Annotated in this window: 50 protein-coding genes (2 of these 50 only partly in view); 18 read left to right on the top strand and 32 right to left on the bottom strand. The window is 61.7% G+C overall.

Going from position 1 to position 56061, the window contains the following annotated elements:
• Positions 1 to 2344: the 3' portion of a phosphoketolase gene (locus LHFGNBLO_RS32185; protein ID WP_258604083.1), read on the top strand. It extends 80 nt beyond the left edge of the window; 2344 of the gene's 2424 nt are visible here — the last part of the coding sequence; its start codon lies beyond the left edge, outside the window; it ends in the stop codon at positions 2342 to 2344.
• A gap of 41 nt (positions 2345 to 2385) precedes the next feature.
• On the top strand, positions 2386 to 3573 hold the full coding sequence (locus LHFGNBLO_RS32180; protein WP_258604081.1) for an acetate/propionate family kinase: 1188 nt from the start codon (positions 2386 to 2388) through the stop codon (positions 3571 to 3573).
• 47 nt (positions 3574 to 3620) lie between these two features.
• Here LHFGNBLO_RS32180 and LHFGNBLO_RS32175 read toward each other — a convergent pair whose 3' ends face one another.
• Positions 3621 to 4874 carry an MgtC/SapB family protein gene (locus LHFGNBLO_RS32175; RefSeq protein WP_258604080.1) on the bottom strand — a complete coding sequence of 418 codons (1254 nt, stop codon included), beginning with the start codon at positions 4872 to 4874 and terminating at the stop codon, positions 3621 to 3623.
• A 331-nt stretch (positions 4875 to 5205) separates the two neighbouring features.
• Between LHFGNBLO_RS32175 and LHFGNBLO_RS32170 the strand changes: the two genes are divergently transcribed.
• From LHFGNBLO_RS32170 to LHFGNBLO_RS32160, 3 genes are read left to right on the top strand one after another with little or no spacing between them, the layout of a single operon-like run.
• Positions 5206 to 6213 carry an Acg family FMN-binding oxidoreductase gene (locus LHFGNBLO_RS32170; RefSeq protein ID WP_319944194.1) on the top strand — a complete coding sequence of 336 codons (1008 nt, stop codon included), beginning with the start codon at positions 5206 to 5208 and terminating at the stop codon, positions 6211 to 6213.
• A 41-nt stretch (positions 6214 to 6254) separates the two neighbouring features.
• Positions 6255 to 6578 (top strand): hypothetical protein, encoded by a 324-nt coding sequence (locus LHFGNBLO_RS32165; RefSeq protein ID WP_258604076.1) that lies wholly within the window; start codon positions 6255 to 6257, stop codon positions 6576 to 6578.
• Between the two features lie 11 nt (positions 6579 to 6589).
• The gene (locus LHFGNBLO_RS32160; RefSeq protein ID WP_258604074.1) at positions 6590 to 7309 is read left to right on the top strand and encodes a DUF6544 family protein; all 720 of its coding nucleotides are present in this window, start codon (positions 6590 to 6592) and stop codon (positions 7307 to 7309) included.
• 36 nt (positions 7310 to 7345) lie between these two features.
• Here the strand turns inward: LHFGNBLO_RS32160 and LHFGNBLO_RS32155 are convergent, their stop codons facing one another.
• The 3 genes from LHFGNBLO_RS32155 to adhP all read right to left on the bottom strand — a co-directional run bounded on the left by LHFGNBLO_RS32155 (position 7346) and on the right by adhP (position 10067).
• Positions 7346 to 7792 (bottom strand): pyridoxamine 5'-phosphate oxidase family protein, encoded by a 447-nt coding sequence (locus tag LHFGNBLO_RS32155; RefSeq protein ID WP_258604073.1) that lies wholly within the window; start codon positions 7790 to 7792, stop codon positions 7346 to 7348.
• A gap of 519 nt (positions 7793 to 8311) precedes the next feature.
• A complete protein-coding gene (locus LHFGNBLO_RS32150) occupies positions 8312 to 8743 on the bottom strand; it encodes a potassium channel family protein (protein WP_258604071.1) in 432 nt (143 codons plus the stop codon).
• Positions 8744 to 8993: 250 nt separating this feature from the next.
• On the bottom strand, positions 8994 to 10067 hold the full coding sequence (gene adhP, locus LHFGNBLO_RS32145; RefSeq protein ID WP_258604070.1) for an alcohol dehydrogenase AdhP: 1074 nt from the start codon (positions 10065 to 10067) through the stop codon (positions 8994 to 8996).
• 147 nt (positions 10068 to 10214) lie between these two features.
• On the opposite strand from adhP, the gene LHFGNBLO_RS32140 reads away from it, so the two are divergent.
• A complete protein-coding gene (locus LHFGNBLO_RS32140; protein ID WP_258604069.1) occupies positions 10215 to 11735 on the top strand; it encodes an aldehyde dehydrogenase family protein in 1521 nt (506 codons plus the stop codon).
• A 201-nt stretch (positions 11736 to 11936) separates the two neighbouring features.
• Here LHFGNBLO_RS32140 and LHFGNBLO_RS32135 read toward each other — a convergent pair whose 3' ends face one another.
• From LHFGNBLO_RS32135 to LHFGNBLO_RS32120, 4 genes are all read right to left on the bottom strand, one after another.
• The gene (locus LHFGNBLO_RS32135) at positions 11937 to 12377 is read right to left on the bottom strand and encodes a TetR family transcriptional regulator C-terminal domain-containing protein (RefSeq protein ID WP_258604068.1); all 441 of its coding nucleotides are present in this window, start codon (positions 12375 to 12377) and stop codon (positions 11937 to 11939) included.
• A 161-nt stretch (positions 12378 to 12538) separates the two neighbouring features.
• Positions 12539 to 14017, bottom strand: a complete 1479-nt coding sequence (locus LHFGNBLO_RS32130) for a GNAT family N-acetyltransferase (RefSeq protein ID WP_258604066.1) — start codon at positions 14015 to 14017, stop codon at positions 12539 to 12541.
• Between the two features lie 209 nt (positions 14018 to 14226).
• Positions 14227 to 15567: an HlyD family type I secretion periplasmic adaptor subunit gene (locus LHFGNBLO_RS32125; RefSeq protein ID WP_258604062.1), complete on the bottom strand. Its 1341-nt coding sequence runs from the start codon at positions 15565 to 15567 to the stop codon at positions 14227 to 14229.
• 12 nt (positions 15568 to 15579) lie between these two features.
• Positions 15580 to 17466: a type I secretion system permease/ATPase gene (locus LHFGNBLO_RS32120; protein WP_258604059.1), complete on the bottom strand. Its 1887-nt coding sequence runs from the start codon at positions 17464 to 17466 to the stop codon at positions 15580 to 15582.
• 1197 nt (positions 17467 to 18663) lie between these two features.
• Here LHFGNBLO_RS32120 and LHFGNBLO_RS32115 point away from each other — a divergent pair.
• The gene (locus LHFGNBLO_RS32115) at positions 18664 to 18948 is read left to right on the top strand and encodes a hypothetical protein (protein ID WP_258604057.1); all 285 of its coding nucleotides are present in this window, start codon (positions 18664 to 18666) and stop codon (positions 18946 to 18948) included.
• Here LHFGNBLO_RS32115 and LHFGNBLO_RS32110 read toward each other — a convergent pair.
• The gene (locus tag LHFGNBLO_RS32110) at positions 18926 to 20980 is read right to left on the bottom strand and encodes a type I secretion protein (RefSeq protein ID WP_258604056.1); all 2055 of its coding nucleotides are present in this window, start codon (positions 20978 to 20980) and stop codon (positions 18926 to 18928) included. The genes LHFGNBLO_RS32115 and LHFGNBLO_RS32110 overlap by 23 nt on opposite strands.
• Before the next feature lie 130 nt (positions 20981 to 21110).
• Positions 21111 to 23021, bottom strand: a complete 1911-nt coding sequence (locus LHFGNBLO_RS32105) for a hypothetical protein (RefSeq protein ID WP_258604055.1) — start codon at positions 23019 to 23021, stop codon at positions 21111 to 21113.
• A 706-nt stretch (positions 23022 to 23727) separates the two neighbouring features.
• On the opposite strand from LHFGNBLO_RS32105, the gene LHFGNBLO_RS32100 reads away from it, so the two are divergent.
• The 3 genes from LHFGNBLO_RS32100 (at position 23728) to LHFGNBLO_RS32090 (ending at position 26475) form a co-directional block, all read left to right on the top strand.
• Positions 23728 to 24531 carry a helix-turn-helix transcriptional regulator gene (locus LHFGNBLO_RS32100; protein ID WP_258604053.1) on the top strand — a complete coding sequence of 268 codons (804 nt, stop codon included), beginning with the start codon at positions 23728 to 23730 and terminating at the stop codon, positions 24529 to 24531.
• A 3-nt stretch (positions 24532 to 24534) separates the two neighbouring features.
• Positions 24535 to 25017, top strand: coding sequence for a hypothetical protein (locus LHFGNBLO_RS32095; protein WP_258604051.1), 483 nt, complete (start codon positions 24535 to 24537; stop codon positions 25015 to 25017).
• Between the two features lie 81 nt (positions 25018 to 25098).
• Positions 25099 to 26475: a TolC family outer membrane protein gene (locus LHFGNBLO_RS32090; RefSeq protein WP_258610004.1), complete on the top strand. Its 1377-nt coding sequence runs from the start codon at positions 25099 to 25101 to the stop codon at positions 26473 to 26475.
• Between the two features lie 3 nt (positions 26476 to 26478).
• Here LHFGNBLO_RS32090 and LHFGNBLO_RS32085 read toward each other — a convergent pair whose 3' ends face one another.
• Both LHFGNBLO_RS32085 and LHFGNBLO_RS32080 read right to left on the bottom strand, forming a co-directional pair.
• On the bottom strand, positions 26479 to 28134 hold the full coding sequence (locus tag LHFGNBLO_RS32085; protein ID WP_258604049.1) for a GNAT family N-acetyltransferase: 1656 nt from the start codon (positions 28132 to 28134) through the stop codon (positions 26479 to 26481).
• Positions 28135 to 28396: 262 nt separating this feature from the next.
• A complete protein-coding gene (locus LHFGNBLO_RS32080; protein WP_258610002.1) occupies positions 28397 to 28930 on the bottom strand; it encodes a transglutaminase-like cysteine peptidase in 534 nt (177 codons plus the stop codon).
• Between the two features lie 497 nt (positions 28931 to 29427).
• On the opposite strand from LHFGNBLO_RS32080, the gene LHFGNBLO_RS32075 reads away from it, so the two are divergent.
• Together LHFGNBLO_RS32075 and LHFGNBLO_RS32070 are read left to right on the top strand one after the other, a co-directional pair.
• Positions 29428 to 29823 (top strand): hypothetical protein, encoded by a 396-nt coding sequence (locus LHFGNBLO_RS32075; protein WP_258604048.1) that lies wholly within the window; start codon positions 29428 to 29430, stop codon positions 29821 to 29823.
• Between the two features lie 241 nt (positions 29824 to 30064).
• Entirely contained in the window at positions 30065 to 30328 is a 264-nt protein-coding gene (locus LHFGNBLO_RS32070; RefSeq protein WP_258604046.1) for a hypothetical protein, read from the top strand.
• A 262-nt stretch (positions 30329 to 30590) separates the two neighbouring features.
• Here LHFGNBLO_RS32070 and LHFGNBLO_RS32065 read toward each other — a convergent pair whose 3' ends face one another.
• The 18 genes from LHFGNBLO_RS32065 to LHFGNBLO_RS31980 form a co-directional block, all read right to left on the bottom strand.
• On the bottom strand, positions 30591 to 30773 hold the full coding sequence (locus tag LHFGNBLO_RS32065) for a hypothetical protein (protein ID WP_258604044.1): 183 nt from the start codon (positions 30771 to 30773) through the stop codon (positions 30591 to 30593).
• Between the two features lie 188 nt (positions 30774 to 30961).
• Positions 30962 to 32083 (bottom strand): Gfo/Idh/MocA family protein, encoded by a 1122-nt coding sequence (locus LHFGNBLO_RS32060; RefSeq protein WP_258604043.1) that lies wholly within the window; start codon positions 32081 to 32083, stop codon positions 30962 to 30964.
• A gap of 69 nt (positions 32084 to 32152) precedes the next feature.
• A complete protein-coding gene (locus LHFGNBLO_RS32055; RefSeq protein WP_258604042.1) occupies positions 32153 to 32917 on the bottom strand; it encodes an ATP-binding cassette domain-containing protein in 765 nt (254 codons plus the stop codon).
• A complete protein-coding gene (locus tag LHFGNBLO_RS32050) occupies positions 32914 to 33915 on the bottom strand; it encodes an ABC transporter permease (protein ID WP_258604041.1) in 1002 nt (333 codons plus the stop codon). The genes LHFGNBLO_RS32055 and LHFGNBLO_RS32050 overlap by 4 nt, the downstream gene beginning before the upstream one ends.
• On the bottom strand, positions 33915 to 34904 hold the full coding sequence (locus LHFGNBLO_RS32045; protein WP_258604040.1) for a substrate-binding domain-containing protein: 990 nt from the start codon (positions 34902 to 34904) through the stop codon (positions 33915 to 33917). Before LHFGNBLO_RS32045 ends, LHFGNBLO_RS32050 begins: the two co-directional genes overlap by 1 nt.
• Before the next feature lie 367 nt (positions 34905 to 35271).
• Entirely contained in the window at positions 35272 to 35577 is a 306-nt protein-coding gene (locus LHFGNBLO_RS32040) for a TOBE domain-containing protein (protein ID WP_258604039.1), read from the bottom strand.
• On the bottom strand, positions 35570 to 36604 hold the full coding sequence (locus LHFGNBLO_RS32035) for an ROK family protein (protein ID WP_258604038.1): 1035 nt from the start codon (positions 36602 to 36604) through the stop codon (positions 35570 to 35572). The genes LHFGNBLO_RS32040 and LHFGNBLO_RS32035 overlap by 8 nt, the downstream gene beginning before the upstream one ends.
• Positions 36604 to 37326, bottom strand: coding sequence for a ribulose-phosphate 3-epimerase (locus tag LHFGNBLO_RS32030; RefSeq protein ID WP_258604037.1), 723 nt, complete (start codon positions 37324 to 37326; stop codon positions 36604 to 36606). Before LHFGNBLO_RS32030 ends, LHFGNBLO_RS32035 begins: the two co-directional genes overlap by 1 nt.
• Positions 37323 to 38153, bottom strand: coding sequence for an alpha/beta fold hydrolase (locus tag LHFGNBLO_RS32025; RefSeq protein WP_258604036.1), 831 nt, complete (start codon positions 38151 to 38153; stop codon positions 37323 to 37325). Before LHFGNBLO_RS32025 ends, LHFGNBLO_RS32030 begins: the two co-directional genes overlap by 4 nt.
• Positions 38153 to 38971, bottom strand: coding sequence for a sugar phosphate isomerase/epimerase family protein (locus LHFGNBLO_RS32020; protein ID WP_258604034.1), 819 nt, complete (start codon positions 38969 to 38971; stop codon positions 38153 to 38155). The genes LHFGNBLO_RS32025 and LHFGNBLO_RS32020 overlap by 1 nt, the downstream gene beginning before the upstream one ends.
• Positions 38971 to 40047: a Gfo/Idh/MocA family protein gene (locus LHFGNBLO_RS32015; protein ID WP_258604032.1), complete on the bottom strand. Its 1077-nt coding sequence runs from the start codon at positions 40045 to 40047 to the stop codon at positions 38971 to 38973. The genes LHFGNBLO_RS32020 and LHFGNBLO_RS32015 overlap by 1 nt, the downstream gene beginning before the upstream one ends.
• 10 nt (positions 40048 to 40057) lie before the next feature.
• Positions 40058 to 40879 carry a sugar phosphate isomerase/epimerase family protein gene (locus tag LHFGNBLO_RS32010; RefSeq protein ID WP_258604030.1) on the bottom strand — a complete coding sequence of 274 codons (822 nt, stop codon included), beginning with the start codon at positions 40877 to 40879 and terminating at the stop codon, positions 40058 to 40060.
• A gap of 189 nt (positions 40880 to 41068) precedes the next feature.
• Positions 41069 to 41911, bottom strand: a complete 843-nt coding sequence (locus LHFGNBLO_RS32005; RefSeq protein WP_258604028.1) for a carbohydrate ABC transporter permease — start codon at positions 41909 to 41911, stop codon at positions 41069 to 41071.
• Between the two features lie 5 nt (positions 41912 to 41916).
• The gene (locus tag LHFGNBLO_RS32000) at positions 41917 to 42813 is read right to left on the bottom strand and encodes a carbohydrate ABC transporter permease (protein ID WP_112566022.1); all 897 of its coding nucleotides are present in this window, start codon (positions 42811 to 42813) and stop codon (positions 41917 to 41919) included.
• A 140-nt stretch (positions 42814 to 42953) separates the two neighbouring features.
• On the bottom strand, positions 42954 to 44201 hold the full coding sequence (locus tag LHFGNBLO_RS31995; protein ID WP_258604027.1) for an ABC transporter substrate-binding protein: 1248 nt from the start codon (positions 44199 to 44201) through the stop codon (positions 42954 to 42956).
• A gap of 119 nt (positions 44202 to 44320) precedes the next feature.
• The gene (locus LHFGNBLO_RS31990) at positions 44321 to 45466 is read right to left on the bottom strand and encodes an ABC transporter ATP-binding protein (RefSeq protein WP_258604025.1); all 1146 of its coding nucleotides are present in this window, start codon (positions 45464 to 45466) and stop codon (positions 44321 to 44323) included.
• Between the two features lie 89 nt (positions 45467 to 45555).
• A complete protein-coding gene (locus LHFGNBLO_RS31985) occupies positions 45556 to 46506 on the bottom strand; it encodes a PfkB family carbohydrate kinase (RefSeq protein ID WP_258604020.1) in 951 nt (316 codons plus the stop codon).
• 3 nt (positions 46507 to 46509) lie between these two features.
• The gene (locus LHFGNBLO_RS31980) at positions 46510 to 47310 is read right to left on the bottom strand and encodes a class I fructose-bisphosphate aldolase (RefSeq protein ID WP_023797149.1); all 801 of its coding nucleotides are present in this window, start codon (positions 47308 to 47310) and stop codon (positions 46510 to 46512) included.
• Positions 47311 to 47472: 162 nt separating this feature from the next.
• On the opposite strand from LHFGNBLO_RS31980, the gene LHFGNBLO_RS31975 reads away from it, so the two are divergent.
• From LHFGNBLO_RS31975 to LHFGNBLO_RS31965, 3 genes are all read left to right on the top strand, one after another.
• The gene (locus tag LHFGNBLO_RS31975) at positions 47473 to 48234 is read left to right on the top strand and encodes a DeoR/GlpR family DNA-binding transcription regulator (RefSeq protein WP_258610000.1); all 762 of its coding nucleotides are present in this window, start codon (positions 47473 to 47475) and stop codon (positions 48232 to 48234) included.
• A gap of 268 nt (positions 48235 to 48502) precedes the next feature.
• A complete protein-coding gene (locus tag LHFGNBLO_RS31970) occupies positions 48503 to 49651 on the top strand; it encodes a Gfo/Idh/MocA family protein (RefSeq protein WP_258604013.1) in 1149 nt (382 codons plus the stop codon).
• 19 nt (positions 49652 to 49670) lie between these two features.
• Positions 49671 to 50639 carry an alpha/beta hydrolase gene (locus tag LHFGNBLO_RS31965; protein ID WP_258604011.1) on the top strand — a complete coding sequence of 323 codons (969 nt, stop codon included), beginning with the start codon at positions 49671 to 49673 and terminating at the stop codon, positions 50637 to 50639.
• On the opposite strand, the gene LHFGNBLO_RS31960 is transcribed toward LHFGNBLO_RS31965, so the two are convergent.
• Positions 50627 to 51649 carry a LacI family DNA-binding transcriptional regulator gene (locus LHFGNBLO_RS31960; protein WP_258604010.1) on the bottom strand — a complete coding sequence of 341 codons (1023 nt, stop codon included), beginning with the start codon at positions 51647 to 51649 and terminating at the stop codon, positions 50627 to 50629. The two genes, LHFGNBLO_RS31965 and LHFGNBLO_RS31960, sit on opposite strands and share 13 nt — an antisense overlap.
• A gap of 249 nt (positions 51650 to 51898) precedes the next feature.
• Complete coding sequence (locus LHFGNBLO_RS31955; RefSeq protein WP_258604009.1) at positions 51899 to 52699, bottom strand: IclR family transcriptional regulator; 801 nt, start codon at positions 52697 to 52699, stop codon at positions 51899 to 51901.
• Between the two features lie 241 nt (positions 52700 to 52940).
• Between LHFGNBLO_RS31955 and LHFGNBLO_RS31950 the strand changes: the two genes are divergently transcribed.
• The 3 genes in view from LHFGNBLO_RS31950 to LHFGNBLO_RS31940 are tightly spaced (at most 26 nt apart) and all read left to right on the top strand, a layout consistent with a single transcriptional unit that may run on beyond the window.
• The gene (locus LHFGNBLO_RS31950) at positions 52941 to 53993 is read left to right on the top strand and encodes a substrate-binding domain-containing protein (RefSeq protein WP_258604007.1); all 1053 of its coding nucleotides are present in this window, start codon (positions 52941 to 52943) and stop codon (positions 53991 to 53993) included.
• Between the two features lie 26 nt (positions 53994 to 54019).
• Positions 54020 to 55519 carry a sugar ABC transporter ATP-binding protein gene (locus LHFGNBLO_RS31945; protein WP_258604004.1) on the top strand — a complete coding sequence of 500 codons (1500 nt, stop codon included), beginning with the start codon at positions 54020 to 54022 and terminating at the stop codon, positions 55517 to 55519.
• Positions 55516 to 56061, top strand: partial view of an ABC transporter permease gene (locus LHFGNBLO_RS31940; protein ID WP_258603998.1) — the 5' portion only. Its footprint extends 420 nt past the window's final position; only the first 546 of its 966 coding nucleotides appear in the window; the start codon lies at positions 55516 to 55518; its stop codon lies off the right edge, out of view. The genes LHFGNBLO_RS31945 and LHFGNBLO_RS31940 overlap by 4 nt, the downstream gene beginning before the upstream one ends.

Below are 56061 nucleotides of genomic sequence, written 5' to 3'. Positions count from 1 at the left end.
CGCCGCCAATTATCTGACGATCGGCCAGATTTACCTGCTCGACAATCCGCTGCTTCGCGAGCCGCTGCGGCTTGAGCATGTCAAGCCGCGGCTGCTCGGCCACTGGGGAACATCGCCGGGTCTGAGCTTCATCTACGCGCACCTCAATCGCGCGATCCGGCTCAGGGACGCCGATATGATCTACGTTTGCGGCCCCGGCCATGGTGGCCCGGCAATGGTGGCGAACACCTATCTCGAAGGCACATACAGCGAGCTCAATCCGGACATATCGATGGATGAGCAGGGCATGCGCAAGCTGTTCCGGCAGTTCTCGTTTCCGGGCGGCATCCCAAGCCATGCCGCACCCGATGTGCCGGGCTCCATCCACGAGGGCGGAGAGCTTGGTTATTCGCTCTCCCATGCCTATGGTGCCGCCTTCGACAATCCCGACCTTGTCGTGGCCTGCGTCGTCGGTGACGGCGAGGCCGAAACCGGGCCACTGGCCGCGGCCTGGCATTCCAACAAATTCCTCAACCCGGCGCGCGACGGCGCTGTGCTGCCGATTCTGCATCTGAATGGCTACAAGATCGCCAATCCGACGATTCTGGCCCGCATTCCCGAAGACGAACTCCGCGCGCTTTTCGTTGGCTACGGTTATGAACCGTTTTTCGTCGAGGGCCACGAGCCGGCGCTGATGCATCAACGAATGGCCAATGTGCTCGACGATGCGCTCGATCGCATCCGCGCGATCCAGCATGCGGCGCGCGCTGATTCCACCGAGCCGATGGCGCGACCGAAATGGCCGATGATCGTGCTGCGCAGCCCGAAGGGCTGGACCGGACCGAAAGAGGTCGACGGGCTGAAGACCGAAGGCTTCTGGCGGTCTCATCAGGTCCCTTTGTCGGGACTCGCGGAAAACCCCGCGCATTTGCAGATGCTCGAGGAGTGGCTGAAAAGCTATCGGCCCGAGGAGCTGTTCGATGCTGCCGGCGCCCCTGTCGCAGCGATCCGCGCCACCGCCCCGCAAGCCGCGCGGCGCATGAGCGCCAATCCGCATGCCAATGGCGGCCTGCTGCGCAAATCCCTTGAGCTACCTGGCTTGCACGACCATGCCGTGGTCGTCGCCCGACCCGGCGCGGTGAAGGCCGAGGCGACGCGGGTAATGGGCAATTTCCTGCGCGACGTGATGGCGTTGAACGAGGCTGCGAAGAACTTCCGCATCGTCGGCCCCGACGAAACCGCCTCCAACCGGCTCCAGGACGTGTTCGAGGTCACCGAGCGCGCATGGATGGAAACGATCCTGCCCGAAGATGTTCACCTCGGCCAAGATGGCAGGGTTCTGGAAATTCTCTCCGAGCACACCTGCCAAGGCTGGCTCGAAGGCTATCTGCTGACGGGGCGCCATGGTCTGTTCTCTTGCTACGAAGCCTTCATTCACATTGTCGATTCCATGTTCAACCAGCATGCGAAATGGCTGGATGCCTGTAGCGACATTCCTTGGCGGCGCCCCATCGCATCGCTGAACTATCTATTGTCGAGCCATGTCTGGCATCAGGAACACAACGGCTTCAGCCATCAGGATCCCGGCTTCATCGACGTCGCCCTCAACAAGAAGGCCGACATCGTGCGGGTCTATCTGCCGCCGGATGCCAACACCTTGCTCTGCGTCACCGACCATGTGCTGCAGACCTGGAACCGCATCAATATCATCGTGGCCGGCAAGCCGCCGTCATGGCAATGGCTGCCGATGGACAAGGCTATTGTCCACTGCAGGACGGGCGTCGGCGTCTGGGACTGGGCGTCAACAGACGATGGCGCCGAGCCGGACGTCGTCATGGCTTGCGCCGGCGATGTTCCAACCCTCGAAACGCTGGCGGCCGTGCAGATCCTCAGGCTTCATGTTCCGGAGCTCAAGATCAGGGTGGTCAACATTGTCGATCTGATGACTTTGCAGCCAAAGGAATACCATCCGCACGGTCTGTCGAATCGCGATTTCGACACGCTGTTCACCGCTGACAAACCGGTCATCTTTGCCTATCACGGCTATCCCTGGACTATCCATCGCCTGACATATAGGCGCACCAACCACGACAATATTCACGTGCGCGGCTACAACGAGGAGGGCACGACGACGACGCCCTTCGATATGACGGTGCTCAACGGTCTCGACCGTTTCCATATCGTCCAAAGCGTCCTCGACTGGGTTCCGCAACTCAAGAACGTGCGCGTCGGGCTGGGTCAGAAGATGGACGCCAAGCTGCTTGAACACAGAGCCTACATTCGCGCCTATGGCCAGGATATGCCGGAGATACTCGACTGGAAGTGGGGCGGCGATGGCGATGCGACGACGCGTCTTTCCGGTTGAGCCATCTTCAGGAGGTGGCTCAGACACGATCGGACGGACCCATGACCGACTTGATCCTCATCCTGAACGGTGGCTCGTCCAGCCTGAAATTCGCTGTCTTCGACGGACGCGACGAGCTTCCGCTGCTGCTGCGCGGCAATGTCTCCTCGCTCGTGCAACAGCCACAGCTGCACGTCGAGGCAGCGGCCGGTAGGTCCAAGATCGACAGGAACCTGGGCGACGGACCGATCGGTATCGGCAAGGCATTCGCGGCGGTAGCCTCAGTGCTCGCCGATCGCGATCTCCTCGCTCGCATCGTCAGGGTCGGACACAGGATCGTTCATGGCGGCCGCGACTTCACCGAAGCGACGGTGCTCGACGGGCGTGCGCTCGAAGCACTGCGTCTGCTCGAGCCGCTGGCTCCGATTCATCAGCGGATCAACCTTGAGATTGTGGCACTGGCTGCTGGCCTCCTGCCGCAGGCCATGCAGATCGGATGCTTCGACACTGCGTTTCATACCGCTCGGCCAGGGATCGCCAAGGTCTATGGCCTTCCGCGTGCGATGACCGATGCCGGCATCGTTTCTTATGGCTTTCACGGCCTTTCCTACAGCCATATCGCTTCGCAGCTTCGGACCCGATACGGACCCGCGGCTGGCGGAAAAGTGATCGTCGCCCATCTCGGCAGCGGCGCCAGTCTGTGCGCTATGAATGCCGGAACTAGTGTTGCCACAACGATGGGATTTTCGACATTGGACGGCCTGGTCATGAGCACACGTTGCGGCGCGCTCGACCCGGGCGTCATCCTCCATCTGCTGCAGGACCGGAAGCTGCCGACGGACGAACTGATCAAGCTTCTCTACGAGCAATCCGGCCTGCTGGGAGTGTCGGGAATGTCAGGTGATATGCGGACACTAATCGAGTCCGATGATCCTCTTGCCGCCGAAGCGGTCGATCTCTTCGTCTATCGTATCGGTCGCGAGATCGGGTCGCTGGCCGCTGCGATGGGCGGACTGGACACGCTGGTGTTTACGGCAGGCATTGGCGAAAACGCGCCATCTATCCGCGAGAGGATCGGGGCTGTGGCCGGCTGGCTTGGGGTTGATATCGACCACGAGCTGAATCGAAGAGGCGAAGAGGTCATAAGCCTTGCTGGTTCCGGCGTCGACGTGCTTGTGATCCCGACAGATGAAGAAAGAGCCGTAGGGAGCCAGGTGCTGATCTGCCCACCCAGCTTCGTCGCTCTTTAACTGAGCGCCGAACCTGATGCCACTCGCGCACTGGTTGTCTCGGCGTGTCAGAAGTTCGGCGGCAGCACCATGGCGCCATAGCCGGCGATCAAGGCGATCACGGTTGTTGAAACCAGCGGCAACCAGAACTTGATCGGTCCGGCAAAGACTGCCAGCGATACGCGGCCGATGGCGTTTGCTGCCAGTGCAGCGAGCACCGCCTGGCCCACGGTTTCGACAGGGACTGCATGCTTGACCAGGCGCAACGCGCTGAGCACCGATACATCGACGTCGAACATACCGGCCAGCATTGAACTGGCCAGCAGGCCACGCCCGCCGAATTGAGCTGCCAGGCCCGCACTCGCGGTAGCGACGAACGCAAAGAGCAAGGCAAAAAGGAGTAACGGGCCTAGTTCGAATGGATTGCGTGCGATCGTGCCGCTTTCGCGATCCCCGCTGTTGCGAGCCAACAAGAATGCGCCGCCTGCCGCAAAGACAAGCGCTGCGGCGATAACGGGGATGCCGACCGAAGCGAACACGCCTGGCTCGATGATCAGCACCACGGCGCAAACGCGCAGCACCGAAACCATCGCCGCTAGCGAGGCCGCGCCGGCGAGCGGCAGTGGATTGCTTGCCGATGAGCCATTGCGGGCAAGCGCCAAGGTAACTGCGGTGGAAGAGACGAGTGAACCTGCGAGCGAACTGACGAGCAAACCACGCGTGTTCCCCAGGACACGGACTGCCACATAGCCGGCGAACGAAATCGATGCCATCAGCACCGTCAGGAACCAGACCTCCCACGGATTGAAACCGTCCCACGGGTCCATCGTTCGGTTGGGCAGCAAGGGTAAGATGATCGCGGTCATCACCGCCAGGATCAGCGCCGAACGAAGCTCAATCCAGGTCAGTCGCTTCAGGAGGCCATGCAGGATCTCGCGACTGGCAAGAACAGCCGCCAGTGCTGCCCCTCCGGCAGAAGCGGCCCGATAATCGCCAGCGACAGCCAGCGCGCCAAGCGCGAAAACGCCAAGGCCTGCGATCACGCTCGTGACGCTGAAATCCTCGTCATGCGCCGCCTCGCGCGCCTTGTACCACGCGAAGATTGCCGCAAATGCGATGAACCCTCCGACCAGGACGGATACCGCACCAAGCGCGTTGGCCAGTGCCGCGAAAATGCCGCCGAGCAGGCCGGATAACCCGAAGGTTCGAATTCCGGCGGTCCGGCTGCGATCCGGCGCGTCCCGCTCTCGCCAGCCACGCTCCAACCCGACAAGGAGACCTATTGCCAGGGCCAGTCCGAGCCGGGCGATGAGCGGATCCATGCTGTGGCGACTTTCTAAGCCTCAAACCTCGCGCAACAGCTAGTTGTATTATCGGAGTTGGCTTTGATCCAACGCAATGAACGGCAACTTCGCCTGGTGATAATCGCCACGAACCCGAGAGACAGCGAGGCGATGCATTCATTGGGATCCTCGTCGCATTTGAAGGTTACGTCATCAAAGACAACCGCACCGGTCACTTCTGGCCGCTTCGGACTTGTCGAGGACAGATCGGTTAGAAGCGATGAACAGACGGCAGTATTTGGTTGGCGGAGGCGCCCTGATAGCAGCCGGAGCCGCAGCAACTTGTTTTGGGCTCCGGAACATGGGTTCGATGGATGAATACAACGCCTCCGTGGCCGCGACCCGCTCAGCTTTGAAGCAAGCGCCTAGAACGAGCGACCTGATCCGCTACGCGACGCTTGCGGCGAACAGCCACAACACCCAGCCTTGGCAGTTCAAGATCAGTGACGTTGGGATAGAAATCCTGCCCGACATGGCGCGACAGATTGCGATCGTTGACCCGGACAATCATCATCTGTTCGCCAGTCTCGGTTGCGCGGCGGAAAACCTGGCCATCGCCGGCGGCGCGCGAGGAAAGCCGGGCGAACTCAGTTTCAGCCCGGCGAATGACGGCACCGTGATGTTTGCGTTCGGGAGCGGGTCGCCTGTCGAGCCGGCGATGTTCGATGCGATACCGAAGCGGCAATCAACGCGTGGCGACTATGACGGCAAAGCAGTAAGCAGCCGCGACTTGCAGACGCTTTCCGCGGCGGCGGCCGTGCCGGGTGTCGATCTCATTTTAATCACGGACCGGCCACAGATCGACCGCGTGCGCGACCTGGTCGTCGCGGGCAACAATGCGCAGATCGCCGACGCTGCGTTCGTGCAGGAACTGAAGACCTGGCTGCGCTTCAGCCCCCGGCAGGCGATCGTGACCGGCGACGGCCTCTTCAGCGCATCAGGCGGCAGTCCCGTCCTTCCGGCATGGCTTGGTCCGGCCATGTTCGATCTCGTTTTCAAAGCCAAAGCCGAGAACGAAAAATACGCACGGCAGCTCGCCTCTTCGGCCGGCGTCGCCGTGTTCGTCGCCCAAAAGGAAGACCCCGAACATTGGATCCTGGCAGGCCGCGCCTGCCAGCGTTTCGCTTTGCAGGCCACCGCGCTCGGCCTCAAGCACGCTTTCATCAATCAGCCCGTCGAAGTCGCTGGCCTGCGGCCGGAACTGGCGGCGCTTGTCGGCTTGCCTGAGCGACGTCCTGACATTGTCATGCGCTTCGGCTACGGAGCCGCGCTCCCCTTCTCGGCGCGCCGGCCAGCGGAAAGTGTAATCATATCTTGAACGCTCCCGTTCAGAACCCACCCTCATCGGCGGCACGGCTCGTGACAATCAAGGCCATTCACACAGTCGTCTGGGCTCTTTTCGTCGCGTGCATCCTCGCAATCTGGGTGTTCGCCTTGCGGGGGGACTATTTCTATGCGGCACTTTCGATCGGCGTCGTCATGGTGGAAGTGCTGGTGCTGGTCCTGAACGGATTGCAATGCCCCCTCACATCAGTTGCCGCAGACTACACCGACGATCGACGTGACAACTTCGACATCTATCTTCCGGAATGGCTTGCGCGTCACAACAAGCTGATCTTCGGGACCCTCTATGTGGCCGGGATAGCGGCCACGCTCGCGAAGTGGAGCAATGCATCAACATAGAGGAATGCCGCATGATGGCTGAGGATGATCTTCGGATCAGGAAGCGGTTGCCAGCCGCTGTCTACGACCTGGCACGCCGACTCGGCGCCAATCCCGAGATGCGCCGAACGACGGTCAAGCTCAAGCAAACTGGACGGATGAAACAGCGGCTTGGCGCCACGTCCTGGATGTCATATACCGCAACACAAACGATCTCCATGTGCGAATGTGCCTTCGATTGGCGGGCACGGGTTAGTCCCTTCGGTATGATCTCAGTGCGCGATGCGTTGAAGGACGGCCAGGGGCGGTTGGATGTCATGGCGCTCGGGGTCATCCCGGTCGCCCGCGCCGAGCGCTCGTCGGCGCTGATGCGTGGCGAGCTGATGCGATACCTTGCCGAACTTGCCTGGGCGCCCGACGCCATCCTGCTCAACACCTCGCTGCGCTGGCGTGAAGATGGTCCCGACAGGCTGGCCGTGAGCGCCGGCGTGGGAGAGACAGCAGCCGAAGTCACGCTCAGCCTCGACAGCGAGGAGGGGAGGATTGCGGGTGCGTTTGCACCCGACAGGCCGCGTTCGGCCACGGCACCAATCCTGCCAACTCCTTGGCGCGGCCGTTTCTCCGATTATCGTCATCACGGCAATATCTGGCTTCCGTTTGCGGGAGAGGTCGCCTGGGAAATCGACGGAAAGGAAACCATCTACGGGCAGGGCCGGGTCGAACGTTGGGAGGCGTCCAACGATGGTGCTTGATCTTGCGATTTCCGCACTTGCGGTACTGAAAACTGCCTACTCACTTGCTTCCCGGCCGGACACCTGCTCGACGAGGATCCGGAAGAATATGTGCGGCGTACTATCTGACACCGGAGGCGTAACCGGTTTGAGGGCGCCGGGCTCCCACCAGTCGGTGTGCTTGCTCAGCATCGTCCACGCATGGTCGCGCTCGAGCTTGTGGCCTATCCGGTCAGGCAGTTCCTCATAGCGGCCATCGACAACCACGCTTTTCCAGCCCCGCCCTTCGCCGCGTTCGTCGACCTGGACGGACACCAGCGGGTTGGCGCGCATCCAGTCGATCTTCTTGCCCGGCATGGAAAACGCGTAGAGATGATTGTCAGCGTACGCATAGTGCACCGGTACGATGTAAGGCTGCCCGTCCTCGGCGCAAGCCAGGCGGGCGACACGATTGGCCGCCAGCATCTTGGTGCATTCCAGGACAGAAAGTGTGCGGATCAGCATCGTGCGATCTCCTGTGTTCTGCGTCGATTCCTTGTCGTCTTAAGGCCGCATGGATTGCTTTTCAGGTAGGGGCACTATCCCGCCGCGAGGATTGAACGTCGTCAGCCAGGCTGCGGCGTGCGATCCAATGTTGCGAGCACCGAACCGGGTTCGATGACGGCGTTGGCTACCGCGACAATCGTCGCGCGCCCGCTTGCTGGCGCGACGATCTCATGTAGCGCGTCTTCAATTCGAACTTCGCTATCCGCTCGCCAACCTTGATCGTGGCACCGCTGGCGATGAACCATCGCTCTACAATGCCCTCAGGCAACATACTGGATGCCCATAGTGCTTCATCGACCCTTGATGTTCTGCATCGTGGTTCTCCTTTGAAGCGGGAATCATAGTCCGCTCGCCAAAGCAATCTTCGATCACGATCAAGGAGCCGGGTTGGCGTTCGCTGGCGGCTACGATCGGAAAACTGATCTTGCATCTCGCGGTCGGCGAGATCAGGCACTCGGTGGTGGTTTGAACCCTCAATCAGAAATGCTCCCCCGCCCTGAACGGGCCGATTCGGGTTCCCGCAGCGATCAGGTAGGCCGTCGACCAGCCAATGAGCAGAAATCCGTTCACGCCCTCCAGTGCCGCCAGCACGCGCCATGCGTGAGCGGGTACGACGTCGCCATAGCCGACCGTTGAAAAGGTAATCGTCGAAAAGTACAGGGCTGTCTCGAAGTCGGCGAAGATATCAAGCAGCCGGTACAGCCCGGCCCAGAGCCAGATCTCGGTTGTCATGACGGCGAAGAGCCCCATCACCACGCTGATCATTGCGACCGTGCGGCTGTGACGCCCGTGCATGCGAAACCGGGCGACGAGGTATCCCATCGCATGGGTAACGGCCATCAGGCCAAACGTATGGACCAGGACCGTCAGACTGATGACGATGGTGCCGATGAGCAGATTGAGGATCATGCGCGGAACCTAGCGACTCAGGGGGCCTAGTCCTTGTGCGAGATCAATCCTGGTGCCGGCGAACTGCCGTGGCGGACTTGAAGGAGGCTGCTCGATCGGCACCCGTCGGGGTTCCAAGACGAGATCGTCCGCGCCGGTGGTGTGGCGCGGACGCTCGGAAGAGATACGCGATTGATTCAGGAGTATCTATTCCACTCACGCAGGAGCTCGTCAGGCAAAGGTGGCCGAGAGGCGCGGCCACCTGACTGACCTAGGCATATGCGGCTTCGGTCTTCTTTGCACTCGTCTCTATCGGCAAGGTGAGATCCAGGACCACACGGCCGTCGATCTTACCCGCCTTGAGCCGCGCGAGGACCGCGTTGATATCGCTCAACGGTGCCTTGGTGATCTCGGCCCGCACCTTGCCCTCGGCCGCGAAGGCAATGGCCTCGTCGAGATCGCGCCGCGTGCCGACGATTGATCCGCGCAAGGTAATGCGCTTCAGCACGACGTCGAAGATCGGGGTCGGGAATTCTCCGGCCGGAAGACCGACGAGGACGACTGTACCCTTGCGGCGCACCATGTGTACCGCCTGGGAGAAGGCCGGTGGCGAGACGGCCGTCACCAGAATGCCGTGGGCGCCGCCGCCCGTGGCCTTGAGCACATCGGCCACGGCGTTCGGTGAGCGGGCATCTATAGCCACGTCCGCTCCGGTCGCACGCGCCAGAGCGAGCTTGTCCGGCGTGACGTCGAGCGCCACGACCTTGAAGCCCATCGCCTTGGCATACTGGACCGCCACATGGCCGAGGCCGCCGATGCCCGAGATCGCCACCCATTCGCCCGGACGTGCCTCGGTCTCCTTCAACCCCTTGTAGGTCGTGACGCCGGCGCACAGGATCGGGGCCATCTGGGCGAAATCGACACCGGCTGGGAGTCGCGCGGTGAAAGCCGCAGAAGCGATGACATATTCGGCGAAGCCGCCATCGCAGCTATAACCTGTATCGTGCTGATGCTCGCACAGCGTCTCCCACCCGGTCTCGCAATATTCGCAACTCTGGCAGGCGTCGTGCAGCCAGGCTACGCCGACCGGATCGCCTTCCTTGAAACCGGTTACACCTGGCCCGAGCGCGGCCACGACGCCGGCCACTTCATGGCCGGGGATGAAGGGCGGCACAGGCTTCACCGGCCAGTCGCCGGAGGCGGCATGCAGGTCCGTATGGCAAACACCGCAGGCGATAACCTTGACGAGCAGTTCACCTAGCCCCGGTACGGGCACCGGCACATCCTCGATCGTAAGCGGCTTGCCGAATGCCCGTACGACGGCGGCCTTCATCGTCTTGACCATGATCCAACTCCTTTGTCGATGAAGGCAGACTAGGCGTCGGGGCGGAAGCTGCTTTGACCGAAATCAATGTGCGGGGCAGGGCAGGGCGTAATGCTCAGGTTTCCGTGACCCTGGGATGTTCCCGGGCTTCAAGACAAGGAAGTTGCCATGTCCCAGCACGCCCTCGAACTCGTCCGCTCCAAGGGAAATATTCCACCCCGCTATGGCAACTTCATCGGTGGGAAATGGGTCGCGCCGTTGGACGGGGAATACTTCACCGACTACAGCCCAATCAACGGCCAACGCCTCGTCGAGGTGGCGAAGTCGACGCCTGCTGACGTGGAAGCGGCGCTCGACGCAGCCTACAAGGCCAAGGACGGCTGGGCGCGTCTGTCGCCTGCCGAGCGGTCGCGGCTGCTCAACAAGGTCGCCGATCGCATGGAGGAGAATCTCGAGCTCTTGGCGCTGGCCGAAACGCTGGACAACGGCAAGCCGATCCGCGAGACGCGGGGCGCCGACGTGCCGCTTGCCATCGACCATTTCCGGTACTTCGCTGGTTGTATCCGCGCCGACGAAGGCTCCATTTCCACAATTGATGACGACACCGTCGCCTATCACTTCAAGGAGCCGCTGGGCGTCGTCGGCCAGATCATTCCCTGGAACTTCCCGTTGCTGATGGCGGCCTGGAAAATTGCCCCGGCGCTTGCCGCCGGCAATTGCACGGTGATCAAGCCGGCCTCCAACACGCCACTGACGCTGTTGATCCTCGCCAATCTCACCGCAGACATCCTGCCGCCCGGCGTGCTCAACGTCATCACCGGTCCGGGCGGGTCGGTCGGTCGGGCGATCGCCGCCAATCCGCGCATTTCCAAGGTGTCGTTCACCGGCGAAACGACGACGGGCAAGCAGATCATGGGGTATGCTGCAGAGCACCTGATTCCGCAGACCATGGAATTGGGCGGCAAGTCGCCGAACATCTTCATGGCCGACGTGATGGATGCCGACGACGAATTCTTCGACAAGGTGCTTGAGGGCTTCGCGCTTTTTGCTTTCAACAAAGGCGAGGTCTGCACCTGCCCTTCACGGGCGCTTGTCCAGGAATCGATCTTCGACAAGTTCATGGAGCGCGCGGTGGCCCGCGTTGCAAAGATCAAGGTCGGTGATCCGCTCGATGCTTCGACGCAGATGGGTGCGCAGGCTTCCGAAGATCAGTTGACCAAGATCCTTGACTATATCGAGATCGGCAAGCAGGAGGGCGCCAAATGCCTGACTGGCGGCGAGCGCGCCCATCTCGGTGGCGACCTGGACAAGGGCTACTTCCTGAAGCCGACCGTGTTCAGCGGCGACAACAGCATGCGGATATTTCAGGAGGAGATTTTCGGCCCGGTGCTGTCGGTCACGACGTTCAAGACCGTCGAAGATGCGATCCGCATCGGCAATGATACCGTCTACGGTCTGGGCGCTGGCGTCTGGTCGCGCAACGGCAACGACGCCTATCGCGTAGGGCGCGGCATCCAAGCCGGACGGGTGTGGACCAACTGCTACCACGCCTATCCCGCCCACGCCGCCTTCGGCGGCTATAAAGCTTCCGGGTTCGGGCGGGAAAACCACAAGATGATGCTCGACCACTATCAACAGACAAAGAATCTACTGGTCAGCTACTCGACCAAAGCACTCGGGTTTTTCTGATCCCTGGCTTTTGGGGGATGGCGCTGGGATGCGCCATCTCCAAGGGAAATGACGGGGTATTTGACCTGCAGTGAAAACGGGTCTGTGCCCAGCCTGTGAAGAAAAAATCGGCTGGTCCTATCGACAGGCCGCGAAAGCGCAGAATTCGCTAACGATGAAAATTCAAGGGGTCTCGGGACCGCGCATCAGGCTCCTCCTGCCCTACTTGCGTTTGGAATGCCCCAACTTCGGCGGGCTGCTTGAACCCAACAAGCTGTCGACCAGGCTAGTCAACATGACCAGCGCTGTTTCTCGCGACGGTTCGGCCTTGGTCACCGCCATGCGAACCCAGATGCCATCCATCAACATGGCGATCATTTCTGCCGCGCGCTCGGCTTCCACCTTGGGCAGGAGCTGGCGCAATTCGTGCAGCAGATTGCTGCGCATCCGCGCGTTCTGGACATTGAGCAATCTTGCGAAGCGTGCGGAGAAGGTTGCTTGGGCGCAATAGGAAATCCAATATTGAGCCCGGCTGGCTATGTACATCCGCTCATCGAAATTGCCATTGCAGATCGTGGTTAGACGTTCCTGCGGGGTCTTGCAGCGGCGCAGGCTCGCCGGGCTCGGTCTCACGTCAGGCCTGGCGATCGCGCTGGTTGCCATGGTGGCCGATCGCATCATCCGCGGTTGGTATGACCGGCACCAGTCGGCCCGCGAAGGCCATCAACTGATCGAGTGCTAGATCGCCGTCGCAGCCAGCGATTGTGCATCGGTGATTACTGGCTCCGACTTCGTCGTGGATGGCGGCTGCATCGTCAGGTGATTCAAGGGTGAGCAAATCGGCGGGTTATCAAAGGTCGCGAAAGCTCGCCATAGTTGGCATCTGCAAAGGTCGGTGAAGTTTGGCTCGATGAATCCAGGCGAATGTAACAAGGGTTCACGTCTTGCTTCAGCTTGTTTAGTTGCATGCGTGCCTTGGCGCGAAGCACAGGATCCGTGGATGCGTCGGACCGGGCTTGCAACGCGCTCAGGATTTTCGCGGCTTCTTCCACCTCTCGCAGTTGCGCCAGGCTGCGGCCAAGACCGTATTGCGCTGAGGGAAGTTCCGGATTGAGCTCAAGCAGCTTGCGGAAGGCGTCCGCGGCCTCGGCGTGGCGATTCAGCGCCTGATGTTCGATGGCAAGCCGCGACCACGCCTTCACCGACTTGGGTGCGATGGCCACAAGCGAGGCGAAGGTGTCGGCGGCCGACCAGTGATCCCCTTTCGCGGCGAGCAACTGGCCCAATCCGTACAGGGTACGCGCGTGGCGAGGATCGACTTCGAGAATCTGGCGGTAGGCATTCTCGGCATTGGCCAGTTTGCCTGCCTCGTGAAAGGTGGTCGCCTGCTCCAGCACGCTTCCCAAGGATCTCGCGTCAAGCCGGTCACCGAGATTGCGGCCAGTCTTGGTTTTGACCAGAACACAATGGATCGTGGTTTCCTCGACACCGAACGAGTATTTGTAGGGCTCATTGCCGCGCAGGAAGTCGTAGCTGCGGAAGCCCTGCTCGATCGCACGACGGATGCAATAGGCATGCAGCACAAGTCCCGATGGGATGTCATTGGCGGTCTCGTCGCGTCCGGCTAGGTGGAAGAACATCGCCTTTTTGACCGAGTCGACCAGGAATGCCAGGCCGCCGAGCGGCTTGTCTCCTTGCCACAGAATCGGAAGGAACAGCGTCCCGCTCTCGAAGGCGTCCTTGAACAGTCTTCGGTTGGACCTGATCAGGCTGGGCAGAAGGTTGCCCTTTCGCGCCGCCCATTTGATGCGCCACATTTCCAGGATGATGCCGATGTCGCGGTCGATCGTCGATGCGTCGGCATGGGTTATGCGAAACTCGTTGGATCCGTCCAGCTTTCGAAGGAACCGCCTGATCTTCTGGCGCGTGTTTGAACTGGTTTTCTGCTCGAGATAGGTTTCCCAATCCCCCGGCAGGTCGAGGGATGGACAAATGCAATTGTCGATATTGTCGGCTTTGTTGACGCGTCGCATCTGTTGAGCTTCGAGCCGTTTGTCGTCGAGGTTCTTGAGCAGCAAGCGACGCCTTGGCTCGGACATGCGCAGATTTTCGAGATGCAGTTTGGCCCAGTTCATCCTGGTCAGGTGTTTTGCAAGCGCCGGGATCGCGCGGTCGGCAGAGCCCGGCGCACAAACGATGCCCGTGTAATCGGCCGCAAAACTTCCGGCCATGTTGATTTCGTTGTGGGAGTACCCGGTTTTCTTGTTCAGCCGGGTGCGCAGCCGCAACGGCAGCAGGGCCACATAGGGTGAGCCTGGCGGTCCGGGCCGCGCCGCCAGGACGGACCATGCGCCTTCATACCGGCGAACATAGGATGAGAGAAACGTCCATGACATGAAGAACTGGGCTTCGGGATCCTTTTCGTAAAGATCATCCCAGTTCTGCCTGAGCTCGTTCAAGGCGTCCCGTGTGGTGATGACGTCGATCTGCATAGTCCCCCCCGATTACTCACTCACTGTTCCATGAATGCCTTGGCCATGCTGTCGGCGATCGGCTTTGTCAGGTAGCTGAAGAACGTCCGTGACTGGGTCTGCACGAGTACTTCGGCAGGCATTCCAGGCGTCGGTGTAAAGCCGTGCACCTTCGCCAGTTCGCTCGCCGGCAAACGCACGCGCGCCATGTAGACTTCCCGCGGGACGGGGCCTTGCACATCAGGCAAGGCATCGGCCGAGACATAGTAGACCTCGCCTTCCAGAACCGGCGTGGTTCGCCGGTTGAGCGCGGTCAGCCTGATCGAGGCCCTCTGCCCGACCTTCACATTGTCGATATCTGTGCGAGGGACCTGAGCCTCGATGACCAAAGGCGCCTCTGAGGGCAAGATCTCGAGGATGGCCTTGCCGCTTTCAATGACACCACCGGCAGTGTGGTAATACATGCGTATGATGGTGCCGGGCACGGGAGCATTGATGATTACGCGGCGAAGTACATTCTCCGCCTCCCGCGACTGCTCACGCACCGTGTCCAGTTCGGCTTCCAGGCTCTGCAATTCCTGGAGCGCGGCCTGGCGATAGGCGTCTTTCGTCTGCGTGATCTGCTGTTCGAACCTGACGATCTGTTCGCGATTCTCGGAAACTTCCGCCAACATCTTCCCGATCTGGCCGTCTGCGTCGGCCATCGCCCGCTGGATCGCCTTCACCTCGGTCCCGCGGATCAAGCCCTGTTCGAGAAGCGTTTTCTTGCCCTGATACTCTTCCTTCAGGAACTGCAATTGCCGCCGAACCGACGAGATCTGCTCCTCGATGCCTTCATTGCGGAACTGCATGGCTTTTATGTTCTGATCGAACAGCCCTATTTCACTGCTGCGTTTGTTAATCGCGGCGGCGAAGTTGAGTTGCTGGCTTTCCATGATCGGCGCAATTTCCGGGTCGTACCGATTGTCGGTCACAATCTTGGGGAACTGGATCTTGGGGCTGTCTTGCACCTCGGCATTCAAGCGGGCCGCGATTGCCTCGAGCCTGGCCTTTCTCAGGAACAATTGCCGTTCGTTCGTCTGGGCGGCAGTTTCATCGAGCTTGATCAGCGGCTGATCCAGGCTGACATGGTCCCCTTCGCTGACCAGGAGTTCCTTGATGATACCGCCTTCGAGATGCTGGATGATCTTGTTTTGCCCGGTGGCGACGAAACTCCCTTGAGCGACGATGGCGGATGCGAGCGGCGCCGTGAAGGCCCAGGTGCCGAAGCCGCCGAAAGTCACCGTGATGAGCAGCAGGCCCACCATCGTCTGTTTCCAGATCGAACGTGGCACCTCGGAGTACCACTGCATATCCTGAACTTTTACGACGTCGGTTGTCATTTTTGTCGCCTGCTACTGGATCTGATGACCGAATGAACCGCCCTCGATGCCCAGCCCGCGGGAAGCCAGGGCCTGCAGGACTTCCTGGCGTACGCCGAAGAGAGCGACGGTGCCGTTGACGAGCAGGAGTATCTTGTCGACGCTCTTGAGCAGGGATGGTCTCTGGGTGATGGTGATGACCGTGATCTTATGTTCCTTGGCGTGCTGCAGCGCGCGCTCCAGCGCTGCGTCGCCTGCGGCGTCCAGGTTCGAATTCGGCTCGTCGAGCACGACCAATCGCGGATTGCCGAAAAAGGCGCGCGCAAGGGCGACACGCTGCTTCTGTCCGCCGGAAAGCGGTGCTCCATCGGCGGCCACGAATGTCTCGTAGCCGTGCGGCAGGGTGGAGATCATTTCATGGACGTCCGCCAGCATGGCGGCCTGATAGATTTCGGCATCGGTCGCGTCATCGCGCATCCGGCCGATGTTGGCCTTGATCGATGCGGGGAAGAGCTGAACATCCTGCGGCAGATAGCCGATGTTCTCGCCAAACTGGCGCGGATCCCAGTTGCGCAGATCCATCAAGTCCAGCCGGACGTTGCCTGATGTAGGCAGGATCGAGCCGACCAGCATCTTGCCCAAGGTCGTCTTGCCGGCGCCCGAGTTGCCGATGATCGCCAGGGAGTCGCCAGGTGAGAGTGCGAACGATATGCCGTTCAGCACGACGCGCTTGGTTCCCTGGGGCACGAAAAGCAACCGTTCGACATCAAGACGGCCCTCCGGCCGAGGCAGGTTCAAGCGTTCGAAATTGAGCGGCGAGGATTGCAGAAGGGCTGCTATCCGGCCATAGGCGGCACGGGAATGCACAACCTGGTTCCAGCCTTCGATCGCGCCCTCGATCGGCCCCAGCGCACGGCCGGCGATGATCGATGCCGCAATAACCATGCCGCCAGTAAGATGACCATCGATCGCCAGATGAGCCCCCCAGCCAAGCATCGTTACCTGGGTCAGAAGCCGGACAGCCTTCGATATCGAAGCAAAGATGATGTTGCGATCCTGTGCGATCACCTGTGAGCGAAGAGAGTTTGCCGTGTCCTTGCCCCAAATCCGCACCGCCTCGGGAATCATGGCGAGCGCGTTGATGATCTGGGAATTGCGCGACATTGAATCGAGATGGATGTTGGCCTTGGTCTGATGCGCATTCGCCTCGCCGAAGGCCGCCGCCGTCGCGCGCTGGTTAAGGACCGTGATGATCAGGAGAATCAGCGCGGAGGCCATGACGATGAAGCCCTGGTGCGGGTGGATGAGAAACACCGCCAGCATCATGAAGGGAGCCATCGGCGCATCGAGGAACGACAGCAGCGTGCCGGATGTCAGGAAGTTCCTCAGTTGCTGCAGGTCGCCTAGAACCTGATACTCTTTTCCGTTGCTGTTCAGCGAGGCTCTGGCCGCCGCACTCAGGATCGGCGCGCCCAACTGGGCCGCGACCTCGACCGCCGTGCGCATCAGGATGAAGCGGCGAAGCGCATCAAACATCGCCTGCAAGATCACTGCGCCGACAATCACAACGGTCAGCATGATCAAGGTGTCGCCGGAACGGCTGGTAAGGACGCGATCCGAGATCTGAAACAGATAGATCGGAATCGCCAGGACCAGCATGTTGCACGCGACCGTGAACAGCATGACGATCATCAGGTTTTTCTTGACCGCCCGCAGCCCGGCCTTGAGAGAAGCGCCGAAATCGACCGGGCCGAGGCGCTTGTGAAAGGCGCCACCGCCACCACCACCGCCGCCTCGACGGCCACTGTCGTCGGTGCCTCCCGGAGGACCACCGCCTTCAAGCGGCCGTTCCCTTGCTTTTATCGGGCCGGTGTCGCCGTCTATGACGATGGTGCTTGGAGACTTCGGCACATCCTTCATGTCGGATTCCGCTGGTTTCGCGGGCGCGTCGGGAATTGCCTTGGCCGTGGGTGCGGCGGCTGGTCCCGCCGCAGCGGCTACGCTTGGAGCATCGTGCTTCTGAGCTGGAGACGCTGTCCTGGATTCCGACGCTGCCGGCTGGGCGGGCTTCGTCGCAGCGGCTACGCTTGGAGCATCGTGCTTTTGAGCTGGAGACGCTGTCCCGGATTCCGACGCTGCCGGCTGGGTAGGCTTCGTCGCAGTGGCTACGCTTGGAGCATCGTGCTTTTGAGCTGGAGACGCTGTCCTGGATTCCGACGCTGCCGGCTGGGCAGGCTTCGTCGCAGCGGCGGCGATTGGAGCGTCGTGCTTCTGAGCTGGAGACGCCGTCCTGGATTCCGACGCTGCCGGCTGGGCAGGCTTCGTCGCAGCGGCGGCGATTGGAGCGTCGTGCTTCTGAGCTGGAGACCCTGTCCTGGATTCCGACGCTGCCGGCTGGGCAGGCTTCGTCGCAGCGGCGGCGATCGGAGCATCGTGCTTCTGAGCCGTTGACCCTGTCCTGGGCTCCGACGCTGCCGGCTGGGCAGGCTTCGTCGCAGCGGCGGCGATTGGAGCGTCGTGCTTCTGAGTTGGAGACGCTGTCCTGGATTCCGACGCTGCCGGATGGGCAGGCGCACTTTGCGGCCTGGGCGGCACCGGTATTGGGCTTGCCGGCGCATTGGTTCTTGTTGTTCCGGCAGCGGCAGTCTGAACGGATTCTGGCTTCGCCGCCGACCGTTCGGTCGTCACATGATCCTTCTCGGCGACCGTCACGGCCTTTGCGGCTGCCATCGCGGTCGGTGCGGACTCTCCGGACTCTGAGCTGGAGCGTGTGCTCTTGGCAGATGGCCCGGACGTGTCGCCCAAGGCTGCGACCGTCCCGGTCGCGGAAGAAGGCGCTGGCGCCGATCTGGCCGGCTGTGGCGGTGTTGCGCGGTTTTCCTTGGCCGCTGGCAGGACGGCGGATGGCGCCGTCTGCATGCCGGTCTGTTTGACCTCGCCGTGTTCCCTCGCCTGCGCCGGCCTCGCCGTCGCAGGGAGCCCAGTCGCAGGATTTTCGGGCGCCGTCTGCGCCTTGCCTTCCGAGGGGGCCACAGACGACCTGGCTTGCTGCGGCTTGGGTGCGTCCTTGTCGACAGATCTGGCCGTCTCGTCGAGCCGCCAGGGAAATGCCGGGTAATGTTCGGCCTTCGCCGCATGTGGCTCGGTGCCGCCCGCGACATTGCGAAGTTCGTCGACCACATGGTCGATCGCCTCGATGGTCCGGTCGATTACCCGTTCATGCCGCTGCAAAGCACCGGAGAGGGATTTGCTGGTCGTCGGTTCAGCCGACTTTTGCGCAGCCGGTTCGTCCTCGAACATGGCTGCTTCCAGGTCGTCGGCAAACGAGCCCCAGGACTGGTCACGATCGTCGTTCATCATAAATCCCCCCGGATCCCAATCAGCCCGTCATGCCTTGCATGACGTCGACCTGTGAATTGTCCGGAATCAGCGACACATGGTGATCCGGCTGCACGTCGTCGTCGTCCGATGCGTCATCGGTGAGGAAGGCCACCGCTTCGTTCACCAGTGTGTCTGGATTCTGTCCGCCGAACTCCGGATCACACGAAATGATGTCCGCCTGGATCAGGATTTCATCTGAATAATGTTCGCCGCCCACATAGGTCTTGTCGGTTCCGTCGACGTCGATAATGCCGGCGAAATTGGCCACCTGGTTGCCACCGGTGATGACGGTCCATTCCGCTTCCGGATGTGCAATGAACTGGTTCATCGCCAAGGCGACCTGGTCGCTGTCGCCCAGCACGTTCGTTTGCGAGACGTACTGCAGATTGAGCATGTCACCGGAGATATAGAGGACGCGCAGAGCTCCGATGCCGGCAAAGGCCTCGTCGTTCAGGATGTCGCCGGGGCTGGCTTGCTTGCCGGCCGCAAGATCCGTCGCCGCATTCAGATAGGAATCCGGCAGCGCCTCGAAATGATTTTGCCCGCCGACATTGATGATCGTCGCGTCGTTCCAGAGCAAGTTGCCTGCGGTTGAATAGCTGCCTTCGCCGCTCGTCTCGAACCCGTCGACCGCACCGATGAGGTCGTTGTCTACGAGAATGTTCAGCTGATGGATTATGTTGGCGTCATAGATGTTCCCTCCAACGATGATCAGGTCGTAATAATAGCTCAGCTGATTGAGCGAAACGTCGTTTATCTGCGTGTTGTCGCCAGTCGTCACCATCGTCCTGACGCCGGACGACGACAGGATGCTCGTGTCGTTGTCCATCATGAACGTGTATTGCTGGATCCAGTCCATGATGACCAGGTCGCCGGTGATCTGGGTCACCACCCAGGCGGCCGGGAACCCGTCCGCCGGGGCTGGAGCCTCGTCGTTGGCCGTTGGGTCGATGTGCTTGAACGTCGCGATGTTGAAGCTCTCGTCGGGACCATTGGCGCCCAGCGTCCATCCATTGAGCGTGGAGCTGACCGAGTCAGTGTCGCACCGTGCGTTGATCTGGACGATGGCGTTGACTTCATGGCTGTCTCCGACGACGGCGATGACTGGTGCACCTGTCCAGTTGTTGGTCAGAACCGCGGAATTGATCAGCGTGTTGCCGCCGGCATGCAGCTCGACCGAAGGAGCCAACAAGCCGTTGCCCCAGCCTGACATGAAATCGGAGGAGTCGGGCGAAACGCTGTATTCTTCCGTGTCGGGGCCTTCACTGGCTTCGTCGTCGTCCTGTTCCTTCAGGATGTTGATATGGTCCTCCATCTTCGGCGCGTCAGCCTCGTCGACAAGCTGTCCGTTGACGAAAGTCCCGTCGATGGGATCCGAATTCGCGTCGGAGCGCGCCACGAAAACAGTAGCCTCTCCGTCGGAGCTGCCAGAATAGCTCTCGATCCGATCGGCTGCGGTGGTCACGACAGCTGCGATATCCGCGGCGGAGCCCGGAATTGCCAGGTCATCGAGAGGCGACAACTCCGCCGTGGCATTCAACAGCGATGTCAGTTGGCTGCCATCATCGACCGTCGGGGTGAATTTCAGGCCATGCCCGCCGGCGCCGACATAGTCATTGTCGGACAGGCTGATCTCCTGGTTGATGTAGACGGCAACGGCGCCCGGAGGCTCGATGTGAGGCAGCGTCATGCCACTGCCGGCCGCCTGCAGGTGCGGAGTATGAAACCGATCATGGTCAAGGCGCACAGGCCCGCCTTCGGGAATTTCCGGGGGCGTGTACCAGAAGTTCGTGCTGACGGTGAACGGTACCAGTTCCGGCTTGAGCCCCATATAGGGAACGTGCGGATCGAAATCGTCCAGCGTGTAGGGTGCCTTGACGTTCACATTGGTGTTGGGAAGATCGGGAATGTCTTCCTTGACGGCCTCGGCCGCTCTAAACTCGTCATAGGCCTTTTGCTGCCGCGCTTCTTCGACCGAGAGTTCGAACATCCCTATGAAATGAGAGATAGCCTCGGATATCTTGTCCAATTGCATAGAATAAACGGAATACACGGAAGCCTCCGTATCTTGAGATCATTCACGCTCAATCCTGCGGCATGTTCTCGGATTGGAAGGACTGCGCGGAAAAACTCCGCGCAGTCCGTAGCTGCCTGATTTCCTGCGAAATCAGTCGTGCAACCAATTACGTACCAGTGTGGTCGCCGGCGTCTTCGCCAGTCAGCGTGTTGTGGTAGTTGCCGCCAACCACGGTCTGATCGACCAGGTTTTCTTGCAGGTTGGCGCCCATCACGATCTGCTGGTTGAAGGCACTGATGTCGATGAGGGCGTCGGCCGATGCATGGCTGGTGCCGGTCACGAAGCCGTCATCGCCATTGTCCGAACCCCAGCTTCCGCCGGCACCACCGGCACCGCCATCGCCATTGTAGGCATCGCCAGAAGCACCACCAGCACCACCGGCACCAGCGAGGGTGAACCCACCCTTAGCATCGCCGCCGGTACCATCGGCCCAGGCGCCGCTCAGCGCATGACCGCCGTCACCGCCGAAGGCTCCTGCGAAGCCGCCGAGGCTGTCGCCGCCGGTCGCGCTACCGCTGGTGGCCTCGCCGCCGGTTCCGTCACCACTGGTTCCGGCCCCGCCAGTTCCAGCACCGCCCGTGCCGCCAGCACCACCGGTGCCTGCGCCAACGCCTGCGCCGTAGCCTGCGCCATAGCCTGCGCCGAGGGCATCGCCGCCATCGGATTCGGAGTCGCCGCCGTTCGAATGGGCGTTGCCGCCATCCGAGTCGGCATTGCCGCCGTCAGCGTCGGCACCGCCGCCGCCACCGCCGCCACCGCCACCGCCGCCACCACCGGTGGCATCGCCTGCAGTGCTCTTGGCGTCGCCGCCTTCACCGAGGTTCAGGAGGGACAGCTTGCTGTCAAGATCGACACCGTCGCCGCCATCGGCATCGGCGTCGCCGCCAGTCACGTCGCCGCCATTGCCGCCGTCGCCGCCATTGCCGCCATCAGCCTTGGCATCGCCGCCGTCCGAGTCAGCGTTGCCGCCGTCGGCCTTGGCGTCGCCACCGTCTTCCGACTTGGCATCGCCGGCTTCGGCAGCGCCGACACCAAGCCCGAGGCCGAGACCGAGACCGAGACCGAGGCCATCGCCGCCGTTGGCGTTGCCGCCATCGCCGTTGCCGCCCTTGGCGTCGCCGCCATCGCCGTCGCCGCCATCGGCGTCGCCGCTATCGGCATCGCCGCCGTCGGAGTCGCCGCCGTCGGCCTTGTTGTCGCTCTTGGAGTCGCCACCGATGGCTGCGCTGAGGGCCAGGCCGCCCTTGCCGTCACCGGCTTCGATGTCGCCGGACTTGGCGTCGCCGCCATTGCCGCCTTCGCCGCCAGCGGCCTTGGCATCGCTGCCGCCGTCGCCGCCGCCGCCGCCAGCCGAGATGCCGTCACCGGCTTCGGACTCGCCGCCCTTGGCGTTCAAATCAAGCTTGAAGTCGGCGTCGTTCTTGACAGTCGCGTTCTCGACCTTGTCCTCGTCGTACATGTTCGCGACTTGGTTGATGACGGAGGCGGTGTTGGTTCCGTCGCCATTCATCGAGTCGTTCAGGATGTCCTTGAACGTGATGTCGTCGCCTGGATCATAGGTGAGGTTGCCGTCCTTGTTGTTGAGGATCGTGTTGTCCTTGAAGGCGCCATCTCCCTCGTTGCCGATGTCGGCGAAGTCGTCATCCGAGTTTCCGAGTTCGCCTTCGAGCTTGACGCCAACGTCGACGTCGACGTCGACCTTGGTCTCGTTGACGTTCTTGTTCTCGTTCGAGTTTTCGTTCTCGGACTTGTTCGAGTTGGAGTTCTCGTTCTCGGACTTGTTCTCGTTCTCGTTCGAGGCCTTGTTCTCGTTCGAGTTTTCGTTCTCGGACTTGTTCTCGTTTTCGTTCGAGGCTTCGTTTTTGTTCTCGTTTTCGTTTTCGTTCCTGGCGTCGTTGTCGTTCCGGTTCTTGTTGTCGTTGCTGTTGTCACCGTCGGTGCCGCCGATATCGAATTCGCTATCGACGATCTGCAGGCCGAATGCATTGATGTTGTTCTTGTCGAGGTCGACAGACATGATCGTTTCCTCAGTTGATGCCGCGACTGCCGAACCGCATTCTTCTCTTAGCGGCCTTGGGCTGTGCGCGAACGTTGCGTTTAATGCGGTGAATGGACTATCGGACCGAGGGGACTGAGGTCCGAAATCCGACTTTCATCATAAGTTGCTTGAAGTACCTCCCTTAGACTTCGGAGAGGCGGCTCGATCAGGTAAAGCACGATCATGGCGCCGGACCCTCAAGGACCCGGTCGCTCAGTTACGGCAATAACCTGGAGTTCCCCGCTCCCTTGCACTGAACACGGGAAGTTTGCGCCACAGGCTAATAATTGTAAGGTGACAGTTCGGGCTAGCCCGTTCGAGGGAAACACCGAGAACAAGGGCTGTCACTATGAGATCGCAGCGCCCCCCGCGACAACTCTGCGATCCGCCCCGCGACTACTCTGAGATCGTGGTCATTAGGCTGTTTGAGAAATCGGCCGGGCCAGCCGGCTGGCCGCCTGTTCAAGTCGGTTGAGAGGATGCCGACGGAGGTCGCTCGCGAGCCGCCGGCACGGCCGTAAACCACAAATTGGCAATAGCTCCTCCGAACTATATCAGTCGGTCCTAAATTGGTGTATAACTCGTTAAGACTAGCCGTTTTGCGGGGTTGGGACTCTCGCGATCCAAAATCAGAAACAGAAACCGTCAACCGAAATGCTGGTCTTAGGGTTAGGGTGGGGTAGCCATGTCAAGAGTCGCGGATTCCAACGCGCGTAGCGTTAGTGACGACGGATTAGGAAAGAGCTGGTCACAGAGAGTTCTGCTGATAGCGTCGCCGGCCGACAGTTTTCCCGATTGCCTGGTTTATGCAATCGAGAGGGAGTTTCCCTTCATATCGGTAGAGCAGGTCCCCACTCTGGAGGCCGCTTGCACCACGTTCGAGCATCCGGTTTGCCTTACACTGGTCGATGTCGAATTCCTGTCCGAAATCGACAGGCGTGCGGGCGACCTGATAAGGCTTCATCCAGCGGCACCGGTCGTTCTGGTGCAGCATGATAATCGGACACCTGTATCCGTCCAGGATGTCTTCGACCTGAAGATTGTGCGCAGTGTCCTGCCGATGGATTTGAAGCTGGATGTCTGGCTTTCGGTCATCAGGCTGGTGCTTCGTGGCGGGGAGTATTTTCCATTCGCCATGTTCCAGTCATATGCACAGAGCTCGCAGAGCGCTCCGGCCAAAACCGCGGACCACTCCAAGCGGGCTGATCACGCGAATTCTGCTGACACCGGGTTCGATCAGATGGGCGAGTTAACCGAGCGAGAATTTCAGATTCTCGAGATGGTGGCGCGAGGTTTGCAGAACAAGATCATCGCAGCCGCGCTTCAATTGTCCGAACACACGGTCAAGATCCATCTGCACAACATCATCACCAAACTTGGCGCGCACAACAGGACCGAGGCAGCGGCAGTGTTCCACGATCGCAGGGGTACATTTCATGCCGATGCGGACAACGCGCGACCGTCGCGCTTTGCCCAAACTTCCGCTTAGATCATGCCCCGCTTTCAGGAGATTCTGCTCCTCGTTGGCCAGTTGAACTACACGTGGACCAACACCGAAAGCCTGCTGATTTATCTGATTGCCGGTTTGGCGAAGGTCGACAAGGAAACGGCAATCATCATTTTCTTGACGCTGAATACGACGCGCGCGCGCATCGAACTGGTCGAGCGCCTGGCGAAAATGCCGAAAACGCCGACCGCGTGCCGTCAGGCAGTTCTGACCGTCACCGGCAAACTTACCCGCCAGGGGAAGTTGCGAAACAAATACAGCCACTGTATCTATTCGTTCGACGAAACGGGGACTCATGCGAGCACGCAATTGATGCGTATCGCGGACGGAAAGGATGAGGTAAAATACGGAAAGATCGAAAAGCTTGATGATAAGGAAATGAGCAGAATATACGAATCTATTGAACATATAAGAGAAATAAATAGAGATATATGGTCAATTGTTGACGAGAATTCGTTTCCGAGGTGAATTGGTTAACAAATTTACTATCCTTAGGGAACGGTGGAGCGAGTTGAGCTTTACCGCAGAAGGGGGGAGTTGAATTTGTCTTTGTTGTTTCCGCGATACGGGTTCCTGGCGTGTCTGGTCCTGTCCGCGACCGCGCTTTCGCCGATAGTCGCCTCCGCGGAAACCATTTTCGGCGCGCTTTCCAAGGCCTACCAGAACAATTCCTCGCTGAATTCCGCCCGTGCCGGTGTCCGTGTCACCGACGAGGGCGTGCCCCTCGCCAAGTCCGGCTGGCGCCCGACCATCAATGGACAGGCTGACGTCGACTACCAGAACACGCGCGTCAGCGGCGCCAGCAACAAACTTTCGAGCGCCAGTGTCGGTATCGTGATCAACCAGAGCCTGTTCGACGGGTTCCAGACCAGGAACAACGTCGCTGCCGCCGAATCGCGGGTCAGCGCCTCGGTCGAAAGCCTGCGCAACACCGAAGAGAACATTCTGTTTACTGCGGCGCAAGCGTATATGGACGTGATACGCGACCGGCAGGTGGCGGTGCTGACCGAGCAGAACCTGCAGTTCCTCACCGAGCAAGCGCGCGCGGCACGCTCGCGCTTTGAGGTTGGCGAAGGCACGCGCACCGACGTCGCCCAGGCCGACGCCTCGCGTTCGTCCGCCGTGGCGCAGTTGAGTGCCGCGCGTGCGCAGGCACTGGCAAGTGCGGCGTCCTATCATCAGATCGTCGGCGATGAACCGGGCAAGCTCAAGGGCGCTTCACCGTTGGCGAAGCTTTTGCCATCGAACCTGGGTGCGGCGATCACCATCGCATCCGCCGAGCATCCGGCCATCCTGGCCACCCAGCATCTGGTCGATGCGGCGGGGTTTTCGGTGAAATCGAACGAAGGCGCCCTGCTGCCGCAGCTTTCCGCTTCGGCCGGTATTTCCCAGGATTATCTGCACCGTAGTCCGGATATCGGCACCAACGGCGATTCGACCTCGGCCAATATCGGCGCGACGCTGACAATCCCGATCTATTCGGGTGGCCGTACCTCGGCATTGGTTCGGCAGTCGAAGGAATCGCTCAGCCAGGCCCGGATCGAGGTCGATGTCAGCCGCGACCAGGTGCGCAACGCCGTCACCTCGGCATGGACGCAATACACCGCCGCGCAACAGGGTGTCGTTGCCAACAGGGAGGTGATCGCCGCCGCGCAATTGGCTTTGAATGGCGTCATCGAAGAGCGCAATGTCGGCCAGCGCACCACGCTCGACGTGTTGAACGCCCAGAACGCCGTCATCACTGCGAAGATCGAGCTTGCCAACTCCGAACATGATGTCGTGGTGGCGAGCTATGCCATCCTTTCGGCGATCGGCCGTCTGTCGGTCGAACGCCTCGCTCTGCAGGTGACGAAATACAGACCTGAAGAGCATTACAACGCGGTCAAGGACAAGTGGATCGGCCTGCGCACGCCGGATGGCCGCTGAAATCTATCTGACCGGTGAGCCCGAACTGGGGGATCTGCTGGGCGGACTTGCCGTGCGCCCAAAGGTCTTCAGCACATTGTCGCGCAGGGCAATGGCCTGGCTATGATCCGGCTTGAGTCCGATGCAATCGTTCAGGCTCGCCAGAGCTTCCTCGACGCGGTCGAGTTTCACCAGCGCCAATCCACGATTGTAGTGCGACGCAGCGACATCGGGTCTGAGACTTATCGCGAGACTGCTCTGCCGTTCCGCCTCTTCGTACCTTCGCTGCTGAAGGAAAATCACGCCAAGCAGGTAAGTGACATCAAAGTGTTTGGGCTCAACATTCAAGATTGCGCGGTACATCTTCTCCGCTTCAGCCAAATGCCCGGTTTGATGAAAATGCGCCGCCCTCTTCAGATCGCGCGGTAAATGAGCTTGTCGCGTTGCGGCGAGTTGCTGGAGCAGCCGAAGCGCACCCACATGAGCAGGATCGGCATCCAGGATCTGGCGACAGGCCTGCGCGGCCGCGTCGAGTTCACCCGCTTCGTGCAACCCGTTTGCCCTTGTGAGCACAACAGGCAGGCTGCGGCTGTCCAGCCTGTTGCGAAGATTGCGACGGGTCTTTGTACTCACGAGGAGGCACTCGACCCGGCGTTCGATGCCGCCGAAATCATATTTGTAGGAAAAATTCCCTGTCTGAAGATCGTAGATGGCGAAGCCGTTCTGTATAGCCCATCGTATGCTGTAGAGATGAAGCGCAAAACCTGGAGCCGGCCTTTTGATGGTGAGGTCGCGTCCATTGAGCAAGCTGATCAGAGACCTGTTCTTGCGGTCGATGAGGCTGGCCTGCACCCCGATTGGGGTTTCTCCCCGCCACAAGACGGGAAGAGAGAGGGCATCGTGCTCGAAACAGGAGCTGAGCATGTTGCGAAAATTGTTCATCATCGCCTGCGGCAGGCCCGGATGGTATCGCGCCGCCAGCTTGGCCGCCCACTGGTTCTTCCAGAACCCAAGGAGTGCGTTCAGGTCGTGCTCGAGCGTCGCCGCGGTAACGTTGGTGATCCGGTACTCACCCCCGTCTTCGATCGACCTTAGCGTATGCCTGGCGTTATAGCGTGTGTGCGAGCCCATTCTTTCGCCAAGGAACTCGTCCCAACTGCCGGGCAAATTCACGTAGACATAGATATCGTGATCGATGTTGTCGCCATCGTCCGGCCGTTTGACCTTGCTGGTCAGGAACTCGGAAGGTGGAAATTGGCCCAGGAATGCGCCAAGCCGCTGCGGCGACGCGAAAATATTCTCAAGATGGAGCTTGGCCCAGTTTATCTGCTTTGCGTGTTCGGCAAAAGCGCGGACGACATCATCCTGAATTTCGGGGCTGCAAATGAACCCTGTATATCCGGCGAAATAACTCCCCCCGGTCCTGAGTTCGTTCTGGAATCCGCCGTCCCTGGCTCTTTCCGTTCGTAGCTGCAGAGGGAAGAAACCGACATAGTCCGATGAGCCATGCTCTTCTTTTGCAGCCAGAATGATCCATTGATAGCGAAGTCGCTTGAACCAGCCCGCGATCCATGTCCAGGACATGAAGAACTGAGCTTCCGGGTCAGCTTCGTAGACAGCGTCCCAATTGCCTCTCAGTTGGAGGAGAGTATCGAAACTATCGATAACATCCACACGCATGATGTTGACCTTTGCCCGAAGGGCGTGGGCAAACCGGTGACGGTTACGGCACTGGCTGTTTTCCTTCTAACCCTTGGCCAGGCAAGGAAATTCCGGCAAATGTGGCATGGAAGGAACGCCGTTGGAAGGCGGCAAGGAGTAGTTCATTCGAGCTATGTGCGAACCGTTGGTGGCGCGAGGCCGTGCCTGAGGATCAGGGCAGGTCGTGAATAATCCCGTCGGCCACGAAACACCGCGGAAAATCTGCGGAGGCCTGTACCGGCTAGGACGCGATGCGTGTCCACTTGCCTTTTTCGGACTGGGATTGCCTGGCAAAATACCGATACGAAGTACGCGACCAATTCCTGACGGCGCTGCTGCGGTTGTCCATGATCAGGTCGCCCTTGTCCGTGCGCACGGTAAGCACCGTGTGGCCTGCGCCGCCGAGTGTCACGACTGTCAGCAGCAAGGCGGAAGCCGGCCATCCGCGCTTCAGAAGTTCGCTCTTTTTCAGGATGGCGAAGTCCTCGCAGTCACCGTCTTTGGTCGGGACACGCCAATCGTCGGCACTGCCGACCGAGTCGAGGTCGCTACGCTCCTTGATCCGGTGGTTGACGGAGCTGTTCACAGCCGCAAGCTCAGCCTGGCGTGCCGGCGTGAGCTTAACCTGCTTGACCTGACCGCCGGTGCTGCAGAGTTTTGGTTGTCTGGCGCAGAAGGGACGAAAGGCCGGCGGGGCGAATGCGTACCCTTTGGTGACCATCGTCGCTGTAGTGCCACTGGTATGCATGGTATCGCTGCAGCCAGATGTCACCATGGCTGCGGCCACAATTGCCGCCAAACGAATCACTTGTCGTCCCCTTCTGTCGATGGGCGACATTCATAATTTCAGGACAAGCTAAATCAACCCTTACCGATGGCATTTGCACTGCTTTCAAAACAGTGTATAGTTAACAATATGTTTCCGATGGTCGGAAACTTTGATATAGCGCCCAGTTTGGGGACGGGAGCGCCTTTTTTCCCTTTAGGAGGAAGAAATGCACCTGTACCCAACCTGCGCGAGCAGGGTTCGCTCAACCTTGCTTGTTTCATCCGCCCTTGTGGCGGTGGTTTTGGCAACTCCCACAACAGCACAGAATAGTGTGCGACCGCGGCTAGCGGCCGCGCAATGTCAGCCGCTTACCGAAAGTAACTACGAGCTTTGCTGCATAGCGATCAATCGCAAGAGCATCTTGTCTGCCGATCAACTCGCCCAATGCCCACCCCTCACCACCGCTCTCGTCGCAGCTGCGTTGGCCAGTGATGGGGAAGGTGGTGGCAACGGCAACAGTGGCAACTCCGGCGGCGGTGGTGGCGACGGTGGCGGTGGCGACGGTGGCGGCGGTGGCGACGGCGGCGGTGGTGGCGACGGCGGTGGTGGCGACGGCGGTGGCGGTGGCGACGGCGGCGGTGGTGGCGACGGCGGTGGCGGTGGCGACGGCGGCGGTGGTGGCGACGGCGGCGGTGGTGGCGACGGCGGCGACGGCGGCGGCGGCGGTGGCGACGGTGGTGCCGGTGGTGCCGGTGGCGGCAGCGGTGGTGCCGGTGGTGCCGGTGGCGGCAGCGGTGGTGCCGGTGGCAGCGGTGGCGGCGGTGGCAGCGGTGGTGCCGGTGGCAGCGGTGGCGGCGGTGGCAGCGGTGGTGCCGGTGGCTGACCTAGGCCAAGCGTAATCATAGGATCCGGGTGGGCGGCTGTACCAGGCGTCCACCCGGTCACTTAGGCCTGTTATCACAGTGAGATGAGCCCGTTCTCGGATGGTCCGACGCGCCGGTTGGCACGTTGACGAGCCAAGCTCGGCCAAGGCCAATTATCAGAAAGGAACTGGGGACAGAAAACGCCAGGGGGTTTTCAAATCTGACCAACTATGATTGAAATTGAGAGAATATGGTGTTGCGCAGGAGGGAGGGCCTTGTGCGGCTAATTTCGATCATGGTTGAGCTTGGGGCGATTGTTGCCGGCGCCGGTCTTGAAACCGAGCAGCGCTGTCGGGACTTGGCCGTCATGGTGACGGGCTCGATCACGGATCCTTTTGAGGCATTGCGCCTTCAGGAAGAACTGGCGTGCCAGTTCTCCTTGCTCTCCTACGGCGGTGGCTTTGGTCTCGAACTCGCACAGTATTGGGATGAAACCCTGGAACTGGTCGACCTGATCCGGTGTGCCTCCATCTTGCATTGACCAACCCCAGCTGTTTTGAGAATGCCGGCCTTACGCCGAGAGTGGCCCAAAGCGCGTCGCGTTGAAACGGATTCAATCGACGCGCTTTAAATCTTTGTTTTTATGCTGTCGTTGTCCCAAAACCGCTGCGCACTTTTGGGCGACATGCACTGAGCCTCGATGAGACTGCAGCCATGAAAATCGACCGCAAGCTTGTAAGAGCGGCGACAAACGCGCCCGATGGCGACCAACGAGGTCATCGGATCATGGCCAGCGCCTACGGTCACGAGCGTTGCCGTCTCGCCATGGCCAGCCCGTTGTCCAGGGCATCTTGAAGATTTGTCGTGTAGCGCGCCGTGTCTTCCAAGCCGCTGAAGAAGTTTATGCGATGGGTTTCGCCCTTCTTGCTCATGACAATTCCCGCAGCCCGGAGCGTTTCCTGAACTGCCTTGTACGTCATATCCATGGTTACCTCCCCTGCTGAGACACATCAGCGTCGCTCTTTTATGTAACCGATTGGTGCCGCTGACTGTGAAAGAGGCAACATAACCAGCCGTTCGTCCTGGGACGTCTTTGGTGCCACTGCACTCTGTCGGGCGAGCGTGCCGCTCACGCCGAAGGCAGCGGCGCCAGCGTCGTGCGCGCGCAACAAGATCAACGATCACCATTGCGGGAAATAGGCGGCCGGCCTGAGCGTCCGGCAATCTCTTTCATGCGGTCGATGATCTCCGCCATCAGCGCCAGGTCGCGACGTGAATCCGCCAGGTCCGTCTCTGGCCTGGTGCCATCCGTGATGTGGCGATGGAAGGTCTCGAGCTCGTTCGAAAAGGCGTCGCCGTAGAGCGGTCCGAAAGTCCTGGTCACCGGGCCGGCGGTTCCGCTTTCGGTCACTTCGAGCCGCGTCGGCAGGCTGCGGATATAGGGCGTATCGTAGATGATGCGGAGCCGCCTGGTGTTCGAGCGCACCTCGATCATGGCGTCGAACAGGCCGAGATCATCGACCACCGCGTCGTAGCAGGCGGCGAAGTGTCCATAGTCGAACGTTACGCTGGTGTTGGCGCCGCCATTGGTGCGGTGTGCCGCAAGCACACGGGTTGGCTCACCGAGCAGTCCCCGCATCGCCGAAATGTGGTGCGAGGAGAGCGCCGTCAGGCCCCGATAGGCGCGCACCAGATCGGCTGGGGCATCGACGCCAACCACTTCGCGGATTAGCGCGTCGCGCTCCTTGGCGCCGCGCGCCAAGAGGGCAGGGTCGATGTCGGTGGGATAGAGCACATTCTGGCTCTTCTTCAGAAAATGCCGGCCTTCGGAGATCAAGTCGAAGATGCGGACATGGGTGATGTCGGCAAAGTCGGGCAGTTCTTCTTTGGCCGCCAGATAGGCAGGAGCATAGCGGCGCATGTAACCGACGAAGAGCGTCTTGGCGTAGTTCGGCGCCAGCGCCAGCAGTTCGTCGATCTCGCGCACCGTCAGGCAGGCGGGTTTTTCCAGGAGGATGTGCTTGTTGGCCTTTATCGCAGCACGCACGAAGCGGCTGTGGGTGTCGTCGGACGAGAGGATGAAAACTGCGTCGATATCCGGTGAGTTGATCAGCGCCTCGGCGGAATCGAAGGCCTTGGCTGTGGCATATTTGGACCGGCAGAGTGCGACCAGACTCGGCGAGACGTCATAGATGCCTGCGATCGCCCAGCGGTCGCGCTGGTCGCTCAGCACCGGCAGATGGATCGACTGCGCAACCTCTCCAAGACCGACAAGCCCGACACGGATCACCGCCACGGCATACTCCCCTTCAAACGCATTTCTTTCGGCGCTGGCCAGAACGGCCAACGGATCATTGCTAGGCCCTCAGGCCGCGCCGGTGACCAGTGCGACCAACTCGTTGCCGGTGGTTTCCGACGAACGCACGGTCGCCACCATTCGTCCCGCCCGCATCACCCAGATCTGGTCGGAAAGCCGCCGCACCTGATCGAAATTGTGGCTGACCAGGATGACGCTGACGGCCTGATCGCGCAGGCGTCGGATCAGCGCCTCGACATTGCCGGTCTCCTGCACGCCAAGCGCTGCGGTCGGCTCGTCCATCACCACCAGCTTTGCGCCGGAACCGGCTGCGCGACAAATCGAGATCGCCTGCCGCTGCCCGCCTGACAGCCGCCGCACGCGCTGGGTGACCGAAGGCATGTTGATCGACAGGCGCGACAGCATGGCGCGCGCTTGCTGCTTCATAGCGGTCCGGTCGAGGAAAGCGAAAGGGCCGATCCGACGCACGATCTCGCGATTGAGGAACAGGTTCTGCGCTACGGTCAACTCGTCGATCAACGCCAGGTTCTGGTGCACGGTCTCGATGCCGGCCTTGCGCGCCTCGTCGGGATTGGCGAAGGGGCGTGGCCGCCCGTCGAAGAAGATCTCTCCGCCGTCCGGCACATGCACGCCGACCAGGCAGCGGATCAGTGTCGACTTTCCGGCGCCGTTGTCGCCGATCACGGCGGTGACCTCGCCGCGGCGAGCCTGGAAGGCGACGTCGGTGAAGGCGCGGATGCCGCCGAAGTGCTTGCTCAGTCCGTCGCAGGCGAGGATCGCGTCAGACGAGGGGATGTGATTGACGACGCTCATTTCTGGTACCGCATGATCAGGGCCGCCAGCACGACAATCATACCCACGGCAAGCGGTTGGTAGAAGGCCGAAACGCTGAGCAGCGTCAGCCCGTTGACGAGGGCCGTCAGCATGAGCGCGCCGATCGCCGGCCCAAGAATACTGGCGCGTCCACCGAACAGGCTGACACCGCCCAGAACCACCGCCGCCACCGAATTGAGCAGCAGGCTGGTGTTGATCAGCGGTTCGGCCGAGCCGATGCGCGCCACCAGAAGCAGAGCGGCGATGCCGGCGCAGAAGCCGGAAATGGTATAGGCGGCGATCTTGACGCGGTCGGTCCGGATGCCGAGCGAGCGGGCACTTTCGGTCTGGCCGCCGGTCGCCAGCAGATGCACTCCGAAGCGCGTGTGGTAGAGCGCGATATGCGCCACGACAACGGCTGATATCGCCACCCAGACCGGATAGCCGAACGGCCCGAAGGAGCCGGAGGCGAGCTTCAGCAGGAATGTCGAGCCGACCGTTGTCGGCTCGCCATCCGAGAGGATGAGGCCAAGCCCGGTGACAGCTGAAAGCGTGCCGAGCGTCACCACGAAGTCTGGAATTTTTCCGGCCGTGATGATGAGGCCGTTCAGAAAACCGACTGCGCAGGTCGCGGCGACGGCGAGCACGCAGGCGAGGAAAATGCCCCAGCCGGCGGCGTCGACAAGGCCGAGGATGATGGCGCCCAGCATGACCGCTGCCGCCATCGACAGATCGATGCCGGACGTCGCCACCACGAAGGTCTGGCCGATCGACAGCACGACCAGGATCGCCGCCGCCAGCAACAGGGCCTGCAGATTGGCGACGCTGAGGAAGACCGGTTGGGCGATGCCGAACACGATGACGAGGCCGACGAGGCCGACGACGGATGCCCAGTCGGCCCAGAAGGAGGGATCCAGGAGGAGAGCCGACAGGGAGGGGCGGCTCTCCTCCGGCGCGCCCGCGTTGGGCTCGGGCGCGTTTTGTTCGGGAGTGCTCACTACTTCAACATCTCGCGGAAGGGATCGGGATAGTCGCCGCCAGGGGCCGGGAAATTCTTCAGCGACGCTTCCGCATTGTCCTTGTTGATCAAGAGCACTGGTGCCGGCACGTTGGCGGGCAGTTCCTTGCCCTTGGCGGCCACGGCGCAAGCTTCGACGCCCATGGCACCGACGACATAGGGATATTGCGCGACGGTGGCGGTGAGCTCGCCGGCAGCGATCGATTTCAGCGCGTCGACAATGCCGTCGAGACCGATCACCTTGACGTCCTTGCCCGAGGTCTGCACGGCGCGTTCGACGCCGAGCGCCATGATGTCGTTGGCGGCGAAGAAACCGGCGAGATCCGGGTGTGCTGCCAGGATGTCGGTGGCCGCCGTCAGCGCCTTCTCGCGATCCCAGTCGGCGCTCACCATGACCACGACTTCGAGCTTGCCTTCGACGGCCTGCTTGAAGCCCTTGATGCGGGCGTTGGAGCCGACATCGCCGACGATGCCGGCAATCAGCGCGACCTTGGAGCCCTTCGGCACCAGCTTCAGCATCTCCTCGCCGGCCAGCGCGCCGGCGGCGACGTTGTCGGTGCCGATATAGGTGGAGATGGCAAAGCCGGCGGCCTTGGCCTGCTCGGGGTCGATGGTGCTGTCGATATTGACGATCGGCTTCTTCTTCTGGGCGACAGGCACCAGCGCCTGCACCAAATTGCTGACGCTGATCGGGTTGACCAGATAGCAATCGAAATCCTGCAGGGCCATGGCGGTCAGCCGATCGGCCTGCCCGGTTGCATCACCCATATTGGCGGCTGCCTGGACGGTGACGGCCACACCGTTGGTCTTGGCCTGGTCCTCGATGCCCTTTTGCATGGTCTGGAAGAAAGGATTGTCGAGACCCTTGACGATGGCCGCGACTTTCGCGGCGTCCTGGGCATGGGCCGGCACTGAAATTATCGTCGCAAACAGACCTGCGCCAAGCGTCAGGCAATTGAACATGCGCATGCTTCGTTCTCCTCCTAATTGTTGGTTGTGTTGTACCTGGTTCGTTTCTCGACGAACGAAATGCCTGTCCGGGCCTTGGCAGCGGGCTGTCGACAGACCGTCGATCGCCCTGCGGTACGCAGATCAAGGGCCCGGTTCGGGCCACTTTTCGTGTCAGGCATTTCTCCTCCCAGAGCGCTGACCGATGTCCATCAGCATTTCCGCATGTTTTATAAAAAATTGACACGCGTCAAGAATTAAAATGTTGTGCAGTGCTTTTTGATGTGCTGCAGTGCAGCAGGTCGATGTCGTTTACGGCGATCTCGCGAGCGAAACGGCGACGCAGGGTTATCGAGGCCAGGCTCGAAGCCGACTTCGGCGGCGGTCTTTAAAAGCAATCGTTCAGCTTATGCAGCGGCGCCAGCGCCGGCCCATCCGTACGAAACAGGTGGCAAACCGACGGTGAGATGTCGAGCGCGATCGGGCTGTGCAACGGCGTCCTGTCGCCGCCTTCGGCCTGGACGACCAGCGTGATGTCAGGCGCGATCTCGACGTGCAGGATGGTCAGGCTGCCCAGCCGTTCGGCGAGCGCTGCTTGCCCCTTTAACTGTCCGACGGGCGCGATGCGCAGATGTTCCGGCCGCATGCCGAGCAGCAATTCATCGCCGCACGCCGCGCAATTTGGCTCAGCCATGGCTTGCCTCCCGGACACCGGCACGTTTGGTCGTGCCGCTATCGTCTTCGTCCTGCGCCATCGCCAGTGGCGCGCCTGGTTCGCCTTCCCACAGGATCAGGCTGGCGGCACCGATCAGTCCAGCCTGGTTGCCGAGCAGCGCCGGTACGATCGGCACATCGCGGTAGGCCGGCATCGCCCTCTGCTGGACGACCGCCCTGATGCGCGGAGCCAACAGGTCGAAGCCATTGGCGAGGCCGCCGCCCATCACGATCAGGTCCGGCGAATAGAGGTGAAGCAGATTGGTGAAGCCGATGCCCAGCCAGTTCGCCTCCGCCTCGACCAGTTCGAGCGCGCTGATGTCGCCGGCCCGCGCGGCCTCGACAACGTGCCTGGCCGAAACGTCGCCGTCAGCCGACAGGCGCCGCAGCAGGGAGCCGTCGCCCGGAGTGGTCAGCGCCGTGGCGCGCCGCCCGAGCGCGGTTCCCGAGGCGACGGCCTCGAAGCAACCGATGGCGCCGCAGAAGCAGCGGTCGCTTTCACTGGTGATGGTCATGTGGCCGATCTCGGCCGCCAGCCCGCGCCGGCCATGATAGATGTGACCCTCGGCAACGACGCCGCCGCCGATGCCGGTGGATACGGTGACGAACACCATCGATCCGGTGCCACGGCCGGCGCCGAAGCGCCACTCGCCGAGCGCGGCCGCATTGGCGTCGTTCTCCAGCCGCACCGGCAGGCCGAAATGCTTACCTAGAATGTCGATCAGCGGCACGTCGTGCCAGCCCGCCAGCGTTGGCGGTGCAATGACGATCCCAGCCTTGGGATCGAGCGGTCCCGGCGCGCCGACGCCGATGCCGGCGACCTTTGCCTGTGGGTGCTGTGTCAGAAGGTCTCCGGACAGTGCGATGATCTGGCCGATCACGGCTTCCGATCCCGCGATTGCCATCGTCGGCGCCGAAACATGGGCGACCACGCGACCGCCGCTGCCGACCAGCGCGCCGCGCAGCTCCGTTCCGCCGAGATCGAAGGCAAGCGCAACCTTTGTCATCAGGCGGCGACCTTCAGCCCATGCAGCCAGGCCATGCGCTGGGCAAGGTCGGGGTCGCCGAAAGCCAGCGATCCGAGCACCACCGTCTCCGCGCCGGCGGCACGCAGGCGCGGCACCGTCTCTTGGCGGATACCGCCATCGGCAGCCAGGATGATGTCGGCTTCGCGGCCTGCCTCTTTCATCAGCGCGCGTGCCTCGATGAGGCGCGGGCAGGCCTGGTCGGACAAGCTTTGGCCCTTGACGCCGATGGATGTGCCGAGCAGCGTCACGAAAGCCACTTCGGGCAGGAACGGCGTGACCGCGGCGACTGGCGTTTCCAGCCGGAGCACCACGCCGGCCTCGACGCCGAGTTCATGCGCCAGCCGCACGGCGCGCAGGCCGGCTTCGCCGTTTTCGGCATGGACGCTGATCAGGTCGGCGCCGGCCTCGATGAACTGGCGTGTCTGCTCCTCGACGATTTCGGCTTCCACCATCAGGTGCACATGGATCGGCCTTGCGGTCAGCTTGGCTATCCGCGCAACCAGGTCCGGGAAGAACAGGAAGCCGGGCGTGAAGCGGGCGTCGGCGACGTCGATGTGATGCAGGTCGACAAAGGCATCGATGCGCTTCAGGTCGCGTTCCATATTGGCAAGGTCGGCTGACCACAGGGAAAACTCGCCAAGCAGCCGGTTGCGCGGCAAGGCGGCGATGGCAGCACGGCCGGACAGGGATTTGGTGGTCATGACGCAACAAGGCTCCGAATGTTGAAGTGGGCGTGAAGGAAGGTGGTGATCTCAGTCTGCAGCTCGGCGAAATGCCTGGCGCTGTCGAGCGCCTTGGCAGCGATTTCCAAGAATGTCGCGCCGGGGATGGCATCGGCAAGAGTTTGCGCCGCCGACAATGGATGCACCGCATCCAGAGCGTTGCCGATGACCAGCACGGGTATGCCAAGGGCTGCGGCATCGCTTGTCGAAATCTCCGGTCCATCGGCGGCGATGTCGGCGAGGACTTGCCCGAACGGTCCGGCATCCGGCCGGTCGAAATAGCCGAACAACGAGGCGAGATTGTCGGGCGCCTCGCGCTGCAGGCGTGCGGCCGTTTGCGATTGCGCGAAGATTTCTCTCGCCTTGTCGGGGCCGTGACTGAGTATGAGGCCGGCAACCTCGGCGATCGGCTGCAGGTTCACCGGCGATTTATTGAAGGTCCAGGCTGGTCGCACCAGCAGCAGGCCGGCGACGCGGTTCGGGTGACGGCAGGCGAGACGCAACGCAATCGCGGCGCCCATGGAAATGCCTCCGGCGACGAAACGATCGAGACCGGCCTGATCGGTGGCGGCAAGGACATCGTCGGTGAACATGCCGAAGGAAAACGGCCGGCTGCTGCCCAGCTCCGAGGCGCCGTGCCCGCGGCACTCGAGCGTTATGCGCCGGCCGGCGGCGGCGGGGAAGGATTGCGCGACCTGAGCCTCGCCGCCGCCCAGTCCGTGCTGGAAGACGACCGCAAGCCCGTCGCCGCTGTCGGAAACCCGAAGCGTGGCGTCATCCCGGAGCATGGTGGCCGGGCGCGGCATCAGGCCAGCCCATTCAAGAAGCGGGCGACGCCAGGCGCTTCTTCGGCCGAAAGCCCGTGCGTGACAAGCGCACCATCGAAACCGGTTTCCTTGAGCCGACTAATGAAATCCGGGAAGTCGACGACGCCCCGGCCGGCGGTAGCGAAGCGGCCGTCGGCAAGACGATCCTTGGCGTGGGCCATGGCGACGTGACCTGCGGTGCGTTCGACCGCGGCGGTGACGATGGTGCGGGCTTGCCCGGCGCTTGCCTGCTCGAACAGGTTTGCGGGATCGAGCACGATGCGCAGCCGTTTCGAGCCCATCTCGGCGATGAGGCGCATCGCGTCCGCCGCCGAGGTGACGATGTTGGCCTGTTCGGGCTCGATGCCGAGATCGACACCGTGGCGCTCGGCGAGATCAAGCGCCTTTTCCATCTCGGTTGCCATGTCGACCCAGGCCGAAGGATCGGCATTGTCGGGATGATGCGCCCACTGATCGTCCGGGTTGCGGGTTCCCGTGCACAAGGTGACGAGCGGAATGGAAAGAGCTGCCGCGGCCGCGATGACCACGCCAAGCCGACGCAGACCGTCGTCGCGCACAGCCTTGTCCGGATGGGCCATGTTGTAGGTGCCGGACAGTGCCACCAACGCAATGCCAGAGGTGTCGGACGCTGCAGCAATAGTACGGACGGCGGCGTCGGGTACCGCATCCGGCATCGACGGCAGGCCGGCACAGGCAAGGTTGAACTGGGTGGCGGCAAATCCCGCATCGCGCACCGCCGCCAGCACGCCGGCCGGCTCGCTGCCCGGGAAGGTCTTGGCGAACACCCCGATCTGCATCAGACCGCCCCCGACACAGTGGCGATCTCGACGCGCTGCCCGGTCTCGACCGAGCGGGCAATCGCCACCATGGCGCGGATCGAGGCGATGCCGTCCGCGACATCGGCGCCACGCATCGGCTTGCCGTCGAGCACCGTCTCGGCGAGGCCTTCGAGCTGGCGCCGGAAGAAATGGCCGTCGGCGCCAAGCGGCTTGCGCGAGGTCGCATCCTTCTCGTGGAAGATGTCGACCTCGCTGGCGCGGAAATACCAGGGATTGAAGGTCTTCGCGATTACCGAGCCGTTTTCGCCGTAGAGCTGGAAGCCCTCGTGCCAGTCCATGCGCACAGCCACCGTGAGGTCGAGATGGCCGAGCGCGCCGTTGGCGAATTCCGTTTCGACGAACCAGCAATAGGCGCCGAAACGTTCGTTGAGGCGGGCGCGCACGGCGACGATCTCACCGCACAGGAAGCGTGCCGTGTCGACGAGGTGCGAGCCATGCGCCAGCATGAAGTACTGTCTGAGGTCGGCCTTCGGATTGCCTGTCGGCTTGCGCGCCAGCTTGCTGGTGACCGGCAGCGGCTGGATGGCGTCGGTGTTGGTGTAGCGATGGGTGGAATCGCAATACCAGGCTTTTAGCGCCAGGATATCGCCCATCTCGTCGCGGACGAAATCGCGCGCCGCTTCCAGTGCCGGGTCGAAGCGTTTCATATGGCCGACCTGGAGAATCTTGCCGGAGCGCTTGACCGCATCGGCGAGCTTTTGGCCCTCCTCGACCGAGACGCCGATCGGCTTTTCGCACAGCACATGCTTGCCGGCCCGGAGCGCCTTGATCGACATCGGCACGTGATAGGCGTCCGAAGTGGCGACGATCACCGCTTCCAACTGCGGATCGGCCAGCATGGCATCGTAGTCGCCGTACATCTTCTCGGGCTCGTATGTCGCGCCCATGCGGGCCAACAGGTCGGGGGCGGCATCGCAGATCGCATAGAGGTCGGCATTGCTGGCCTTCACGCAGGATTCGAGATGGGCGAATTGCGCGATCGGCCCACAGCCGAGCACACCGACACGAAGGCGACGATCTTTCTTGCGGATCATGGTCTCTTCCTCACGCGCCGTAGTTGCGCATGGTCTGGCGGTTGGTCTTGACCGCGCCGGCCGGGTCGGCGGCAGCGGTTTCGGATTCCTCTTCCAGCACCAGCCAGCCGTTGAAGCGTGGCGCGGTACTGGCGATATCGATCACGGCCTGGGTATCGCAGACACCCTTGCCGAGCATGGCCCAGGTGCCCTTGGCATCGACGTCCTTCAGGTGCACGTAGCGGATGCGGTCGCGGTAGGTGGTGAGCGTATCAGCCATATCGGCGTGGCCGCGCAATATGTGGCCGGTGTCGGGCACCCAGCCGACCAGCGACGGATCGATCAACCCAAAAATCCGGTCGTAGTCGGCGCGGTCGAACAGCAGCGTGTTGTGGTGGGAGCTGGGATGGACGGCGACGTCGACACCAGCCTTGCGTCCGAGCTCGCCGGCCTTGTTGTAGAACTCGGCCGCGATGCCAAACTTGTCGTCGCGCGGCCCGTCGGAGACGACGGTCGCAGAGCCCATCGAGACGAGGGCACCCGGAATGGCGGAGGCGAAATCGATCCAGCGTTTCGCGGTCTCGAGGTCGGCGCCGATCTTCTCCTTCAGCGTAAAACCGCTCTTCGAACCGAAGGCGAAGGAGACCAGTGTGAGGCCGGACGACTTCAGCGCAGTAGCGAATTCCGCCGGCCCGTCGGCATAGCGGCCGATCATCGTGTCGGTGATCTCGATGCCCGCATAGCCGCCATCGGCGATCGCTTTGAGCAGATCGTCGGGGCCGCCGGCAAAGCGGTCTCCGAGCATTTCCCAGGTAAAGGTCTGGCACCCGACTTTCAGGTCTTTCACGGTCATCCTTTCATTCCTTGATTCCACCTTGCGTAGGCCCTTCGACGATGTGGCGCTGGAAGAACAGCAAGAGTACGATCAGCGGCGCTATGACGACGCCCGAGATCGCGGCGATATCGCCTGCCAGCAGAGAAGGTCCAATCCATAGATTTCGATGCGCGGCCTACTCGATCAGTTCTTCGCGGGAGGGACATCCTACTTGACCGAGCCCGCGGTCATGCCGGCGAGGAAGAACCTCTGGGCAACGAGGTAGATGACCAAGAGCGGTAGCGAGCCGAGCACGCTCATCGCCATCATCTGGTTCCATTCGAAGGCGTGCTGCCCCATCAACAGCTGGATGCCGATCGGGACGGTGCGCATGGACGTTGACTTCGTCAGCGTCAGCGCAAAGAGAAATTCGTTCCAGCACAACAGGAAGGTGTAGACCGACGTCGCCACGATACCAGGCAGTGAAATCGGGACGATCACCCGCCAGAGTGCGGTCCAACTGGTGCCGCCGTCGACAGCCACCGCTTCATCGAGATCGCGGGGCAAGGTGTTCAGATATCCCGTCATCAGCAGGATCGCGTAGGGCAGCGTAAACACCAGGTAGGTCAGGATCAGCGCGACGTAGGTGTCGAAGATGCCATACGAGACGACAAGCCCGAAGAAGGGGATCAAAAGCGTGATCGGCGGGATCGTCTGCGTGCTGATGATGAGTGTGTTGAGGCTGCCCTTGCCGCGGAAATTGAAACGGCTGAACCCATAGGCCGCCAGCAAGGCGATCAGCACCGTCAGCACGGTCACCGCTCCGGCCACGAAGTAGCTGTTGAAGAAGAAGCGCAGCTTTACCGGGTCGCCGAGGATGGCCGCATACGCTTCCAGCGTGAAGGCCTTCGGCAGGACGGTTGGTGGCAGGGCAAAGATTTCGGTATTCGACTTGAACGAGCTGCTCAGCATCCAGTAGATCGGGAAGGCCGCGAAAAAGAGCCCTGCGGCAAGCGCGACATGGAGCGCGACGGTGATCAGCCTGTCTTTCGGCGTGTGTCTTTTACTCATGGTGACTACCGAGCCTTTTGATAGCGGATGTAGAACAGCGTCAGGCCGAGAGAGATCAGCAGGATGACCACGGCGCTCGCCGACGCCTGCGACAGGTTGTAGCTCGAAAACGCCAGCTTATACGTGTAGGTGCTGAGGACCTCGGTCGAGTAGATCGGACCGCCGCCCGTCGTTATCCAGATCAATGGAAAGACCTGCATGGTCCAGATGAAGTCGAGCAGCGAGATGCTGATGATGATCGGCATCAGCTGCGGGATGGTGATGAAGATCAGCTTCTGGTAGGCCTTCGCCCCGTCGATATCGGCGGCCTCGTAGAAATCCTTGGGAATCCCCTGCAAGCCTGCGAGCAGGCTGACCATGAAAAGCGGGTAGCCCGCCCAGATATTGGCGAAGGTGACGGCGTGCAGCGCGGTCTCGGGCGAGGAAAACCACTCGACCTTCGAACCGATGATGCCCATCTGCATGAGAACGCTGTTCACGACACCGTTCGGCTCGAGCAGGAGGCGCCAGATAACGGCGATAATCACCGCGGTGAACAGCCAAGGCAGTATGTAGAGCACGCGCAGAATATTGCGCAGCGTCGGATTGATGCGGTCGCTGTTCAGCATGAGTGCGAAGACCATGCCGATGGTCATGTGGAAGACGACACTCATGCATGTGAAGTAGAGCGTGTGCCACAGCGAGGCCCAGAACACTGGATCGGCAAAGATCGCCTGGTAGTGTTTCAGTCCGGCAAAGGACGGGTCGCGACGCAGCACCGCGCTGTTCTGGAACGAATAGCCAATCACCGTCACCATCGGCAGCAGCATCAGGAGGCCGATTATGAGGAGCGAGGGTGACAGATAGAGATAGGGTGCGACCGCTCGTTTCAGTCTATGGTGGGAGCGCTTCTGCCGAGTCATGTGCCACCCTTGGGATACGCCTTCAACAGGAAGGTGCGCTTCGGAAACAGGTCCATCTCAAATTGCCGATCCGTTGTTGACGGGTGGCCTGCCCGAAGTCAGGCCACCCGGTGGAAGATAGCAAACGGGGAACAGGCCCCTCAGAATTTCGCCATCCAGCCCTTTTGAGCGTTGGCTGCGGCTTGTTCCGGAGACTGCTCGCCGGCGAGCATCTTCTGGGCTTCCACGTCGAACTTGGTCATCAAGTCTTCAGCCACCGGCAGACCGGTGAACTCGTTGGCGAGATAACCGGTCTTGTAGATTTCGAAAGCCTTGCCGAAAGCCTTGTCCGAGGTCACGAAATCGGGCTTGGCGTTGACGTTGCCCGGGAAGGCGTTTGCAAGCGACACGAGCTTGGCGTTCACCTTTTCACTCATCAGATATTGGACGAGCTTCCAGGCTTCCTCCTGATGTTTCGAGGCCGCAGAGATGCCGATGCCCCAGGAGGCGTAGGGAAGGCCGCGCTTGCCGTTGTAGTTCTCCACGACCGGGACCGGGATGAGTTCGAAGTTCAGCTTGGGATTGCGCTCGCGGATGAGGTTCACATGCGCGAGCGAGTCGATCATCATCCCGACCCGGTTGTTGACGAATTCCTCGACCTTTTCCTGTTCGGTCTTGGTGGCAATGCCGGGCGAGATGACGCCGGCGTCGTTCAGCGATTTGACGAAGGTGAGCATATCGACGACCGGCTTGCCCTCGAGAGCCGGCTTGCCGTCGGCCATCATCGATTGACCCGAGGCCCAGACCCACGACATCAGGTCGTTCTGGACACCGGACGGCGTTTGCAGCGACAAGGGAAGCACCCAGCCATACTGGTTCTTGTCGACATGGGTCATCTTCTTGGCGGCTTCGAGAAACTCCGCGCGGGTCGACGGCAGCTTGGTTACGCCGGCCTGGGCGGCGAGGTCCATGTTCACGAAGACCGGATAGACGAACGAAGCCACGGGAAACATCACCGCCTTGCCGTCCACCTTGATGATATCCGCGACCTGGGTCTTATCGAACCCGCTCGCATCCATCATCGGGTTCATGTCGGCCAGCGCATTCTGCGCGTTCAGATTGTTCACCCAAGCGCCGTCGAGACCGACGACGTCGCTAAGCGTTCCAGTTGCAGCACCAACCGAGATCTGGTCGCGCGTGGTCGCATAGGGGCCGCTGACCAGCGTCACCTTGATTCCGGGGTTTGCAGCCTCGAAGTCATTCATGATTGCCCTGAGCGAGCCGGCCGGCAATTCGGGCTCCCACCATTGGGTGAATTCCAGCGCCGTGTCCGCCATGGCGCTGGTTGCGCCAAGCAACCATGCGGCCGCGGCTATTTTCAGCATCGCGGGTTGTATCCGAAACGTCATTTTCTCCTCCTTCTTTAAGATCGACCGCACAATGCGGACGATCGTCTGGTTTATTCAGAAGCCTTCTTGCCAGTATCTTTCGCAGGCGCCCCCTCTCGCCTGCGGTCTGCCGCAGATATTCAGATCGCCAGATGCGTCTCGGGATCGAAGAAATGGAACTTGGCATCATCCACGGCCAACCGGATTTCCGAGCCGGAGTGGACGGCGCTGGCCGGCTCAAATCTCGCCACCGCGTTCGATGCCAGGCCAAAATCGTCCACCGCGTCCGGGTCGCCGGAGTCCACCCGGACCGCGTCGATGTTCAGGTGGACGATATGTTCAGAGCCGAGTTCTTCGATCGAAGTCACCTTTGCGGGTATCGTCTGATACTTGCGACCGGATTCGAGGCTGCTGTCATAAAGATCCTCCGGCCGGATGCCGAACACGATCTTGCGCCCCTCATACGACCGCAAGCCCGGCCTGCGCACGAAGGCTGCATCCTGCAGCCGGATGGCGAAGGTGCCTGACATCAGTTCGTCGCCCGTCAGGGCCGCCTCGAAAAGGTTCATCGAAGGAGAACCGATGAAGCCGGCAACGAAGGCATTCACCGGCGATTCATAGAGCCTCTTGGGTGTGTCGACCTGCTGCAGCACGCCGCCTTTCAACACCGCGACCCTGTCTCCCATCGTCATCGCTTCGATTTGATCGTGGGTCACATATATGGTCGTTACGCCGAGCTGCTTTTGCAGGCTGGTGATTTCGGCGCGCATTTGAACACGCAGTTTCGCATCCAGGTTGGAAAGGGGTTCGTCCATGAGAAAGGCGGCCGGCTCGCGCACCATGGCGCGGCCCATGGCAACCCGTTGACGCTGTCCGCCTGAAAGGTTCGCAGGTTTGCTGTCCAGCAAAGACGTCAGCTGAAGGGTTTTGGCGATCTCGTCCACACGCTTCTTGCGCTCGGCCTTCGGCTTGCCTGCCAGCCGCATCGAAAAGGCGATGTTTTCGGACACCGTCATATGCGGGTAGAGCGCGTAGCTCTGGAAGACCATCGCGATGTCGCGGTCCTTGGGCGGCATGTCGACGACGTCGACTCCGCCGATCCGAAGGCTGCCGCTGGTGATGTCCTCCAATCCCGCGATCATTCGCAAAGCGGTGGATTTGCCGCAGCCGGATGGCCCGACGAGAATCAAGAACTCGCCGTCCTCGACCGATAGGTTCAGTTGGTCGATTGCGCGAAAATTGTTCCCGTAGGTTTTGCAGATATTCTCAAGAATGACTTTTGCCATTTTCCTCCCTCCGCAAGTATAAGCCACTGATTCTTGTAGTTATCCTCGGATTATGTTCACTTGCGAATATTTTCTCGGATAGTTTCAGCCTATGTTACAGTATCGGCATGCGCTTTTTTCAGTTCGACTGCTGACGGCGCGTTCGTCGATGCCAGGAGTTCCGTGACCTGGTCGTCGGTCGGAAGCGCCTCGCGCCCGCCACGCCCCGTTATCGAAAGGGCCGCCGCCGCGGCCGCGAATGCCACCCGGCCTGCGGTGTCGGCCCCGCGCGTCAACGCATGGGCATAGGCGCCATGGAAGCAGTCACCCGCGCCGGTCGAGTCGACGACCACAACCCGGTGCGGGGGCAGGTGCCAGAGACCTGTCTCTTCACGCCCGCGATAGTACACGCCCCTGCCACCATCGGTCAGAACCACGGCGGACCGCGACGGCACCCACAATGCATCGAGCATCTCGGCGGGCGATCGGCGCCCCGTGGCAGTCCGCGCAAAGCCGAGTGGAAGAATGAGATGGTCGCAGAGCGCGATCAGCCGCTCCGTGGCTGGGCCGCCGCTCCATTCAATATCGCCGAGGATCGCAAGGCCGAGATCGCGAGCCCGAGCCACGACATCCAGCGACCGAATCGCGTAGCTATCGACAATCAGGACGGTCGCGCTGCTGAGGATATCGTCCGGAAAGTCCGGAGCGGTGCCCAGCATCGCATCGTCGTCATACGCGATGAACCGTTCCCCGTCCGAGTCGACGGTGATCCGCGAGCGCACCGGGCGCGCGTCGGGATGGCGCGGCGCGAATGCAGTTTCAACACCGCTCGCAACGAGATCGCGCAGCACGGCGTCGTCCGCGGCACTGCCCAGCCATCCGACGAACCCGGCGGTTCCGCCGAGCCGCGCGACGGCGGCCAGCGCCGTCGCGACATTTCCCCCGAAAGCGCGGGCACTTTGCAGAACCTTCCCCTTGCCCGCCGAGAACGGCTGATCGACGTAGACGATGTCGTCGATCGCAATAGCGCCGAAGCCGAGGATCGAGGGGACGGTGGGCATCGTTCAGGCACCCGCCTTCGCCAGGGCGTCTTGCGCCGAAAGGCCGTCATGGATGACGCCCCGAAAGGCAAGCGCTGCCTTCTCCGGATCGCCATGCCCCCAGAGATTGCGGCCTACCACGGCACCGCGTGCGCCGGCACGGATGGCGTCCGCCGTCTGCTGAAGCGCGCCGAGCAGTGTATCGGTCTTCGGACCACCCGCGATGACAACCGGCACCGGGCAGGTCCGGACGGTCTCTCGGAACGACTCGAAATCGCCAGTGTAGCCGATCTTGATCACGTCGACACCGGACTCGTAGCCGATGCGCGCCGCATAGGCGATCTCGTCGGGGGTGAAGACGATCTTTGCTCCGTCGGTGAAATCGCGAGGGTAGATATGCGCCACCACAGGCATGCCGTAGCGGGCCGCTGCATTTACCGAATCGGTCAGCCAGCGTATGTATTTGCCCTCGGTCGCGCCGCGCACCGGAATGGCCACGGCCAACGCATCGGCCCCCGCGCGCACCGCATCCTCGGGCGTTGCGATCAACTCGCTGATGCGATCGTCCGGAGTGAAGCAGCCCGCCTGAATCACCAGGGAAGCTTTGCCCGCATATTGCGGCCACAGATGGCGCGCGGTGCCAGGCTGGATGCTGACGTAGTCGGGTTTGCCCACCATGACGCGTGCGAGCGCACCCGGCAGGTCGGCAAGGCCACCTTTGCGCACGTCGCCATAGCCGACGAAATGGTCGACCGCGCCGCCGAAAAGTTTCCCCGATGGATGCGAGAAGAGGCGCGCAAGACGCACCTTGGTTCCTAGGCTCATGAGTGCAAAATTCCCCAATCGTTTGATTTCAAAATCCTGGACCTAGTGTTTCCGAAAGAAAAAAGAAATACAATCTTTCGAAAGCTTTCGAATTTGCGTATTTTTGGTAAGGTGAGCCGAGGCCAGAGCGGTTGCTTGGCGCAGGGAGGCAAGGGCAGGGCAATGTTGTCGGAGCAGAGACGCCAATCGATCCTGGGTGAGGTGCAACGCAGCGGACAGGTTCGCACGAAGGACCTGTCAGACGGGTTTGGCGTGTCGGAAGTCACGGTGCGCTCCGACCTCGAGATACTGGACCGCAAGGGACTACTGACCAAGACCCGTGGAGGGGCGGTGACCCGGACCACCGATTCGACTACGGCCGCGTTCGCCCGGCGCATGCAAACGAACCTCGACGCAAAGAAGCGCATCGCCCGGGCGGCGGTAGACCTGTTCGAGGACAACCAATCGGTCATCTTCGACGGCGGCTCGACATTGATGCAGGTTGCCATGCAGTTACCGCCGCTCAGCAATGTCGTGGTCGCGGCCACGGCCATGAATATCGTGCAGCATCTTATGCATCGTCCCGGGCTCGACGTTCATATGATCGGCGGCCGGGTCTATCCCGACACGGTGAGCACGCTGATCACCGATGCCGATACGGCTCTCGGTGGCTTGGTAGCGCATCAGGTCTTTGTTGGAGCGCATGCGATAGACTCGTCGCTGGATGTGGTTGACGTGAACGAAGACATGGCGCGAACGAAGCGAAACCTCGTTCGCATGGCCCGGCGCGTTGTCCTCCTCGCCGATTCGAGCAAATGGGGCGTCAGCGGGACCTCCAAGGCATTTTCGCTGTCGGCCGTCGATGTGGTGATCACCGACGATGGCCTGCCCGATCCAATACGCAGAGAGCTTGATATGATCGGGGCCAAGGTGATCTATGCCTGAACCCGTCTCGGTCCCTGACCGCGACGGAAAGATCCAATGCGCGCATGATCCACGGGCTTCGTATCGGCGGTCGGCCGTTTTTTCATGTCAGTCATTCTCTCCTCCTGCGCCGGCAGCCTCCCGATGTCGCGCCAAGCATTTCCGCATGTTCCATAAAAATTTTACGCGCGTCAAGATTTAAAATATTGTATAGCGGTTTTCGAGCGCGACCGGTTGCTGGTGCAACGGTACAGCCAGGGGACCATGGCGTTGGGAGGTGAGACTGAAAATGCACGAAAAATCAAAGACGAAGCTTGGCATCGGTGTTATCGGATGCGGCAACATCTCGATGACTTATCTGCACAACGCGGCGCTCTTCGGCGGGGTCGAACTGCGTGCATGCGCGGACATTTCGACCGAACTGGCGGCCTTGCGCGCCCGTGAATACGGCATCCGGGCGGTTAGCGTCGATGCGCTGCTGGCCGATCAGGAGATCGACCTTGTCCTCAACCTGACCATCCCGGCGGCGCATTTCGACGTTTCGTTTTCAGCGCTTTCGGCAGGCAAGCATGTCTTCACCGAAAAGCCGCTGGCAACCTCGGCCGGCGATGGCCGTCGCCTTGTCACTGAGGCGGCGCAGCGCGGGCTGCTGCTGGGATCGGCTCCGGATACCTTTCTCGGCGCAGCCGGACGGCGGGCGCGCCGCCTGATGGATGAGGGCGCCATTGGACGGCCGGTGACCGGCACGGCCTTCATGATGGGACGCGGCATGGAGCACTGGCATCCCAATCCGCAATTCTACTATCAGCCCGGCGGCGGCCCGGTCTTCGACATGGGCCCCTACTACCTGACGATGCTCGTCAATCTGCTCGGACCGGTGGCGCGCGTGATGGCGATGGCGACGCGCGGCCAGGAGGAGCGCCTTATCACCGCTGAAGGTCCCTACAAGAACACCAGTTTCAAGGTCGGCACGCCGACCAACATCCTGTCGCTGCTGGAATTCCGCTCGGGCGCCACCGTCACCTTCGGCGCCTCCTGGGACGTCTTCAAACATTCCAACCACCCGATCGAATTGCATGGCACGGAAGGCTCTCTGCGCCTGCCTGATCCCGACACGTTCGGTGGCAACGTCTCATTTTCGGAGCGCGGCGCCGACTGGATCGATTTCGCCAGCGAGAGCGAACTCTACGGTGAGCGCAACTGGCCTTACGCCAAGCCTGATCGCGCCAATTACCGCATGCTCGGTGTCGCCGATCTGTCGCGCGCGCTGACGACCGGAAGAAAGCCGCGCGCGTCCGGCGACCTCGCGTTGCATGTGCTGGAGATCATGGAGGCGATCCTCGCTTCGGGAGAGAGCCGCGAGTCCGTCGCCGTCAACGGGACGGTCGACCAGCCACCGCTTCTTGGCGAGGACGAGGCGACGAGCCTGCTTGCCTGAGTGAGGTCGGATGACGTTCATGACAATATCGCTTTCCTCCTTGCTCGATCCGGAAGCCCGGCATGTGCTCGACCTCGACTGGCAGGCGCCCGCACGGCCGTTCGAAGCCGGCACACCCGAAGAGGCGCGCCGGGCCTATGTAGCGGGCTTTCCTACACTGCAGGGCGAGCGCGAGCCGGTCGCCTCGCTGGGTGAGCGCACCATTGCCGGTCCCGGCGGTGTGTTGACGCTCAGGATCTATCGCGGGCGAGGGGCGGCTGAGACCGGTGCGCCGGCACTGCTCTATCTGCATGGCGGCGGCTGGGTGCTCGGCAATCTCGAGTCCCATGACGAGATCTGCCGCTGGTTTGCCAACATGGCGGCCTGCATTGTCGTCGCTCCCGACTATCGGCTGGCGCCGGAACATAAATTCCCGGCCGCCATCAACGATTGCCTTGCAGCGTTTGCCTTCATGCAAAGTGCGGCCGACGATCTCGGCATCGACGCGCAGCGGATCGCTGTCGCCGGCGACAGTGCCGGCGGCAATCTCGCTGCGGTGCTGTGCCTGATGACGCGCAGCGAAAAGCACCCGCCGGCGGCGCAGCTCTTGTTCTATCCGAACACGGACGCCTCACAGTCTGCGGACAGCTATCGCCGCTTTGCCGACGGCTATGGGCTCACCGCGGCAACCATGGCCTGGTTTCGCGATCACTATGTCAGCCAGGCCGGCGATATCGACGACTGGCGCGTGTCGCCGTTGAAGGCAGCGAGCCTTGCCGACGCAGCACCGGCCTTTGTCGCTATCGCCGGTCACGACATCCTCGCCGACGAAGGCGAGGCTTATGCCAGGCGTCTGGAAGATGACGGCGTGCCGGTGGTGCTGCGCCGCTGGTCCGGTCAGATCCATGGCTTTGTCTCAATGGGCCGCCATGGTCCGGCGGCGCGCCAGGCGGTCGGCGCGGCGGTTGCCGCATGGCAAGGCTTCGATGGAAAAACTCAGGCCGACTGACGCATCACCAGGGTCGAGTCGAGATTGACCTTCGAGGCAACCTCTGCTCCATCCTCATTCAGCAAGGCCAGCAGCGTCTCGACGCTGCGTCCCGCCATGGCAGCGAAGTCCTGCGCCATGGTGGTCAGCGCAGGGCAGGTGTAGCGGCTCAGTGGGTGATCGTCATGAGCTGCGACACGCAGGTCGCAATCGCCCCCGCGGCCAACCTTGAGGCCTTGCGAGTAGGCGGCCGCCATCACGCCGAAGGCGAGACGGTCGTTGGCGCACAGAATGGTCTTGCCCGGCAGGCCGCCATTGCCGAGCATTTTTTCCGTCTGCTCGTATCCGATCCGTTCGAAATCCCATGTGTAGTCGTCGATGTTGCCGATGACGACAGGCTCCTGCCTGAGCCGCTTCATGGAGGCGACATAGCTGTTCAGGCGTTCTGGCGAGTTGTGGTTGACGTGCGGGATATCGAAATAGATCGGGGCGTCGCCGGAACGACAAAGGTAGTCGACGATGGTCGAGACGCTCTGGCTGTTGTTGTTGCCGACGAACGGCGTTCCGCCTTCGAGATAGGTGTCGAAATAGACGACCGGAATGGCCTGCGTCAGCTTCTCCAGCGTGCGGTGGTCCGAGCGCAGGCCGAGCGGCGCGATGAGTGCACCGGAGACTTTCAGTGACAGGATGGTTCGCGTCGCCTCCACTTCGAGCTCGCGCGAGCCGTGCGAGGAGATGACGATCGGCCAGTAGCCTTCGTCGCGCAGCCTGAGTTCGATGCGGCTGACCATCTCCGAATAGAAGGGATCGGCCACTGTCGGCACCATGATGCCGATGCTGCGGGTCCGTTTGCGGTTCAGGTTGCGGGCAAAGAGATTGGGCTGGTAGTCGGACGAGCGCAGCGCTTCCTCGATCCGCTTTCGCGTCGCCAGCTTGACGCTGGTTGGATCGTCGAAATATTTCGACAGTGTCGGCCTGGAGACGCCGCAAGAGCGGGCGAAATCCTCCATCGTCTTGTGCGTCATCGGCATTCAACCCTCGCGGCGCGGACATCCAGTATCTGGTCGCCCTAGCGCAGCCCCAAGCACCTACATACGGTGCGCTGCCGTGCAACTGCAAGGCGAAATTTTACAGACAATTTTGACAGTTTCAACGCGTATCGGTAAATCATTCCACGCGTAAATTTATTCTTTAACGCGAAAAATACAAGCCATGTTCACGGGCGATCCTGCCATCCGGCAAGTTGTTCGCGGCTGAAGGGTTTATTAGGCTCTTCTACCCTAGCTTCCTGCCAGAGACAGCCCACGGGCGCGCTCGCGCAGCAGGGCGAGCAACTCGGTCCGCCGCGCTTCCGGCGTGTCGACGGGCAACACGAAACACAGGGTCTTGTTGATGGCGCCGTGGCCGTCGTGGATGGGCGCGGCCATGCACCAGGTAAAGCGGTCGGCCAGCGCGGCGGTTTCGCTGAAACCCTGCCGGTGCGCCGCAGCGACATCGGCGAAGAACTCGGCTGGCGCAATGACGCGGCCGTCGGGAAGCCTGTAGTCGCCAAGCGGAATGAAGTCCCTTAGCTCTTGCTCGCTCATATGGCCGAGCAGCAGCCGTCCCGACGCCGTCCACGGAATCGGCACCTCGACCCCGACATCGCTTGAAATCCGGAACGGGCCGGGCGAGTCCCGGCAATCGAGAACGACATATTTGTTGCCGCGCAGGCCGCACAACTGGACCGTCTCGCCGGTCTCTGCGGCCATCTTGTCCAGCGTCTCGATGATGCGCCGGTAGTGAGCGTTGTGATGCGAATAGGCCCAGCCGAACAGATGCATCGCCCGTCCGAAATAGACATAGCCTTCGCTCCCGACATTTTCGAGCATTTCGGCCTCGAGCAGGCTGTTGACGATCTCGTAGGTGGTCGAACGCGGCGCACCGATCATCTTGGCCATGTCGCCGACGCGCATCGGCGCGCGGTGCCGCAAAAGCGCCTCCAGCAGCATGATGACGCGGTCGATGCCGCGACGCCGTTCGCCATTGCGCGGCTCGGCGCCGGCTATTGTTTCCATCAGATCAGTAGCGCCATCGCTCATGTCAGCCGCATCCGTCCAAAAATCATTTCGGCCCTCGTCTCAAGGCGCTTGAAAGATGTCAAGGCTAGGTCTAGCATCCGATTTGTCCGGTATACAGACACCATGTCTGAAATACCAGACAAACTAACGAGCCTGACGCAGAAAGTCCGACGAAAAACAGGCGGTTTCCGCGACGCGGCAACCGACAGGTTTTCTCGTGCCGACCCTGCACGTCCGGGCATAACTTCAGAAGGGAACAATCATGATGAAATCATCGCTTTTCGCATCCGTCAGCGCCCTTTGCCTCGGTCTCGTTCTGAGCATCGGCGTTGGCTCGCAGGCCAACGCCGCCGCAAACTGCATCAAGGGCGACCGCAAGGCGCCGTACACGATCGGCTGGGCCAACATCTACTCCGTGCCAACCTGGATGAAGCAGACCCAGGGCACGATCGAAGCCGAAGTCGAGACCCTCAAGAAGCAGGGGCTGGTCGACAAGCTCGTCGTGACCGACGCCCAGGGCGACGCCAACGTCCAGATCCAGCAGATCCAGTCGATGATCGATTCCGATGTCGACGCCATCATCCTGATTGCCGGCTCGTCGACAGCTCCGGCCCGCGTGCTGGCCGACGCCTGCGCCAAGGGCATTGCCATCATCAACTTCGACAGCCTCGTCGACACCGACCAGGTCACCGCCAAGGTCAACACCGATTCCTCGCAGTGGGGCGATCAGGCGGCCAAGTTCCTGATCGATGCCATCGGCGGCAAGGGCAAGATCCTGATCCTCAACGGCCCTGCCGGCGTTTCGGTCAGCGATGACAGGCGCAAAGGCGCTGACGCCGCGCTCAAGGCCCATCCTGAGGTGGCGGTGCTTGCCGAGACCAACACGCCCTACAATGTCGCGCCTGCCCAGGAAGCCGTCACCAGCCTGCTCTTCGCCAACCCCGAGATCGACGGGATCCTGTCGCTCGGTGGCGCTCTGTCGGCCGGCGCCGTGCTCGCCCTCGACAAACAGGGCCGCGAACAGGTGCCGATCACCGGCGAGAACGCCCGTCAGTTCCTCGAACTGTGGAAGGAAAAGGGCCTGAAGAGCTGGGCGACGATGCAGCCGAACTGGCTGGGTGCCTTCGCCACCTACACCGCCGTCCAGGCGCTGGAAGGCAAGGATGTACCGGCTTTCGTCAAGATCCCGCTGCCGGTGATCGACAATTCCAACATCGACGAATACCTCGCCCGGGCCAAGGATTTCCCGGCTGACGGCTACATCTATTCGCCCTACGATGAGGAGCTGTTCAAGAAGCTGCTGGCCCAGAAATAAGCCTGAAGGGTTGTAGATTGACGACTATGGCTCCGCTCCTCGCGGCGCGGGGTGTGTCGAAGTCTTTCTTCGGCAACCCCGTCCTGCGCGACGTTTCCATCGCTCTCCAGCCGGGCCGCGTGCATGCGCTGCTCGGCGAGAACGGCGCCGGAAAGTCGACGCTGATCAACCTGTTGTCCGGCGCCTTGCGTCCGGATGGCGGGACGATCGAAGTCGATGGACGCCCGGTCTCGCGCATGACCCCTGGTTATGCGCGGCAGGCCGGGATTGCCGTCGTCCAGCAGGAACTCAGCCTGACGGCCAGTCTTTCTATAGCCGAGAACATCGGCCTCGGCGCCTATCCCAAGCGGTTCGGCCTGGTCGACTACAACGAACTCGCCGCGCGAGCCAGGGCTGCGTGCAACCTCGTCGGGCTGCACGAGCCCCTGTCGACGCCGGCCGGGCATCTGTCGCTTGGCCGCCGGCAGATGGTGGAAATCGCCAAGGCGCTTTACCGCCGGCCGCGTGTGCTCATTCTCGACGAGCCGACGTCGTCGTTGTCGGCAACCGAAACGAAAATCCTGACCGACCTGCTGGAGCGGCTGCGTAGCGAAGGCATCGCCATTCTCTACATCTCGCACCGGCTGAACGAAGTCATGACGTTGTGCCAGCATGTCACCGTGCTGAAGGATGGCACCTGCACGGCGGACCGTAGCCTGGAAGGAACCGATGCCGCCGGCCTGGTGCGACTGATGGTCGGCCGCGACCCCGGCGATCTCTTTCCGCGCTGGCAGCCTTCGGCTTCGCCTGCCGACGCCATCTCGGTTCGCAATTTTTCGGCCGGCCTGATGCGCGATGTCGATCTCGACATCAGGACAGGCGAGGTGCTGGGCATCGGCGGCCTGGTCGGGCAAGGCCAGGAGGATCTGCTGCTCGGCCTCTACGGCGCCATACCGGCACGAACGGCATCGGCGACCGTCAACGGCGCCTCAGGGCTGCCGGGTGGCGTGCCGAAAGCCAACGCGCTCGGCCTCGCCTATGTGCCGGCCGACCGCAAGCGCGAAGGCCTGCATCTGATCCATCCCATCATCACCAACATGATGCTGCCCGCTTTCGCCAGGCTGCCGGCGCTGAAGCTGCGCAGCCGCCGTGCCGAGCGCGAGACGGCAAGGGGCCTTGCCGCCCAGTTCGGCATCAAGGGCGACCTCGACCGGCAGGCGCAGGCCCTGTCGGGCGGCAACCAGCAGAAGGTCGCGCTGGCGAAATGGATGCCGCACGACCCCCTCGTGCTCCTCCTCAACGATCCGACGCGCGGCGTCGATGTCGAAACCAAGCGTGAAATTTACATGATGCTTCGCAACTTCGCCGCCGCCGGCAAGGCGGTCGTGCTGCTCAGCTCCGACACGCCCGAACTGGTGCACCTTTGCGACCGCGTCGCCGTGGTTCGGGACGGCCGCATCGTCGCCATGCTGGCGCGCGGAGGGCTCAGCGAGGAAGCCATCGTTTCCGCCGCGATGGGCGCAGAACAGCGGAAGGTTGCGGCATGAATACGCCTGCTTCCGCAAGCCAAATCGGCCCACTCTACTGGCCGGTTCAGCTGCGCCGCAATGTCGGCGTGCGCAGCCTGTTTGCTGTGGTCCTGGTATTTCTCGTCGCCTATGGCTTTCTCTTTCCCGGGCTCTTCACGGCCTCCGGCTTCGCCAAATTCACCCAGAGCTGGTTTCCGCTGGCGCTGGTCGCCATGGCCCAGGCGATGCTCATGCTCACCGGGGGCATCAGCCTGGCGATTGGCGCGACGGTCAGTCTGGGCGCAGTCCTCGCCGCGACGACCATGGCTGGGCCGCTGGGCGTCGCCGGCGGTACCGCGGCGGTGGTGCTGACCGGCCTCGGCATTGGTGCGGCGACCGGCTTCATCGTGGTGAGGCTTCGCCTGCCGGCGATCGTGGTGACGCTCGCCGGTTCCTTCATCATCGGCGGCGCAGCACTGCTCATCCTGCCGAGACCCGGTGGCGCCATTCCCGAGTGGCTGTCCGACTTGCTTGCCGGCAACACGCCGGCGGCATTCGTGCTGCTGGTGCTCATCGTTCTC

Source organism: Mesorhizobium sp. AR10 (genome assembly GCF_024746795.1).
Lineage (GTDB): Bacteria > Pseudomonadota > Alphaproteobacteria > Rhizobiales > Rhizobiaceae > Mesorhizobium.
This window is presented reverse-complemented; position numbering and strand designations above follow the sequence as displayed.

Coding starts and splice junctions, on each gene's coding strand:
- LHFGNBLO_RS32030 (WP_258604037.1), bottom strand. CDS start 37,326: ATGACCACCAAATCCCTGTCCGGCCGTGCTGCCATCGCCGCCTTGCCG.
- LHFGNBLO_RS31980 (WP_023797149.1), bottom strand. CDS start 47,310: ATGAGCCTAGGAACCAAGGTGCGTCTTGCGCGCCTCTTCTCGCATCCA.
- LHFGNBLO_RS32150 (WP_258604071.1), bottom strand. CDS start 8,743: ATGATCCTCAATCTGCTCATCGGCACCATCGTCATCAGTCTGACGGTC.
- LHFGNBLO_RS32115 (WP_258604057.1), top strand. CDS start 18,664: ATGTTCGGCCTTCGCCGCATGTGGCTCGGTGCCGCCCGCGACATTGCG.
- LHFGNBLO_RS32040 (WP_258604039.1), bottom strand. CDS start 35,577: ATGGCTGAGCCAAATTGCGCGGCGTGCGGCGATGAATTGCTGCTCGGC.
- LHFGNBLO_RS31955 (WP_258604009.1), bottom strand. CDS start 52,699: ATGAGCGATGGCGCTACTGATCTGATGGAAACAATAGCCGGCGCCGAG.
- LHFGNBLO_RS32155 (WP_258604073.1), bottom strand. CDS start 7,792: ATGCTGATCCGCACACTTTCTGTCCTGGAATGCACCAAGATGCTGGCG.
- LHFGNBLO_RS32000 (WP_112566022.1), bottom strand. CDS start 42,813: ATGACTCGGCAGAAGCGCTCCCACCATAGACTGAAACGAGCGGTCGCA.
- LHFGNBLO_RS32065 (WP_258604044.1), bottom strand. CDS start 30,773: ATGGATATGACGTACAAGGCAGTTCAGGAAACGCTCCGGGCTGCGGGA.
- LHFGNBLO_RS32125 (WP_258604062.1), bottom strand. CDS start 15,567: ATGACAACCGACGTCGTAAAAGTTCAGGATATGCAGTGGTACTCCGAG.
- LHFGNBLO_RS31970 (WP_258604013.1), top strand. CDS start 48,503: ATGCACGAAAAATCAAAGACGAAGCTTGGCATCGGTGTTATCGGATGC.
- LHFGNBLO_RS32180 (WP_258604081.1), top strand. CDS start 2,386: ATGACCGACTTGATCCTCATCCTGAACGGTGGCTCGTCCAGCCTGAAA.
- LHFGNBLO_RS31995 (WP_258604027.1), bottom strand. CDS start 44,201: ATGACGTTTCGGATACAACCCGCGATGCTGAAAATAGCCGCGGCCGCA.
- LHFGNBLO_RS32135 (WP_258604068.1), bottom strand. CDS start 12,377: ATGGCAACCAGCGCGATCGCCAGGCCTGACGTGAGACCGAGCCCGGCG.
- LHFGNBLO_RS31975 (WP_258610000.1), top strand. CDS start 47,473: ATGTTGTCGGAGCAGAGACGCCAATCGATCCTGGGTGAGGTGCAACGC.
- LHFGNBLO_RS32020 (WP_258604034.1), bottom strand. CDS start 38,971: ATGCAGATCGGGGTGTTCGCCAAGACCTTCCCGGGCAGCGAGCCGGCC.
- LHFGNBLO_RS32175 (WP_258604080.1), bottom strand. CDS start 4,874: ATGGATCCGCTCATCGCCCGGCTCGGACTGGCCCTGGCAATAGGTCTC.
- LHFGNBLO_RS31965 (WP_258604011.1), top strand. CDS start 49,671: ATGACAATATCGCTTTCCTCCTTGCTCGATCCGGAAGCCCGGCATGTG.
- LHFGNBLO_RS32170 (WP_319944194.1), top strand. CDS start 5,206: ATGGATGAATACAACGCCTCCGTGGCCGCGACCCGCTCAGCTTTGAAG.
- LHFGNBLO_RS31990 (WP_258604025.1), bottom strand. CDS start 45,466: ATGGCAAAAGTCATTCTTGAGAATATCTGCAAAACCTACGGGAACAAT.
- LHFGNBLO_RS32100 (WP_258604053.1), top strand. CDS start 23,728: ATGTCAAGAGTCGCGGATTCCAACGCGCGTAGCGTTAGTGACGACGGA.
- LHFGNBLO_RS32095 (WP_258604051.1), top strand. CDS start 24,535: ATGCCCCGCTTTCAGGAGATTCTGCTCCTCGTTGGCCAGTTGAACTAC.
- LHFGNBLO_RS32080 (WP_258610002.1), bottom strand. CDS start 28,930: ATGGTGACATCTGGCTGCAGCGATACCATGCATACCAGTGGCACTACA.
- adhP (WP_258604070.1), bottom strand. CDS start 10,067: ATGGTCAAGACGATGAAGGCCGCCGTCGTACGGGCATTCGGCAAGCCG.
- LHFGNBLO_RS32120 (WP_258604059.1), bottom strand. CDS start 17,466: ATGAAGGATGTGCCGAAGTCTCCAAGCACCATCGTCATAGACGGCGAC.
- LHFGNBLO_RS32055 (WP_258604042.1), bottom strand. CDS start 32,917: ATGAGCGTCGTCAATCACATCCCCTCGTCTGACGCGATCCTCGCCTGC.
- LHFGNBLO_RS31985 (WP_258604020.1), bottom strand. CDS start 46,506: ATGCCCACCGTCCCCTCGATCCTCGGCTTCGGCGCTATTGCGATCGAC.
- LHFGNBLO_RS31950 (WP_258604007.1), top strand. CDS start 52,941: ATGATGAAATCATCGCTTTTCGCATCCGTCAGCGCCCTTTGCCTCGGT.
- LHFGNBLO_RS32015 (WP_258604032.1), bottom strand. CDS start 40,047: ATGATCCGCAAGAAAGATCGTCGCCTTCGTGTCGGTGTGCTCGGCTGT.
- LHFGNBLO_RS32160 (WP_258604074.1), top strand. CDS start 6,590: ATGATGGCTGAGGATGATCTTCGGATCAGGAAGCGGTTGCCAGCCGCT.
- LHFGNBLO_RS32105 (WP_258604055.1), bottom strand. CDS start 23,021: ATGTCTGTCGACCTCGACAAGAACAACATCAATGCATTCGGCCTGCAG.
- LHFGNBLO_RS32005 (WP_258604028.1), bottom strand. CDS start 41,911: ATGAGTAAAAGACACACGCCGAAAGACAGGCTGATCACCGTCGCGCTC.
- LHFGNBLO_RS31945 (WP_258604004.1), top strand. CDS start 54,020: ATGGCTCCGCTCCTCGCGGCGCGGGGTGTGTCGAAGTCTTTCTTCGGC.
- LHFGNBLO_RS32035 (WP_258604038.1), bottom strand. CDS start 36,604: ATGACAAAGGTTGCGCTTGCCTTCGATCTCGGCGGAACGGAGCTGCGC.
- LHFGNBLO_RS32025 (WP_258604036.1), bottom strand. CDS start 38,153: ATGCCGCGCCCGGCCACCATGCTCCGGGATGACGCCACGCTTCGGGTT.
- LHFGNBLO_RS32085 (WP_258604049.1), bottom strand. CDS start 28,134: ATGCGTGTGGATGTTATCGATAGTTTCGATACTCTCCTCCAACTGAGA.
- LHFGNBLO_RS31960 (WP_258604010.1), bottom strand. CDS start 51,649: ATGCCGATGACGCACAAGACGATGGAGGATTTCGCCCGCTCTTGCGGC.
- LHFGNBLO_RS32045 (WP_258604040.1), bottom strand. CDS start 34,904: ATGCGCATGTTCAATTGCCTGACGCTTGGCGCAGGTCTGTTTGCGACG.
- LHFGNBLO_RS32140 (WP_258604069.1), top strand. CDS start 10,215: ATGTCCCAGCACGCCCTCGAACTCGTCCGCTCCAAGGGAAATATTCCA.
- LHFGNBLO_RS32010 (WP_258604030.1), bottom strand. CDS start 40,879: ATGACCGTGAAAGACCTGAAAGTCGGGTGCCAGACCTTTACCTGGGAA.